Annotated in this window: 43 protein-coding genes, 1 other RNA gene and 1 pseudogene; 16 read left to right on the plus strand and 29 right to left on the minus strand. The window is 40.6% G+C overall.

Features of this window, described 5'->3' with window-relative positions:
• Positions 1 to 492, plus strand: a pseudogene (locus FW757_RS19965) (chitodextrinase); the annotation flags it as partial.
• Entirely contained in the window at positions 489 to 1,643 is a 1,155-nt protein-coding gene (locus FW757_RS19970) for a KTSC domain-containing protein (protein ID WP_182784761.1), read from the plus strand. The pseudogene FW757_RS19965 and the gene FW757_RS19970, both read left to right, overlap by 4 nt.
• Positions 1,644 to 1,781: 138 nt before the next feature.
• Here the strand turns inward: FW757_RS19970 and gcvP are convergent, their stop codons facing one another.
• The 4 genes from gcvP to FW757_RS19990 all read right to left on the minus strand — a co-directional run bounded on the left by gcvP (position 1,782) and on the right by FW757_RS19990 (position 7,164).
• On the minus strand, positions 1,782 to 4,673 hold the full coding sequence (gcvP, locus tag FW757_RS19975; protein ID WP_446441608.1) for an aminomethyl-transferring glycine dehydrogenase: 2,892 nt from the start codon (positions 4,671 to 4,673) through the stop codon (positions 1,782 to 1,784).
• Between the two features lie 176 nt (positions 4,674 to 4,849).
• Positions 4,850 to 5,239 carry a glycine cleavage system protein GcvH gene (gene gcvH, locus FW757_RS19980; RefSeq protein ID WP_149983214.1) on the minus strand — a complete coding sequence of 130 codons (390 nt, stop codon included), beginning with the start codon at positions 5,237 to 5,239 and terminating at the stop codon, positions 4,850 to 4,852.
• A 56-nt stretch (positions 5,240 to 5,295) separates the two neighbouring features.
• Positions 5,296 to 6,378: a glycine cleavage system aminomethyltransferase GcvT gene (gcvT, locus tag FW757_RS19985; protein ID WP_145241861.1), complete on the minus strand. Its 1,083-nt coding sequence runs from the start codon at positions 6,376 to 6,378 to the stop codon at positions 5,296 to 5,298.
• Between the two features lie 186 nt (positions 6,379 to 6,564).
• Positions 6,565 to 7,164, minus strand: a complete 600-nt coding sequence (locus FW757_RS19990; protein ID WP_446441609.1) for a hypothetical protein — start codon at positions 7,162 to 7,164, stop codon at positions 6,565 to 6,567.
• Positions 7,165 to 7,290: 126 nt separating this feature from the next.
• Between FW757_RS19990 and FW757_RS19995 the strand changes: the two genes are divergently transcribed.
• Both FW757_RS19995 and FW757_RS20000 read left to right on the plus strand, forming a co-directional pair.
• The gene (locus tag FW757_RS19995) at positions 7,291 to 8,136 is read left to right on the plus strand and encodes a LysR family transcriptional regulator (RefSeq protein WP_145241866.1); all 846 of its coding nucleotides are present in this window, start codon (positions 7,291 to 7,293) and stop codon (positions 8,134 to 8,136) included.
• A 196-nt stretch (positions 8,137 to 8,332) separates the two neighbouring features.
• Positions 8,333 to 10,483, plus strand: coding sequence for a TonB-dependent receptor family protein (locus FW757_RS20000; RefSeq protein ID WP_446441610.1), 2,151 nt, complete (start codon positions 8,333 to 8,335; stop codon positions 10,481 to 10,483).
• A 272-nt stretch (positions 10,484 to 10,755) separates the two neighbouring features.
• Here the strand turns inward: FW757_RS20000 and FW757_RS20005 are convergent, their stop codons facing one another.
• The 4 genes from FW757_RS20005 to FW757_RS20020 are packed head-to-tail and all read right to left on the minus strand — an operon-like array spanning position 10,756 to position 15,039.
• Entirely contained in the window at positions 10,756 to 11,922 is a 1,167-nt protein-coding gene (locus FW757_RS20005) for an FAD-dependent monooxygenase (protein ID WP_446441611.1), read from the minus strand.
• Positions 11,919 to 13,103, minus strand: coding sequence for a 2-octaprenyl-6-methoxyphenyl hydroxylase (gene ubiH, locus FW757_RS20010; RefSeq protein WP_149983223.1), 1,185 nt, complete (start codon positions 13,101 to 13,103; stop codon positions 11,919 to 11,921). Before ubiH ends, FW757_RS20005 begins: the two co-directional genes overlap by 4 nt.
• A 9-nt stretch (positions 13,104 to 13,112) precedes the next feature.
• On the minus strand, positions 13,113 to 14,444 hold the full coding sequence (gene pepP, locus FW757_RS20015; RefSeq protein ID WP_182719171.1) for a Xaa-Pro aminopeptidase: 1,332 nt from the start codon (positions 14,442 to 14,444) through the stop codon (positions 13,113 to 13,115).
• Positions 14,445 to 14,475: 31 nt separating this feature from the next.
• On the minus strand, positions 14,476 to 15,039 hold the full coding sequence (locus FW757_RS20020; RefSeq protein WP_145241895.1) for a UPF0149 family protein: 564 nt from the start codon (positions 15,037 to 15,039) through the stop codon (positions 14,476 to 14,478).
• 194 nt (positions 15,040 to 15,233) lie between these two features.
• On the opposite strand from FW757_RS20020, the gene ssrS reads away from it, so the two are divergent.
• Positions 15,234 to 15,417, plus strand: a non-coding RNA gene (gene ssrS / locus FW757_RS20025) — 6S RNA.
• A 15-nt stretch (positions 15,418 to 15,432) separates the two neighbouring features.
• Here the strand turns inward: ssrS and FW757_RS20030 are convergent.
• Positions 15,433 to 16,356, minus strand: a complete 924-nt coding sequence (locus FW757_RS20030) for a DMT family transporter (RefSeq protein ID WP_149983224.1) — start codon at positions 16,354 to 16,356, stop codon at positions 15,433 to 15,435.
• 149 nt (positions 16,357 to 16,505) lie between these two features.
• On the opposite strand from FW757_RS20030, the gene FW757_RS20035 reads away from it, so the two are divergent.
• A complete protein-coding gene (locus FW757_RS20035; protein WP_182762185.1) occupies positions 16,506 to 17,408 on the plus strand; it encodes a LysR substrate-binding domain-containing protein in 903 nt (300 codons plus the stop codon).
• Positions 17,409 to 17,437: 29 nt separating this feature from the next.
• Here FW757_RS20035 and FW757_RS20040 read toward each other — a convergent pair whose 3' ends face one another.
• The 6 genes from FW757_RS20040 to hrpB form a co-directional block, all read right to left on the minus strand.
• Positions 17,438 to 17,629 carry a DUF3185 family protein gene (locus tag FW757_RS20040; protein WP_149983225.1) on the minus strand — a complete coding sequence of 64 codons (192 nt, stop codon included), beginning with the start codon at positions 17,627 to 17,629 and terminating at the stop codon, positions 17,438 to 17,440.
• 100 nt (positions 17,630 to 17,729) lie between these two features.
• A complete protein-coding gene (locus FW757_RS20045; protein WP_149983226.1) occupies positions 17,730 to 18,197 on the minus strand; it encodes a nuclear transport factor 2 family protein in 468 nt (155 codons plus the stop codon).
• Between the two features lie 446 nt (positions 18,198 to 18,643).
• Positions 18,644 to 19,006 carry an outer membrane protein assembly factor BamE domain-containing protein gene (bamE, locus tag FW757_RS20050; protein ID WP_145241390.1) on the minus strand — a complete coding sequence of 121 codons (363 nt, stop codon included), beginning with the start codon at positions 19,004 to 19,006 and terminating at the stop codon, positions 18,644 to 18,646.
• A gap of 415 nt (positions 19,007 to 19,421) precedes the next feature.
• A complete protein-coding gene (locus FW757_RS20055; RefSeq protein WP_149983227.1) occupies positions 19,422 to 19,835 on the minus strand; it encodes a DUF4019 domain-containing protein in 414 nt (137 codons plus the stop codon).
• A gap of 120 nt (positions 19,836 to 19,955) precedes the next feature.
• Complete coding sequence (locus FW757_RS20060) at positions 19,956 to 20,300, minus strand: 5-carboxymethyl-2-hydroxymuconate Delta-isomerase (protein WP_446441612.1); 345 nt, start codon at positions 20,298 to 20,300, stop codon at positions 19,956 to 19,958.
• A gap of 113 nt (positions 20,301 to 20,413) precedes the next feature.
• Positions 20,414 to 22,837, minus strand: a complete 2,424-nt coding sequence (gene hrpB, locus FW757_RS20065) for an ATP-dependent helicase HrpB (protein ID WP_446441613.1) — start codon at positions 22,835 to 22,837, stop codon at positions 20,414 to 20,416.
• A gap of 269 nt (positions 22,838 to 23,106) precedes the next feature.
• Between hrpB and FW757_RS20070 the strand changes: the two genes are divergently transcribed.
• Together FW757_RS20070 and FW757_RS20075 are read left to right on the plus strand one after the other, a co-directional pair.
• Positions 23,107 to 23,304 carry a CsbD family protein gene (locus FW757_RS20070; RefSeq protein ID WP_182719166.1) on the plus strand — a complete coding sequence of 66 codons (198 nt, stop codon included), beginning with the start codon at positions 23,107 to 23,109 and terminating at the stop codon, positions 23,302 to 23,304.
• A 220-nt stretch (positions 23,305 to 23,524) separates the two neighbouring features.
• Positions 23,525 to 24,157: an RpiB/LacA/LacB family sugar-phosphate isomerase gene (locus FW757_RS20075; protein WP_149982013.1), complete on the plus strand. Its 633-nt coding sequence runs from the start codon at positions 23,525 to 23,527 to the stop codon at positions 24,155 to 24,157.
• A 63-nt stretch (positions 24,158 to 24,220) separates the two neighbouring features.
• Here the strand turns inward: FW757_RS20075 and FW757_RS20080 are convergent, their stop codons facing one another.
• From FW757_RS20080 to metA, 6 genes are all read right to left on the minus strand, one after another.
• Positions 24,221 to 24,979, minus strand: coding sequence for a hypothetical protein (locus FW757_RS20080; protein WP_446441614.1), 759 nt, complete (start codon positions 24,977 to 24,979; stop codon positions 24,221 to 24,223).
• 179 nt (positions 24,980 to 25,158) lie between these two features.
• Positions 25,159 to 27,321 (minus strand): DKNYY domain-containing protein, encoded by a 2,163-nt coding sequence (locus FW757_RS20085; RefSeq protein ID WP_446441615.1) that lies wholly within the window; start codon positions 27,319 to 27,321, stop codon positions 25,159 to 25,161.
• Between the two features lie 166 nt (positions 27,322 to 27,487).
• Positions 27,488 to 28,588, minus strand: a complete 1,101-nt coding sequence (locus FW757_RS20090; RefSeq protein ID WP_446441616.1) for an NADH:flavin oxidoreductase/NADH oxidase — start codon at positions 28,586 to 28,588, stop codon at positions 27,488 to 27,490.
• Between the two features lie 213 nt (positions 28,589 to 28,801).
• On the minus strand, positions 28,802 to 31,432 hold the full coding sequence (gene metH, locus FW757_RS20095) for a methionine synthase (RefSeq protein ID WP_446441617.1): 2,631 nt from the start codon (positions 31,430 to 31,432) through the stop codon (positions 28,802 to 28,804).
• Positions 31,433 to 31,442: 10 nt separating this feature from the next.
• Positions 31,443 to 32,510, minus strand: coding sequence for a homocysteine S-methyltransferase family protein (locus FW757_RS20100; RefSeq protein WP_446441618.1), 1,068 nt, complete (start codon positions 32,508 to 32,510; stop codon positions 31,443 to 31,445).
• On the minus strand, positions 32,500 to 33,447 hold the full coding sequence (metA, locus tag FW757_RS20105) for a homoserine O-acetyltransferase MetA (RefSeq protein WP_149982020.1): 948 nt from the start codon (positions 33,445 to 33,447) through the stop codon (positions 32,500 to 32,502). The genes FW757_RS20100 and metA overlap by 11 nt, the downstream gene beginning before the upstream one ends.
• Positions 33,448 to 33,614: 167 nt before the next feature.
• Between metA and FW757_RS20110 the strand changes: the two genes are divergently transcribed.
• A complete protein-coding gene (locus FW757_RS20110; RefSeq protein ID WP_446441619.1) occupies positions 33,615 to 34,508 on the plus strand; it encodes a DMT family transporter in 894 nt (297 codons plus the stop codon).
• Positions 34,509 to 34,528: 20 nt separating this feature from the next.
• On the opposite strand, the gene FW757_RS20115 is transcribed toward FW757_RS20110, so the two are convergent.
• Positions 34,529 to 35,116 (minus strand): porin family protein, encoded by a 588-nt coding sequence (locus FW757_RS20115; protein ID WP_446441620.1) that lies wholly within the window; start codon positions 35,114 to 35,116, stop codon positions 34,529 to 34,531.
• Positions 35,117 to 35,391: 275 nt separating this feature from the next.
• On the opposite strand from FW757_RS20115, the gene ettA reads away from it, so the two are divergent.
• From ettA to FW757_RS20135, 4 genes are all read left to right on the plus strand, one after another.
• A complete protein-coding gene (ettA, locus tag FW757_RS20120; RefSeq protein ID WP_145241364.1) occupies positions 35,392 to 37,065 on the plus strand; it encodes an energy-dependent translational throttle protein EttA in 1,674 nt (557 codons plus the stop codon).
• 325 nt (positions 37,066 to 37,390) lie between these two features.
• A complete protein-coding gene (locus tag FW757_RS20125) occupies positions 37,391 to 37,753 on the plus strand; it encodes a PilZ domain-containing protein (RefSeq protein WP_182734665.1) in 363 nt (120 codons plus the stop codon).
• A gap of 66 nt (positions 37,754 to 37,819) precedes the next feature.
• A complete protein-coding gene (locus FW757_RS20130) occupies positions 37,820 to 38,728 on the plus strand; it encodes a histone deacetylase family protein (protein ID WP_182768370.1) in 909 nt (302 codons plus the stop codon).
• Between the two features lie 71 nt (positions 38,729 to 38,799).
• The gene (locus FW757_RS20135) at positions 38,800 to 39,468 is read left to right on the plus strand and encodes a hypothetical protein (RefSeq protein ID WP_182768369.1); all 669 of its coding nucleotides are present in this window, start codon (positions 38,800 to 38,802) and stop codon (positions 39,466 to 39,468) included.
• 4 nt (positions 39,469 to 39,472) lie between these two features.
• Here the strand turns inward: FW757_RS20135 and pdxR are convergent, their stop codons facing one another.
• Positions 39,473 to 40,942, minus strand: coding sequence for a MocR-like pyridoxine biosynthesis transcription factor PdxR (pdxR, locus tag FW757_RS20140; protein ID WP_182761746.1), 1,470 nt, complete (start codon positions 40,940 to 40,942; stop codon positions 39,473 to 39,475).
• 115 nt (positions 40,943 to 41,057) lie between these two features.
• On the opposite strand from pdxR, the gene FW757_RS20145 reads away from it, so the two are divergent.
• Both FW757_RS20145 and FW757_RS20150 read left to right on the plus strand, forming a co-directional pair.
• The gene (locus FW757_RS20145; RefSeq protein ID WP_182740365.1) at positions 41,058 to 41,633 is read left to right on the plus strand and encodes a GNAT family N-acetyltransferase; all 576 of its coding nucleotides are present in this window, start codon (positions 41,058 to 41,060) and stop codon (positions 41,631 to 41,633) included.
• The gene (locus FW757_RS20150) at positions 41,633 to 42,235 is read left to right on the plus strand and encodes an FMN-binding negative transcriptional regulator (RefSeq protein ID WP_182719155.1); all 603 of its coding nucleotides are present in this window, start codon (positions 41,633 to 41,635) and stop codon (positions 42,233 to 42,235) included. The genes FW757_RS20145 and FW757_RS20150 overlap by 1 nt, the downstream gene beginning before the upstream one ends.
• Positions 42,236 to 42,558: 323 nt before the next feature.
• Here FW757_RS20150 and cyoE read toward each other — a convergent pair whose 3' ends face one another.
• From cyoE to FW757_RS20180, 6 genes are all read right to left on the minus strand, one after another.
• Positions 42,559 to 43,455 (minus strand): heme o synthase, encoded by an 897-nt coding sequence (gene cyoE, locus FW757_RS20155; RefSeq protein ID WP_182719108.1) that lies wholly within the window; start codon positions 43,453 to 43,455, stop codon positions 42,559 to 42,561.
• A gap of 46 nt (positions 43,456 to 43,501) precedes the next feature.
• Positions 43,502 to 43,861 (minus strand): cytochrome o ubiquinol oxidase subunit IV, encoded by a 360-nt coding sequence (gene cyoD / locus FW757_RS20160; protein WP_149982037.1) that lies wholly within the window; start codon positions 43,859 to 43,861, stop codon positions 43,502 to 43,504.
• Positions 43,861 to 44,481 carry a cytochrome o ubiquinol oxidase subunit III gene (cyoC, locus tag FW757_RS20165; RefSeq protein WP_145241348.1) on the minus strand — a complete coding sequence of 207 codons (621 nt, stop codon included), beginning with the start codon at positions 44,479 to 44,481 and terminating at the stop codon, positions 43,861 to 43,863. Before cyoC ends, cyoD begins: the two co-directional genes overlap by 1 nt.
• Positions 44,478 to 46,481 (minus strand): cytochrome o ubiquinol oxidase subunit I, encoded by a 2,004-nt coding sequence (gene cyoB, locus FW757_RS20170; protein ID WP_446441621.1) that lies wholly within the window; start codon positions 46,479 to 46,481, stop codon positions 44,478 to 44,480. Before cyoB ends, cyoC begins: the two co-directional genes overlap by 4 nt.
• A 2-nt stretch (positions 46,482 to 46,483) precedes the next feature.
• A complete protein-coding gene (cyoA, locus tag FW757_RS20175) occupies positions 46,484 to 47,407 on the minus strand; it encodes a ubiquinol oxidase subunit II (protein WP_145241343.1) in 924 nt (307 codons plus the stop codon).
• Positions 47,408 to 47,654: 247 nt separating this feature from the next.
• Complete coding sequence (locus FW757_RS20180) at positions 47,655 to 48,068, minus strand: hypothetical protein (protein WP_182719109.1); 414 nt, start codon at positions 48,066 to 48,068, stop codon at positions 47,655 to 47,657.
• Positions 48,069 to 49,193: 1,125 nt separating this feature from the next.
• Here FW757_RS20180 and FW757_RS20185 point away from each other — a divergent pair.
• On the plus strand, positions 49,194 to 49,600 hold a 407-nt coding region (locus FW757_RS20185), incomplete at its 3' end, for a M14 family zinc carboxypeptidase (RefSeq protein WP_446441622.1).

Raw genomic sequence — 49,600 nt, forward strand, 5'->3', positions numbered from 1 at the left:
GAACCCGCCCCCCACAGTAGTTGGCAAAAAATTAAAGATTTATTTTACCAAACCCCAGATTTACCACCTGAACACCCTGACGACTATAAAACGCTGGACGGTGTTGATCAAAATGACAACGGTATCCGCGACGATTATGAGCGCTATGTGTATGAAAAGTTTGATTCTCCACAGCTCATCACCTTTAGTTTAGGTGCCGCTTCAACATTACAACTGGTTATTGATATAGAGCAGGGCCGTATACCAAATTTAGATACTGAGATCGGTAAGCAGATTATTTTGGATATGCTCAACATAAGCTACTGTGTTCAATATTTACAAAATTCACACCCACACTTTAGAGAACCCGAAGTTTTATACTTTAATACGATAGATAGAGCTTACGCTAACCGAAAAAGCCAAAATAAAATTAGTGACTATATTGCTTGGGATGACGGTTTTCATCGAAGTGCTGATCAAGACTGCAATATCCTTAAGAAGGACATAAAATGAAAGCTATATATATTTTACTCTTACTTATATTTCCAGTTTTGGCGAATGGTAATTATCAAGCACAAGATCGGTATTGCTCTAGAAATATTGATAATGTGCGCATTTTCTATGTAAATGGTATGCGGACTAATATCAAGCAATATAGGGCAAACTTAAATAGATTAGGTAACTTTCAAAATTCTCACCTACCTGAATTTAAAAAAGGAGCATTTCCTACAGGGAGTCATAATAAAAGTGAAGCTATATTTATGCAAATATATGAAGTCGCACAGCAAAAGTATAGTGACTTGCCCGTATTTTCACCTGAGTATCGTATAATAACTGCAATAATTGGAGGCACTGTTAGCTCACTATCAGATATAGATATCGCTCAAATTGAGTCTGTTTTACAGGATGTATTTACTGAAGTAAATTACTCTATTATTGACGAGACAGACTATAAAAATGCATTTCAAAGACTTCAATTTCAGATGCATTCTTGCAACCGTATTATTCTTATTGGTCACTCGCAAGGTAACTTTTACACCAATGCTCTTTTTGAGGAAACCATATCTACTTATCAATATAGCGACGGGTATCTTGCTTCCGATTATCCACTGGTTAGCCTAGCCGCAATAGCAACACCAACAAGTTCAATAGGAGGAAGTTTGGGGGAGGAATATAAAGAGATCATTTCACACCTTACACTTGACGAAGACTGGGTCATACGAGCCGTAAGGATTTTATTTGGTAGTTTACCTTCAAACTATTCTGCTGAGTCTTTATTTGACTCAACTGGTCATGGGTTAATTGCTGCATACCTAAGAAATAATGCAGTTGCAAATGCAATAAGTGCTAAAATTGAAGCTTCTATTTTAAACCAAACTCCTTTCCCCTTATTTGAACAACACCCTGTAAATTCAGATGCTTTTTCACACATCGGCTATTCAACGATTAATAAAATTCTTGATCTCAAATTTGAATCAGGAAGTGTTTATCGTTATTACAATATACCTATTTTAGTATGGGATGAGTTGTATTACTCAACATCAATGGGGAAGGTTTTTAATGATAATATTCGAGGCCAATACCCTTTTGATAAGTTAGATATTGAAAGTATGACTTATCTAAAAATGACGTCACTTGAACCAGTTGCAAAAGTTGAAAAATAACTAAACATTGGACTAGAAATAAAAAAAGGTGAGCCACTTCAGCTCACCCTTTTTAATAATTATTGTTTGGGAATAGAGATTGGATTCCCAATCTATAATTTCATTCCCAAACTATAATGACTTTTATCAATAAAATTATTAGTCTCTGTATATCTCTACCGCTGGGCATGAACACACTAGATTACGGTCGCCGTATACGTCATCGATACGCGTTACTGTAGGCCAGAATTTGTTTTTAGCCACTGCTGGTACTGGGAACGCAGCGTAGAAGCGGTCGTATGCTCTGTCCCACTCGTTACCAAGTACGTCGCCTTGTGTATGCGGTGCAAACACTAGCGGGTTGTTTTCGATAGACCATTCGCCAGAGATCACTTTGTCGATTTCGCCTTTGATTGATACCATAGCTTCGATGAAACGGTCGATCTCAACTTTAGACTCAGACTCAGTGGGCTCAATCATCAAGGTGCCCGCTACTGGGAACGACATAGTTGGTGAATGGAAACCGTAATCTTGTAAACGCTTAGCAACATCCATTTCAGTGATGCCCGAAAGCTCTTTAAGTGGGCGTAAGTCAACAATACATTCGTGAGCAACACGGTTGTTGCGACCACGGTATAAAATTGGGAAGTGCTGGCTTAACTCATGAGTTAAGTAGTTAGCACTTACGATTGCCATTTCAGTGGCTTGTTTAAGGCCTTCGCTACCCATCATGGTGATGTAAGCCCATGAGATAGGTAAAATAGCTGCTGAGCCGTATGGCGCTGCTGATACTGCTCCGTTGCCGATACTCGTACCAGGTACGTTAATTACGCTGTGGTTAGGCATAAATGGCGCTAGGTGTGATTTAACACCGATTGGGCCAACACCTGGGCCACCGCCGCCATGTGGGATACAGAACGTTTTATGCAAGTTTAAGTGCGATACGTCTGAACCGATAAAGCCTGGGCTTGTTACACCTACTTGTGCATTCATGTTCGCGCCGTCCATGTAAACTTGGCCGCCGTGTTGATGAATGATGTCACAAATTTCACGAATTGTTTCTTCGTATACACCGTGCGTAGACGGGTATGTGATCATGATACACGATAGGTTTTCTGATACTTCTTCTGCTTTCGCTTTAAGATCAGCCATATCTACATTACCGTTTTTGTCACAATCAACAACTACAATTTTCATGCTTGCCATTTGTGCAGAAGCTGGGTTAGTACCGTGCGCTGAACTTGGGATCAAACAAATATTACGGTGTGCATCGCCACGTGACTCGTGGTATTTGCGAATCGCGATTAAGCCTGCGTATTCACCTTGTGCACCAGAGTTTGGCTGTAATGAAACGGCATCGTAACCGGTGATGTTAACTAACCAATCATGTAGTTCGCCCATCATGATTTGGTAACCTTCTGCTTGGTCTAGCGGGCAGAATGGGTGAAGATTAGCAAACTCAGGCCAAGTAATTGGGATCATCTCAGCGGTCGCGTTTAGTTTCATAGTACATGAACCTAACGAGATCATTGAGTGATTAAGTGCTAAATCTTTGTTTTCAAGACGTTTGATATAACGCAGCATTTCAGTTTCGCTGTGATACGAATTGAAGTTAGGGTGCGTTAAGATTTCATCATCGCGTTCAAGGTTTGCAGGGATTGAATCGCTACCGTTTGCTTCGATGTCTGCTGCGATTGCATCAACACTTAAGCCGTGGTCTTCGCCAAGAATGATATCGAACAACTGTGCTACGTCTGCGCGCGTTGTGGTCTCAGACACTGAGATTGAGTATTCGCCATCATGGTTAGTAGCAAAGTTTACGCCGTTTGCTACAGCACGCGCTGTTACATCGTCTTTGTTATCGCTAACAACTGTTAGGGTATCAAACCAGGTGCTGTGCTTAAGGTTTACACCTTTAGCTTTAAGGCCTGCGGCTAAAATATCAGCAAAACGATGAATACGCTGTGCAATAGTTTTTAAGCCTTGTGGGCCATGGTACACCGCATAAAACGCAGCCATGTTAGCGAGTAATACTTGCGCTGTACAAATGTTTGAGTTGGCTTTGTCGCGGCGAATGTGTTGCTCGCGGGTTTGCATTGCCATACGTAGTGCATCGTTACCTAAACGGTCTTTAGACACACCAATGATACGACCTGGTAATGAACGTTTGTATGCATCACGTGTTGCGAAAAATGCAGCGTGTGGACCGCCGTAACCCATTGGTACACCAAAACGCTGGGCAGAACCAAGTACTACGTCTGCGCCAAGTTTACCTGGTGCTTTTAATAATAATAAGCTCATGATGTCAGCAGCAACACAGGCAATCGCTTTTTTGCTTTGTACGCCAGCGATTAAATCTGTGATATCGACTACTTCACCTGATGTTGACGGGTATTGGAATAACGCACCAAAAATTTCGTGATTTACAGCATCAGCAGCAGGACCTACCACAACTTCAAAACCAAACTGCTCGGCGCGTGTTGTCACTACGTCGATAGTTTGGGTATGTACGTCATCAGCGATGAAGAAGATGTTGGCTTTTTTAGCTTTAGATACGCGCTTTGCAAGGCCCATGGCCTCGGCAGCCGCAGTTGATTCATCAAGTAATGATGCACTTGCTAAATCAAGACCGGTAAGGTCTAAGGTCATAGTTTGGAAATTAAGTAATGACTCTAAACGCCCTTGAGCAATCTCTGGTTGGTATGGAGTGTACGCTGTGTACCAGCCTGGGTTCTCAAGTACGTTACGTAATATTACGTGTGGTACGTGAGTTGGGTGGTAGCCTTGACCGATGTAAGATTTGAACACTTTATTTTTGCTTGCTACTGATTTTAAGTAGCTTAGTGTTTCAACTTCAGTGCGGCTTTCGCCCACTGTTAGGCCTTGCTCTAAGCGGATGCTTGCAGGTACAGTTTGACCGATCAGCTCTTCAACACTCGATACTCCAAGAGCACTTAGCATATCGCTTACTTGTGCTGGGCTTGGCCCAATATGACGGCGAATAAAATCTTGCGTTTGCTCTAATTGTTCAAGAGATTTGGCGTTTGACATTTGTCCAGATTCCTATGATCCAAAAAATAAATGGTTATTACTAATGGGTAACCAGCAATAACTTAAAAGCTTTTGATTTAATGACTTACAATGTATGGAAAGGTAAGCGGTAAAATCATAAAAGCCCCAATTATGTTAGGTATAATGGGGCTTTTAGTACGGCGATAAACTAATTATTAGTCTTCGTCGATCGAATGCGCATAGCCTTCAGCGTCAAGCAGGTTTTCAAGCTCAGACTCATCAGATGCTTTAATGCGGAATAACCAACCATCGCCGTAAGCGTCGTTGTTTACTGTTTCAGGTGCATCTTCAAGGTCTTCGTTGATTGCAACGATTTCGCCACCGATTGGGGCGTATATATCTGATGCCGCTTTTACTGATTCTGCTACTGCACAATCTTCGCCTGCAAGTACTTCGTCACCAACTTCTGGTAATTCAACAAATACCATGTCGCCAAGTAGTTCTTGTGCGTGCTCAGAGATACCTACAGTGAAAGTACCGTCACCTTCGTTGCGAACCCACTCGTGTGAAGAGGCATACTTTAACTCGCTAGGGATATTGCTCATTTTATTCTTCCTTTGGTTTATATTGGGTGATAACACCAAATCTTTTAATTGATACTTTAAAGTACAGACTTACCGTTACGTACAAAGCTTGGTTTAACTACTTTTACGTTAACTAATTTTTTACGCATTTCTACTTGAGCAGTTTCGCCAGTTGAACGTGGTACACGTGCAAGGGCAACACTAAAACCAAGTGTAGGTGAGAAAGTACCAGAGGTAATGACCCCTTCGCCACCATCAACAATTACTTTAGAACCACTACGCAATACGCCTTTTTCTTCCAGCACTAGGCCAACAAGTTTATCAGTGCTTTTGTCAGCGCGTTGCTGTACTAGTACGTCACGACCGATAAAGTCACGATCTTCAGGTTCCCATGCAATGGTCCACGCCATGTTAGCAGCAAGTGGTGATACGCTCTCGTCCATATCTAGGCCGTAAAGGTTCATACCCGCTTCTAAACGTAGTGTGTCACGTGCACCAAGGCCCGCAGGCGCAACACCAGCATCTAGCAGTTGTTGCCAAAGATCCGCAGCTTGCTCGTTCGGTACAACAATTTCGTAACCGTCTTCGCCAGTATAGCCTGTTGTAGCAATAAATAAATCACCAGTTTGCACACCAAAAAACGGCTTCATATCTGCAACAGCTGCTTGTTGATCAGCCGTTAAGATAGTGGCAGTTTTTGCTTTAGCATTAGGGCCTTGTACTGCAATCATGGCAAACTCTGGGCGCTCTGTTACTGCAACGGCAAAATCAGCTGAAACTTTAGCCATGTGCGCTAAATCTTTTTCACGAGTTGCAGAATTAACCACTAAGCGATAATCAGTATTTGAGAAGAAGTAAATGATAAGGTCGTCAATTACGCCACCTTGCTCATTCAGCATGCCAGTGTAAAGCGCTTTACCAGGAACGGTTAATTTAGCAACATCGTTAGCGACTAGTTTACGAAGGAATGCTTGTGCTTGCTCGCCTTTGACATCAACAATAGTCATGTGTGAAACGTCAAACATGCCTGCATCGGTGCGCACTGCGTTGTGCTCTTCGATTTGCGAACCATAGTTGATTGGCATTTCCCAGCCATGAAAATCAACCATTTTTGCTTTTGATTCTAGGTGCTTTGCATGTAAAACTGTTTTAGAAGTCATAATATTCCTTCACTTTATAATTAACCCAAGATTGGGCGTGGCCTCAATTTAATGAGGGGGAATAACATGGGCGGCGATTATACATAAGTTGTAATGCACCTAACACCCAAATTGCGATTTGTTCTAACAAATAAATTACAAAAGCTGGCAACTAAAAAATACGCTAGCCAGCTTATCAATTTATGTTTAAGCAACGTCTGGTAGTGACATATCAAAACCGCGTTGCTGTAAATATGTTTGCCATTTAGTCAGCTCTGGCGCTTTGGCCACCAGCTGAAAATACTGTATTGATTGTTTATCAATAGCGGTAATAAATACCTCACCACTTTGCGCACCGTAGCAGCTGTTGGCGTCTGACAAGCGCAGCCCAGGGGTGAGTTTAAATGCTTCGACTAACGCGTCAAATGCCTGCTCACCAGATAAAGTTAAGGTCGCTAAATCAGTGCGTGTAACAAACTCAATATCGTAGCGCAGTTGCTGTTCACTGATCAGTGCTTGTAATTGAGCCGCTGCATCTGTGTGCAACACGAATCTAAACGCTGTTGCACTAAAGTAATATAACGCAAAACTATAATTGCTATTTAGGTCGCCATCTAAGGTGCCTTTCACACCTAAACCACTGGCGGTTAGTTTGTTTAAATCTAACCCTAATATAGTGGTTAAAAACGGGATTGCTTCAGTGCCGCTAAAATCGATCACCACGGTGTTTGTATTGACCTGCAGCATATTGCTATCAGCTACTTCAATCTGGCTATGACGAGCAAACATTATCGGGCTAAAAGTCATTATCGGCACCTATCAATCTTTAATGGCAAAAGTATATTGTGCAAGTCTAGCAACAACAAATTGTAATTATTAATCAATTGATAAATAATACTTATCAATCTACCCCCATAAATTGTAATTTTTAATATGAAAAATATCTCAACAGACAGCTTACGCACATTAGTTACTGTGGTTGAAGTAGCCGGTTTTGCTAAAGCAGGTGATTTACTTGGCTTATCGCAACCCGCTGTAAGTTTACAAATAAAGCGGTTAGAAGAAATGCTCGGCCATAAGCTATTTAAAAAACAAGGTCAGCGCCAAGTGCTCAATCAATACGGTGAACTGCTGCTGCCGATGGCAAAGCAAATGCTGCTACAAAACGACACCATTTTGCAATTATTTACTAAAGAGAATGTGACCGGTAAGGTGCGGTTGGGAATACCCAGCGAATTTGCAGCTCGGATCTTACCCGCTATTATTGGTGACTTTGTAGCACTTTACCCTGAAGTGTCGTTAGAAGTTAAATCGCGTTTAAGTAAGCATTTATTGTCGGTTTCACGAGAAGACCAGTTTGATTTAGTACTGGCGTTAAATGAAGATTTAAACTCTGAAAAGTTCCCTGTTTTTATGCAAGACCAACTGGTCTGGGTTGGTGATTTATCAATAGCACAAAATGACGTTGTTACGCTTGTGACTGCACCGGAAGGTTGTATTTATCGACGCCGCGCCATCGAGGCATTGCAACTTGCAGGTATTAAGTACCGCATAAGTTATAGTAACGCTGATTTAACAGGCCTTACTGCGGCTTTAAAAGAAGGATTAGGGATCACCGTTTTGGCTAGAAGCACAGTGCCTAATGAACTTAATTATGAGTTAAACACCGCTATTTTACCGAGCCTAGGTAAAATAGGTATTAGCTTAACAAAGCATGCAGAACAAGCCGAGCATGCGGTAGATAAACTTGCCGAGTTTATTGCATTACGCTTGACTTAATAGCTAACAAAAAGCCGCCTTTTGATAATTTAGATTATCGCAACGAATATAGTAATACAATATTAACAACAATATGTTTTCATATTTATATTCAAAAACTTACTTAACGATCGAAATTGTTACAAATAGGATTGATTCGTATTATTTTACATGTTTAAATTGCGCCAGTTAAAATTAGACACATACAGGATCTATAATGCCTCCTAAGCTTATTGTTTCAACACTTTCGATGGCTATTGCTTTATCATTAAGCGCTAATGCCGTTGCAAATGATGCAACAAATAAAGAAAAGAACTTTGAGCAAATTACCGTTATTGGCTCGCAAGCCGCAATTAACGATATTCCGGGTTCTGCTACATTTATTTCAGACGAACAATTACAAAAATTCGAATTTACCGATATTTCTCGTGTTTTAGCATCTGTACCAGGTGTTTATGTGCAAGAAGAAGATGGTTATGGCCTGCGCCCTAACATTGGTATGCGTGGTACAGGTACTGGCCGTAACGATAAAATATCAGTAATGGAAGATGGTGTACTCGTAGCACCCGCACCTTACTCAGCGCCATCGGCTTACTACTTCCCTACTATGGGCCGTATGGAGTCGATTGAAGTATTAAAAGGCGCAGCCTCTGTTAAGTATGGTCCGCGTACAACCGGTGGTGTTTTAAACTTACTTTCGCGCAGCTTACCGACCGAAGGTTCAACGGGTTTAGTAAACGCCGAACTGGGTAGCGATGGTTTTTATAAGGGCCATGCTTACTTCGGTAAAGAAAAAAACAACGCAGCCGGCCTTATTGAAGTTTTCAGCTATGGCGCAGATGGCTTTAAAGAATTACCTGTAGGTAGCGACAACACAGGCTTTGAAAAGAACGACGTTCTACTTAAATTTGGTTATAAGTTTGGTGAAAACAACGCGCATAACCTAGAGATGAAAATTAAGTACTCTGATGAACAATCTGATGAAACTTACATGGGTTTAACAGAAGAAGATTATAAAGCGTCACCAAACCGTCGTTATGCCGCATCACAAAAAGACCAAATGAACACGCAACATAATGCATACCAATTAAATTATGCTTATCGTTTTGGTGATGGTTATGAGTTATTAGCGACAGCTTACCTCAATGATTTTCATCGTAATTGGTACAAAGCGAGCAAAGTAAGTGAAAGCTATTTAGCACAGTACAGTGAATTTGAAGCGGCACCAACAGCTGAAGGTATTGAAGGCATTGGTATTAAAGCAAATAACCGCGACTACCAAGCCAAAGGTGTGCAATCAGAGTTGCACATTCCTGCGGGCGGTCACTATGTGACTGTTGGCGTACGCTACCACGAAGACGAAATGGATCGTTTTCAGTGGGAAGACAAATACACACTTAATCAAGATTTAAGTATGACCTTAACGTCTCAGGGCGTTCCGGGTTCTGACAGCAATCGTGTAGATAGTGCAAAAGCAACAACGTTATTCATTCAAGACCAGTGGTCAATCGATGCATTAGTGCTTAATGCAGGCCTTCGTTATGAAGACATCACAATTACCCGCGTAGAGTGGTCAAAGTCTGATCCTAAACGTGAAAATGGCTTAACTAAAGACGTTTCAAACGATACACAAATCTTAGTGCCATCACTGGGTGCAACTTACACCGTAAGCGACAGCCTAACGCTACTTGCAGGTATTCAGCAAGGTTACGCTCCTGCTGCACCAGGTAATGCTGACCAAGAAGAAGAGGAAAGCGTAAACATTGAGTTTGGTGGCCGTTATAACGTTGCTGGTTTTAATGGTGAAATCATTGCATTCTTCTCTGATTACAGCAATATGCATGGAAATTGTACTGCATCTGTAGGCTGTAGTGATGAGAATATTGGCGACCAATACAACTACGGCGAAGTAGAAGTATCGGGCTTTGAGTTCTCTGCAGGTCGTATTTTCGAAACTAATAGCGCAACATTCCCTGTACGCTTAACTTACACTTATACGGATTCACAGTTTAAAAATGATTTTGCATCAGATATCTGGGGGCAAGTAAATAAAGGCGATGCAATGCCTTACGTTCCAGAGAATCAAATCGCTCTTTCATTTGGTGCCGTGCTTTCAAGCTTTGCATTTGATACGCAAGTGCGTTATGTATCTGACGCACATGCTGATTTAAGTGCTGACGGCCTGAATGCAATCGACAGCCGCGTAGTGTGGGATTTAGCCGCTAAATATTTAATTGATGACAAGCAAAAAGTATATCTAACGGTTGATAACCTATTTGATAACACTTACATCGCTAACCGCGCAAACGGTGGTATTCAACCAGGTAAACCACGCACAATCCAAATGGGTTACAGCTACGCGTTTTAAGTAAACGCTAAAGGTAAAGGCTAAAAATTATAAAAGCAGTGCTTGTTAAGTCAAAGTACTGCTTTTTTGTAGATCGTGATTTATCACGAAAGTAGTGCGTAAATTGAACTGATATAAAATCGCAAACCTCAGCACCTTTGGGCTAAAACCCAGCTAACAGGTAGACACCGAGCTTATCTGGATTATTTTATCAAATTTAAGGCATAAAAAAGCGCGGTATAAAATCACACTACTCATCACTTAGCTAGCTAACATCTATCTCACTAACTCTGCTACTTCCCTATCGCTTGCTTGGCAAACAGGTGCTTAATTGGGCCTAAGTTATCAACCAAGCTTAAACCCACACCACGTACCAGTTTTTTAAGTGGGTTAGCGCCTGCAAATAATTCTTTTAAGCCTTGCATCATGGCAATATGCTTTTGTGCATCAAGCTTGCGGGTACGCTCGTAATCACGCAATAGACGATTACTGGCAAACTCTTTATTGTCAGCAGTTAACAGCTCAATAAGGTAAGCGGCATCTTTAAGGCCTAAGTTCATACCAAGTCCTGCTAACGGATGAATGGTATGTGCGGCATCGCCCATTAATACCACTTTACCTGTCACCCATTGCTGCGCGTAACGCATTTTCAACGGGAACGCTGTGCGCGCACTTTGTACCTCACATAAACCGCATTGGCCATCAAGGGCTGCCATAACTGCTTTATTAAAATCACTATCATCCATGGCTAGTAACGTTTGGCAATGCGCAGGACTGGTTGACCATACAATTGAGTGCGTATTGGCATCTGGCAGCGGTAAAAACGCCAGTGGTCCAGTAGGTAAAAATATTTGGCGCGCAGTATTATTATGTGGCTCAGTGGTTTTTACCGTCGCAACGATGGCGTTATGATCATAATCTTTAAACGTAATGGGCAAATTAAACTGTTTCCGAATCGCTGAATTTGCGCCATCGGCTGCCACTAATAACTTGGCTATAACTGGCTCACCAGAGTCTAAGGTTATAAAGACGTCATTGTCACTTTGGTGTATTTGTTGATAGCGTGTATCAAACATAAGCGTTGCTTGGCTGTGTTGTTCTAATTCATTGATCAGTGCATAACGAATGATGTCGTTTTCAACAATATGACCTAAATGAGGAAGGTCCAGTTCATCGCTGTTAAAAGCAATTTTGCCAAAGCTATCTTGGTCGCGCACATCCATATGGGTATAGGCGCGTGCTCTTTGAGCAAGGATCTCAGGCCACACTTGCAAAGATTCAAACAAGTGTTGGCTGGCAAGGCTCAGTGCACTTACGCGTAAACCGTATTCATCGCCCGGCAATACTTGTTTTGCTGCCGCATCAATTACTACTACACTGATATTGGCTTTAACAAGCCCCAGCGCGAGGGTTAAGCCAACACAGCCGCCCCCCACAACACATACTTGTGTCTGTTTCATAGTCGTTTACCTTGTTTAACCTGACCCATTAATTGCTTAGCTAAAGGTGTTTTTAAAGAAGAACACAAATCCATGGCGAATAGACCACAGCTGCGACCAAATGCGAGTATTCGTGATGAGTTTGAAAATAACCGCACTAAAGAATCTGTTAACGTCATTACAGTGGTTATATCTTGGTTACGTTGTTTGGCATATTCACGGGTAAATAGGTAACTGCCAATTGCCAATTCGCTCTTTACTAATTCACATAGAAGTTGCACATCGCGCAGGCCTAAATTAAAGCCCTGCCCTGCAATAGGATGAATCGCATGCCCTGCATTGCCAATTAGTACCGTACGGTGAGCACTTAATGACTCAGCACGGCCATACACCAGTGGATAGTTTGCACGCATGCCGACTTTAGTAAATTGCCCGCCACGATAACCAAATGCAGTTTGCAAAGCACTTACAAAAGCGCTGTCGTCAAGCTGCATATGCGCGTCAATATCGGCTTTATCCATACACCATACTAACGAGTAACGGTTATTACTCATCGGGAGTAATGCCATTGGTCCATGCTCAGTAAAGCGCTCAAAAGCATGGTTATGATGACCACCTGCCACTTCAATATTGGCAATGATCGCCCCTTGTGAATAAGGCTCAGGAGTAAAATTGATCTTTGCCAGCTGGCGAGTAGCCGATTGCGCACCGTCGGCAATCACCACTAATTGGCCATTAAGTTGAGCACCAGACTGCAAAGTAATACTTGCAAAATCATGCTGATAGGTAATATCTGCAACACTGTCAGGGCAATACATGACCACTTGGGTAGCTGCAAGTTGTTGATGTAAAGCACGACCAAACGGATTTACCTCAACAACATAACCTAGAGCTGACTGCGAAAATTGCGCACAATCGATCTGCGTTTTACCAAAGTGACCGCGATCCGACACGGTCACTTTTTTAATTGCCGCAGCAAATGAGGCATCAATATCAAAGGCATTAATGGTCTGTAAAAATTGCACCGATTGTTGTGCTAAGGCGATACTTCGGTCGTCAAAACTAGGATGGTGTTCAGTGCTTGGTTGATTTGCTTCAACCACCGCAATCGTTAATTGCGGCGCATGTTTCGCAAGACTCAGCGCACAACTGGCACCCGCTAAGCCACCACCGATAATAACAACATCAAACTGCTCTGCCACGTTATGCTCCTAGCGGTTAATTGCTTGCTTTTGCATTAACGCTTCAATCTCGCTGATACTTTTTGGCACACTCAAAGTAAGATTTTCGTGACCTTGCTCGGTCACTAACAGGTTATCTTCAATACGAATACCAATGCCCTTATATTGCTCGGGTGCTTGTGCATCTAGGCTAACATACAAGCCAGGTTCAATAGTGAGTACCATACCAGCTTCAAATGGGCGTTCTTTTTCGTCTTTTTTATAGTCGCCTACATCATGCACATCAAGGCCAAGCCAATGACCAAGGCCATGCATATAAAATGCTTTACATGCTTGGTTATCAAGTAACTCTTGTAACTCACCTTGCAAAATACCTAAGTCAACTAAGCCTTGGGTGAGCACTGTCATCGCTAATTTATTAGCCTTTGATAAGCTACCACCGGGCTTTACTTCAGTAAACGCTGCTGCTTGCGCCGCTAGAACAATGTTATAAAGCTCAGCTTGAGGCTGGCTAAATTGCCCATTAATAGGGAAAGTACGCGTAATATCTGCCGCGTAACCTTGCAGTTCAGCGCCAGAATCAATCAGCACTAAATCACCGTCGGTCAGCACATCACTGTTAGCAGTGTAATGCAATATATTGGCGTTATCGCCACCGCCGACAATGGTGCCATAGGCGGGATGACGCGCACCATGCATAGCGTAATGATGATGAAGCTCGGCTTCTAGCTGATATTCGGTAGCGCCTGGCTTTGCAAACTGCATAGCACGAATATGTCCTTGGGCACTTATTTCACACGCTTGGCGCATAATATTCACCTCAGCAGGTGATTTAAATAAACGCATTTCGTGCACTAAACCACGAATATCTTTAATCGTATGTGGCGCTTTATAACCTTTTTTAGGCGCGCCACGCAGCGTCTTTAATAACGCCCACACTTTATCGTCAAACTGTGGATAAGTACCTTGTGCATAAAATAAAATCTGCTGGCCGTTCACCAAATTCAATAATTGTTCAGTTAGTTCACTCAGTGCACATGTTTGGTCGAATAAATAATCTTTTTTAGCTTTTTCAAAACCAATACGACGACCATGCCAAATTTCCGCCAGCTTATCTTTGTTCAAACAAAACAGCGTACTCGGTGTATCGCTGCTTGGGCAAAGCACTAACACTGCATCGGGTTCATTAAAGCCAGTTAGGTAGAAGAAGTCGCTATCTTGGCGAAACGCATATTCAGTATCACGGCTGCGGGTTACTTCACTTGCCGCTGGAATGATAGCCACACTGTTTGGTTCCATCATGGCAAGTAAACGATCTCTGCGTGCTTTAAACTCTGCTTTTTCTATTTTAACTGTTGGCATTATAAACCCTGTTTATACTGTTAATTTTAACTTAGTGAAGTGTTTTTTTAGTGCTTTTTGGCGCTTGCTCTTGACCAAGTTCAGCAAAACACAACAGCGCAGAAACTCGCACATATTCAATTACTTCGTGCAATGCTTGGCTGTCTTCTTCGGTTTCATCAAACATGGTATCTAAACGCGTAATTTCACTAAAATCACTGATCACTTCTTTTACATCAGCTGATAACTTGCCATAGTCTTTTTGTTTTAAGCCAAAACCAAGCATAAATCCAGCGACCCATGACACTAAACCATTCGCTTGATCTACTAAGGTTTCGTCATCACTTGGTAAAAATAAATCAAATTGAAACTCTTCGTTGTTAAAACTTTCTACAACTTGCTTATAAATAATGGCAAAAAATTCTTTCAGATCATGGCTAAATGCTTGGCCATCATTAAACACATCGCTTAATAAGCCTAAGTATTCTTTGGCTTCAATACTCAAGCCGCAGGCTAATAATCCACTGATCACGCCGTGTGCTTCTGAAGGAGTGACAAATATTTCGTTTTTTTCCAATAGTAATTGGGCTTGTTGGTAATCTGGTAATTCGTTCATGCTGAGATCTTCGCTTGGCTAATTAAGTCAATGCTACCACTCGATAAATAGCAACTCCAATGAAAAGTATGATTGAGGTCAAAAAGCAATCCGAAAAGTAAATAGCCAGTTACCAGTGCTGGAAAATTACCCGAACAGTATAATTATTTTGAATTTGGGGTGTAAGGATTGGCTTATGTCTTATATACTGAATTTGTTCCCTAGGGTGTTGGAGCTTGGTTAAGTCCCTGAGCCGATAAATTTTATGTTAGGGTTTCTGTTCGTCTGCTATTGTGCAAGCTCGGCATGTACCGAGAAGCCTACGGCAAACCGCAGATTCCCGCCCTGAGACCTTATGGTTTCAGGACTGACACCGAGTGCCGCATACTTGGGGAACACCTTTCTTACCTTCCTTTATACTATCTGCTGTTGTGCTTTAAACCATTGATAATAATATGAGCCAAATGTATTTAATAGCGTCGCAAATGCAATTAAGCTCGTACCCAGAATTTGCATCAAACTCATTACGGTACTAAAAAATAAAAACTGGAATAACACCGCAAAGATTAAGTTAGTATAAATTAAAGGCGCCAGCTGTGAGTTTGAATCAACTAATCTATATGCTTTGGAACGAAAAAACTGAGTTGCAGCAGTTGAAAGTCCTAAAAACAATAATAACAATAAGATCCCCTGCTCGAAATTGACTATCATTATTATACTTTGTTGATACTCAACTTGGCTGGTAAAAATAACCATCACAGGTAAAACAAACAATGCTGCAATTGCAAAACAGCACCCGTTTATTACCAAGATAGGTAAATTTATTTTACTGGCTCTAAATAAAGCAACTTGCGAGCAACCATTAAAAAAACCAGCCGCTAAACCTATTAATAATTCCCAGCGCCACGTTATCCCTTGTACGGTTAAGTTTTGCATCACCACGCCAATGCCCATTAATATTAAGGTAGGTAAAACCATTCGACTGATTTTGGTTTTATAAAAATAGCGCTCAAGTAGCGGAATAAATAACGGCCCAGTACTAAATAATACCACGGCCTCAATTAACGTTAAGCGACTTAAGGCCAACATAAAACAACCTTGGCAACTGGCAATAAAAATGGCACGTAAGATAAATGCCCCCCAAGCTGCTTGATTTGGCATCACCCAGCGGCTGCATGCAGCAATAAACAACATAACTAACGCAGGAAGTAATAAACGCAACATCACTAATATTGCATCACTAAAATACTCAGTTAAAAGCTTTGAAAATAAACTATTCAACGCTAAAGTAAATGTGGATAACAGCATAAACATACTGGGTCGTAATAAAGCAGCCATAACAACTCCTTTCTCAACGAGAAACACATTTCACATTGAGAATGATAAGCTTAACATTAATCTGAGGCGCTAAATTAGCGTAAATAGGTAGAATGAAAAAGCGAGTAATTATGCACAAACCTGTAAGTAAAACTTAACAAAGAGAAACTATGGCTAACTCTATTCCTTTAAAATCGCTTCATAGTTTTATTGCAGTCGCAGAAACTGGAAGTATGATCCTCGCTGCTGAGCAATTAAATATTAGTCATTCTGCAATAAGCCAAGCAATTAAGTCTCTTGAATCGCAACTAAACACTCAATTATTTACTCGTATCGGCCGACGCGTTGAGCTAAATAGCACGGGTAAACGCTATTACCTGCGAGTACAGCCAGCTCTAAATGAGATTATAGCTGCAAGTTTTGAGATCTCTGCGAGTCAGCTCTGCGCGCACTTAACTTTAAATATGGTGAACTCGATGGCATTGCATTGGTGGATCCCACGAGTAGCGGAACTACAAGCTTACGCGCCAGAGTTAGATGTGCGTTTATCTAATTTAGTCGGAGAGTTTAACTTAGAGCAACATGGCGTGGATGTCGCTTTGGTGCATGGTAAACAACAAGATTGGGCGCAATATCACTGCGAAAAACTGGCTGATGATGAGCTTATTTTAGTATGTAGTCCTGAATTAATAAAAACCTTGCCCACAGATTGCCAAACTGGCAAAGAGCTACTTACTCGTTTCCCGGCTATTTTTGCCATAAACCCACGCCGCGATAACGATTGGCACGTATGGTGTAACGCCCATCAATTAGCAATACCGAAACAACATAAAAATCTCACTTTTAATATTTCAGTACAAGCAACGCAAGCGGCAATGCGCCAATTAGGTGTTTTGGTCACCCATAAACAATTTGTAAAAGATGATATTCAACAGGGTATGCTGGTGCAAATAGGTGAGCCGGTATTAAACCCACATCAACAGTTTTATTTTGCTACCAGCCATAGCAAGCGTGAACAAGCCACTATATTGATATTAAAAAAATGGTTAAAATCGCAGTTTTCTAATCAATAAAAGTTTATCAGCCTACGGCTTACTAAAAGTTAATTTTTAACTTTTAGTGCACCTAATACAATACAGACAACACCACCGACCATTCCAGCCCATGCCTCGATGGGTGTATCACCACTAAAAGTTCGCGTAATTTGCGCACTTGCAGAGTCATAAACGTCATAACCCCAAAAAGCCAGTGCAGCTCCAATACAGATCAGCACAATACCAATTACTTTATTCATTTTAATTCCTATTAAAGCTAACAGAGGTAATCTCTAAAAATACGCTAAGATATTGATTTAAGCAAAAACTAAAAATAACCTTCACACCGCTATTTAAAAATTACTCATGGTATTTACGGATCACCGCAATCTTACCGTTTTCAATTTCTAGAACATCCATCAACGTTTGGGTGTATTCAATCAGTTGCTTGTTTTGCGGGTGCACACCTTTCGCATGTTGCGTGTAACGAATCGCAATAGCGGTATGATTAAATATGAAAGTATCAAGTAACTTTGCTTCATATTCAGTGTGGGCACCTAGATAAAAAGTCATACCTTTGCGCATCATGGCCTTACCGTCAGGTGAACGAGAATCATCGCTTTGATAAGGTAGGTGTTGATTAGCAACATCATCAGTAAGTAACGCTAAAAAAGCTTCGAGTTCTTTACTGCTAGCTTTAGGCGCCTGAGTTGCCGTCATGGTGGAAAAATATTGCTGGGCGAGTCCTTCTAGTTCGTTATTTTCGTCTTTTGCATGTAAGTTAAAAGTTGCGATAACAGCTAACAATAAAAAAGTAACGTATTTCATTATGCTCTCTTGCATTGTGTTTAATTATCACTCTATCAAAACAGCAACAAACTAAAATGTATAGTCTTTTTATAATAAATCACGCTTCGCCGGATGGTTTTATAAAATACTCTTATAAAATATCATCTAAAAGGCTGGCTTGTTCTGGACAATCTCAGTAAGCATGTAGCGAATCTTCTACAACTTAAGACCCATACCTTTTTAATTAAATTATTTTAATGTTCACCGGCACTTTCAATGCATAATAAAATTAACACACTCAATAACTTATTTAAATAAAAAGTCATTAGACTAACAACCAGCCTATAATTTACTTTAAAATAAATATAAAACTTAATGACCATTTAATATAAAAAAGTGATTGATTTAGGGAGAGGATAAATAATAGGGGTATTACGACTGCTAAGCAGCCGTAATAGAAATGCGTTGAAATAGATAGTAACGAGTTATAGGTGTGAAGAACTACCAGCTGATTCATTGAATGATAAACCTGATACAATGCCTTTAGCATTAAAACGGATTGTTACATTCTTTGTCTCATTTTGAGAACCACCGACATGGCCTGCGTATGGAATAAAGCCTACACCACCGCCTTGACCTTCGCTGTAGCTGTATGTCCATACAACTTCGTCATTACCTATATCATTAACGCCCATAGGGTCGCCAATCGCTTCTTTGACTTGCTCTTGAGTTGTTTCGCCTTTTTTGAAGCCTTTTACAACTTCCATATCAAAATCACGGCCTTGTGAGGTGCTATTACATGCGGCCAAAACAAACGCCATTGCAATTGTTAATAATATCTTTTTCATGTCATTCCTTAATAATTATCTTTTAAATTCCATTTCAACGCGATTAAGCGCGTTAATTATGAACAAAAAAAATAAAATATCAACCCCAAATGGAAACATATTAAAGATAAAAAATTAATCAGTAAAAATGTATAATAAAATAAAAAACAAATACTATAATTATAAATATTTCAATCCCACTTATGATTAGATATTACTTCCCAACCCACTATAGCAACCATTTTATACCATGATTTCATTTGGATAACTTACTCACTAGTAGAGCACAACAATCCACAACTAAAGTAAATTAATGCAACATCAGCAACAATAAATGTCATTATCATTATTTTATTTTTGTAAACTCCAATTTTTAATAATTATTTTATATTTTTTATTTCGTTAAAAAATACAGCTGTAGTAATAATAGGTTAATTCACTGGATAAAATAACCAATCACTTGCCATTGCTCAGCAGATTTTTTTAATGTCACGGTTTCAATCGACTGTGCTTTATTTTCAAAATCAGTTTGAAACTCTAAAATCACATAATCACCGTCGGGCAGTTGCGGTATTGAGGTTAACACTTGACGACTGATACCTTCGCGAGATGTAACAGCACCTAGCGGCGTACGAACTTGCTCTAACTTAGATACCCAAAGCGCTTGCGGTACATTTTTTTGAAAAAACGCCCCAGCCTGCTGCCAACTGTTTGCATATTTACCACTATCAACAACTTCTAACCAGCTAGTCGCAGGGGCGATTTCTGTTGATACATCAACAACCCTTAGCGTCTGAGCCCACGTTAATGTGCTTATAAATAAACATAAAACAACAATTATATTTTTCATGGTGAGTCCTTTTTTCTATCAAGTTATTTTGCCTCAAGCACAAAATCACTGTTCAACTTTGCCATAAATGATTTTCAAAAAACAATCTGCACTGTCGAAGCATCGCTCACTATGTTCTGCTTAAAGCTGGCTTTTATTACAATATGTTGCCTTTTCAAAGTCACTGACATTCATTGCAATATTGTCGATATGTGGGAACATCTGAGTAAGTTTAGTCACTATCGCTTTTGATAATTCAGCTTTTTGCTCAGTCGTTCGCCCCTCCATTATATATCCAAAAACATGAATAAATTCGTACTGTTTATTACCCACTAAATAACGATTATACGGGTTTACTCTGACTTTAATTTCATGCTCAGCGAACAAATCCGATGTGTTTGCAGTGTGATGAATTTGTTCATTAATGGTATCTTCATCATGATGAGTCAAGATACTCTGCGAGCAATCTATAATAAAGTGTGGCATTAAATAACTCCTTGTTTATGCAGTCAATAAGTATTTAACTTACCTTTTTTAAACTATAAAACACTGCTTAATGGTCAATTTTACTCTTGCTAACTTTGTCCTCGCTAGCTCCTTCACATCTTACTTTTAACTTTACTCGTAGCCACACTGGTGGCGGGGTTATCAGGCCAAAAGTGTTTTGGATAACGACCTTTCATTTCTTTTTGCACCTCCCGATAGCTGGTTTGCCAAAAGCCAGCAAGATCTTGTGTTAGTTGTAAAGGCCGTCTTGCTGGTGAGAGTAGTTCCATTAATAAGGGTAACTTGCCTTGCGCTAATATTGGCGTACTGATCATGCCGTACACTTCTTGCATACGAACACTGAGTTTTGCGGGGCCGTCGAGTTGATATTCAATACGAATATTTGAGCCACTTGGAACTGACACTCTCAGCGGGAATAAATCATTTAACGCATTTTGTTGTTGCCAATTAAAACAACTTTGCAAGGCATTAAAGTAGTTAAACTTTTTCAACTGTTCGAGGGTTTTTATATCTTCCAGAAAAGCACCTAACCAAAGCTGTACGTCATCGATTAAGCTTTGTTTAGTGATGACAGGAAATTGCTCCGGCATTAAATTACTGGCTAAACACATACGAATAAGTAACTGCTCACTGTCGCTTTGCTCATTAAATAATTCAAAGCCTTGTTTTTGAAATAAAGTTAACCACGCTTTCGCCCGCTCACTTTTATCAAGCGGATGTTTACTCGGTTGGCTAGTAACTGTAATTGCCCCTAGTTTGACTTCATCTTGATGAATAAAGCGCCCTGTTTTTTCGTCAAATTCACAGCGCGTTTGTGCAGTAAATAAATGTGTCAGCTCATCCTCAATCTCTGCAGGAGTAAACGCAACAGCTGCAAAAATACGACTGCCTTTTTGGCCTCCCATTGAAGCAATTGCAAGGTAGTCCTCGTTATGCCAATGCTCGTTGTTTAGCTCAGCACCTGCGCCATTGGTAAGCAAGTAACCATTGCCACGCTTTTTAGCTAATCGATCTGGAAAAGCAAACGCCACCAGCAAAGCCAAATAAGTGGTTTGTAGTTCGCGTACTTCAGTTAGCTTTAATCGCTTTAACCAAAATCTCAGTTGCTGTTTAAATACCGGATGTGGCCGAGCATGTTGGCTGTGTAATGCTAAACTTAAATCTGCGGCATGGCTAATCCGACTCTCTAATAACGCAATTAAATACGCCGCTAATGTATAAATACCTGGCATCTGAGGTTCGAGTTGCTGCGCTTTAATTAGCATGTGCGCTAGGCGAATATCCGCGCCAAAACTTAGCATACGTGTACCGAGGGGGGTCAATTTATTGTTATTATCGAGCGCCTCTAACATTTGCAGTAATTTTGTTGCTTGCTGTATTTGTTGTGCTGTTGGACTATCTAACAAGCTTAGATCAGTTAACTCCGCGCCCCAGCATTTTGCCTCCAATAATAATTGGCTAATATCAGCACTTAAAATTTCTGGCGCATCATGGCTATTACGCCGCTCAAAGGTTTGTTTTGAACCAAGCCTATAAACTACACCGGGCTCAATACGCCCAGCCCGCCCAGCTCGTTGAATTGCCGATGAGCGAGAAATACTTTGTGTGGTGAGTTCAGTAACGCCAGTTTTTAAATTAAAACTAGCAGCGCGGCGCTTGCCACTATCAACCACAATACGAATACCTTCAATGGTTAAGCTAGTTTCGGCAACATTGGTGGTCAGCACCACTTTACGAGTACCTTTTGCCGCAGGGGCAATTGCAGCTTGTTGAGATGCTTTATCTTGTTCACCAAACAGAGTAACTACATGGCAATTTGCAGGCAAATCTGACAGCGCTTGTTGTACGCGGTTGATCTCATATTGACCGGGCAAAAAAACTAACGCACTGCCTGTTTGTTCAACTAAAGCTTGTTTGATAATACTGGCCATAGCGTCAAGCCAGCGGCTTTCATCTTTAATGGGTATGTAAATTTCATCGATGGGAAAGCTACGCCCGTGGGAACTAATAATTGAACAATCAAAAAACTGCTGATAGCGTTCGCTATCAAGGGTTGCCGACATCAATAAAATCGTTAAATCATCACGCAGTGCAGCTTGAGATTCTAATGCAAACGCTAATGCGGTATCGGCCGCAATAGAGCGCTCATGAAATTCATCAAATATCAGTAGGTCAACGCCACTGAGCTCTGGGTCGTTTTGTAGCATACGCGTGAGCATGCCCTCGGTAACAATTTCAAGGCGGGTATTAACACTGACTTTGGTTTCCTGCCTGATACGTAAACCAACGCTTTGCCCTACGGTTTCGTTTTGGCACTGTGCTAAATAGTTGGCAATATTACGTGCAGCTAAGCGACGCGGCTCAAGCATGACAATGTGCTTAAAGTGCCCGTCGCGCATCAACTGCAATGGTAACCATGTTGACTTACCCGCACCCGGCGGCGCTTGTAGTAAGGTAATCGGATCACTTTGTAATGTAGTAACGAGTTGATGATATATTTCTTGAACCGGCAGCACAGCTATTTATCCTAAATTGCATTGCCGATATTGTAACAAAAAACTGCAGTAAATCAGATTCATAAAATCGGTGATTATTGAGTGTTTGCAATAATTACAGACCGTTGCGTAGATTTTTTAGCTTATAATCTATTAAAAACTCATCTCTAAATAATAAAAACATTAACCAATTGATTATTAATAATAAAGTTATAATTTAATTTTGGTACAAGCCTTGCTACTTTATAACTGAAAGTAAATTCACAAACCGACATTATAAGGAGCGAATTATGAACAGTGATCGTATCGAAGGTAATTGGAAAGAACTTAAAGGTAAAGCGCAACGTAAATGGGGCGATCTTACTGACGGTGATTTAGATAAAATTGAAGGTAGCCGTAAAGAGCTGGTTGGTAAAATTCAACAAGCATACGGTAAATCGAAAGAAGAAGCTGAGCGTGAAGTTGATGAGTTTGAAAAAGGCCATTAATCAAAAACGCTAGGTAACTACAAAACCGCCTGAGCAGGCGGTTTTTTATTTTTAAACTCAAATAGCTGCTTTCATACTGAAGTTAAACTCAAAGCTCCTATGGTACTTCCTAACCTCTAGCAACTTACACAAATACTAATATTTAATAGATAACAACATTTGCCACCGGTAGCATTGATATGTAGAATCAACTCAACGTTAACAAAATTGGTAGAGTCAAATGAAAATCGCATTAATGAACGAATTCAGTCAAGCGGCAAAAAACCCAATAGTACTTGAACAGCTTAACACTGTTGCTAATGCACAAAATCACCAAGTATTTAATGTGGGTATGGATGGCGATAACGATCATCGACTAACCTATATTCACCTAGGAATTATCGCAAGCTTACTGCTCAACTCTAAAGCGGTAGATTTTGTAGTGACCGGTTGTGGCACAGGTCAAGGCGCACTCATGGCGAGCAATGCGTTTCCTGGTGTGAGCTGTGGTTATTGTATTGATCCATCAGATGCGTACCTATTTGCACAAATAAACAATGGTAATGCACTCGCTTTACCCTATGCAAAAGGCTTTGGCTGGGGCGCTGAGTTAAATATTAAATATATATTTGAAAAAGCATTTACCGGCGAAAAAGGCCAAGGGTATCCAGCAGAACGTAAAGAATCACAAGTAACAAATGCAGGTATTTTAAATCAACTAAAAGCGGATGTTGCTAAAGATTACTTAAGCGCACTTGAAGCCATTGCTCCTGAGCTGATTAAACAAGCGATTGGCGGACCACGTTTTCAGGAGTGCTTTTTCGCACATTGCCAAGACGACGCAATTGCCGCGTTTGTTAAAGCGCGTATTTAATAAAATAGCGCCCTATATTTAAGGGGAGAACCCTCCCCTTTTTGCATCTAAGATAATTAACTTTTAACTTCCAGTGTTGATAATATCCTGAGATAAAATACGCTTACCATCTTTATATACTTCAAGCCAACCTGGTGGTGAGGTATCACAGCCAATCACTGTAACTTGTAATACGTAGCTGTAACGGCCGTTTTTAAATGTGTAACTATGATTACCGCCACTGCCCTCAAATTCGATCTCACCTTTTAGTAAGACTATATCTGGCTTATCGCTGGTTTTTTTATCATTGCTCCACGACGCATAGCGGAAGTTTCCATCACCTAAGTCATCAATGCGAATACGGTATTTAGCTGTTTGCCAATCTAAAATAGGCTCTACAAAAGCATTAATACTTGGGTGAAGCGCTTGCTTATCAGCTGCTATTAAATTTTTAGCCAGCAATTGTTCTTTAGCTGTTTGGTAATTGATACCGATGATTTTCCCATCCGTATCTACCCAAACGACACCGCTATTTAGCATAATGCCACGCCAACCTACTTTATCCCAGTCAGTATCGATATTTGAATCAACAATCTGTTTAATAAGCGTCTCATCAAACACGTCATCAAAACGCTCAACTAACTCAGCTTCATTATTAATATCAGGCACTGGATATGTGCGCGAAAGCGGATAACGAATATGTGAGGAAATAGCCGCTTTATCGTGGTTTTTAAATGCTTTTATAAGATCTACAATAGACTGTTGATATTGTTGCTCAAGCGCAAAACTATTTGCGCTAAACATGAGCGATAAAAATAAGCCGGTATAATATAAAAATTTCATTTAAGTCCTTTATTTTGATGATTCAGTTAATGAACATCATGTTATTTATCTGTTTAGGTTTATACCATTCACAACAACTTTTAGCCATGTTGCCCAAAGTCAATTTTGTGTAAATTGATGTAGCGACTAACAAGGAGCAACATACCACTTTATAGACTCTTCAACGCGTTAATTCAATTTTATAAACAAACGATATGACCATTACGAATAGTGAACTGATGATTATCATCAACAAACTGCGCGTAGCCCATAATTTTAAAGCTAGCGGGATCAGCGTGTTCCACTCTTTTTTCGCGAAAGTAGACATTATTTTTATCAACGGACACGTTATTACCTATCACTTTAAATGAGGAGACATCCGCATCCATGATTTCACTATCAATAAAAAACACTCGCAGATTATCAACCACGTAGACTTCATCAAGAAATACGGTTTCATCAGCATTTAAAGGTAAACGGTGCTGATTATGATAAATACCTTGATTGTCTCGTTGAAAAAACCGAGTACTCAGTTGATACGAAGATGCCTCTGCACCAGTTAAATAATGTGTTTTATAATAAACATGGCGGTTATCTTTCACAATGTCATCATTAAGTATCTTCATATTACTTACTTCAATATCAAGACGGGTTGACTGGTAATAAAGTGTGTTGTTGTCGTGAATAAAATTATGATTTAAAATCGTAACGTCAAGAGGATTAAGTTCAGGGAGTTTTTCTTGATTACAAAAAACAGCTTTTTTATCACGCGAAAAGCCATACTCTAATACCTCAAAGGTATCAGGATCAGCATATTGTATCGCTAACTCTTGAAAATACACTGTATCAGGCGTTTTTAAAAAACATTCATCTATAAGTACAATATTCTCGGTATTAATATCAAAGATGGTATCTACTATTTCAAAATCATTATCAAAAATATAGACATTACTTTTATCTTTAAAGCGATTGTCATCAAGGGCTTCAAACGTATTTGGGTCGCCTTTATCAAGTAATTCTTGTTGGTAAAATAGTCGATCAGCACAGGCATAGAATGGAAAAATCAGCAGATGCCACTCTTTTGCATTTGCACCAGCAATAATGCCTCTATTTGAGATGATTTTATCATCCACTCTTAATAATAATTCATCAAAAATTTCTGCTGTTTCGTAACCCCCTTTATAAACTACCTCATCTTTATAATAAATATGGGTTTCATCTTTCGCCCAAGTACAATTGATTGAAGAAAAAGAAGCTAAATCAGCGTCAAACGGGTGTTCTTTATCAGCCCAATACAGGGTATCGTTTACGGCAAAGTAATCATTATCGTAATCAACAAATACATCATCACACTGGGCTATTTGTGTAATATTTAGAAAGTCAGTATAAATGCCGTTTTTATCACCAACAAAACTTTGTGAAATATAATAGAAACTCTCAGCATCAAATAGAGCAATACGTAGCCCTGAGCGATAAACCCAGTTTTTATCAGCCGAATAACGTCCATGAATTATGCGAAAAGATGCCAAGTCTGCACCGATAATGGCTTCACCAAAATAATAAACTGTTTGCTTGTCTTTACTATATTGTTGATATGCATCTTGTTCTTTACCATCAATCACGACAAATGATTTAGCATCCGCACCTTTAATAATCTTTGAAAATTCATAAACATGATTTTTATCTTTTGCTAAAGTCGTGGTGATCACTTCAAACGTTGCAGCATCCGCTTGTGAAATAACATCTGTACCACAGACAACAACATGATCATCTTTTGCATAATTAAAATGTAAAACCCTAAAGTCTACTAACGTTAATTGAGGTACTGGTCTGTCGTAGTAATAGAGTTGTTCGCCGTCTTGCGTAAATCCTGTTTCTTCATTTACAAAAAATGAAAATTCAAGCTCATGTAACGCAATAGGATATTCTTTTTCATCAATTTCGAGAGTAAAGCTTGAGTCATCATTTTGCTTTAGCTGGGCTTTGCATCCATTAAGCTTACTAAAGTGGTAACGCGTTTGTGTGGTTGGCATTTTGCTCAAGTCAGTATTTATTTTTTGTCCATAAAGCTGCCCGTCAATATAAGTGTATTGTACTGCATCTTTATCATCACAAGGCTCAAATACTAATCCGTCTCGGGTGCGTAAGCAGGTTTGCCCAGTAATCCAATAATAGCCTAACGTTGGCGGAGAAAAATCAATAATAGAGCCATTGTCACTTTCATAAAGCACACAATCTTCAGACTCAATGATGATCTCTAAAGGCAGTGATGGCTCAACAACATTACCCGTTGCCATACTGACAAACACATTATCAAACAAATCTAAGCGCTGGTGGTATTGCGCTTGAAAATAATATTTCATATAACTCCTTTTATTAAACTTTCTTTGATCATAGCTATAAAAGGCAGAGTTATATGCTGGGATATATACTTATTCAGAGGGTTTTCCTTAATAAGCGTATTAAAAACTGGCTTGAATAGTCAAAGCCTCTCACACTAGAAGATTATCTAGTTATGAGAGGTAGTAATCAATCGCGTATCAGTAATGACTTAAGTTCATGTGGCTGGCAGCGCAAGTATTGCGGCGCGGCTTGTATTGTAACTCCGAGCTCCGCTGCGGCATGCCAAGGCCAACGTGGGTTATAAAGAATACCACGCGCCAACGCAATCGCATCAGCTTTACCTTCGCAGATAATATCTTCAGCTTGTTGAGCTTGAGTAATTAAGCCTACAGCAATAACCGGCATAGAAACGTTATTACTTATTGCATCGGCAAAACCGACTTGATAATTAGGGGCAACTTTAATTTGCTGCTGTGCAGTCAAGCCGCCACTTGATACGTGTATATAATGGCAACCACGAGCGTCTAAAGCTTGAGAAAATACGATACTTTGCTCGATATCCCAGCCATTATCAGCCCAATCACTTGCACTTATACGTACACCAATCATGAAATCATGTGGTAACGCAGCCTTTATAGCATCAAATATTGTCAGGGGTAGGCGCATGCGGTTCTCTAATGAGCCGCCAAATTGATCTGAACGCTGATTACTAAGCGGTGATAAAAATTGGTGCAGTAAATAGCCATGAGCTGCATGAAGTTCTATGCCAGAAAAACCAGCTTTATGGGCACGTTGAGCACTTTTCACAAACTGAGTAATTAATCGTACAATATCGTCTTGCGTCATTGCTTTTGGTGAAGGAGCTTCATCTGAAAAAGCAAGTTCACTCGGAGCAATAGTTTGCCAACCATTCTCTATTTCTGGAGCGATAGGCGCACCGCCATTCCAAGGTAATTCAGTTGACGCTTTACGACCTGCATGACCAATCTGCATCACCATCGGAATGTTAGAGTATTGACCTACATTAGATACGACTTCACGCCAAGCTTGCTCACATTCGTCGCTATAAATACCTGAATCGGCGTAAGAGATTCTTCCTTCAGGGGATACAGCGCTCGCTTCAACAATCAATAAGCCAGCACCGGATTGCGCGAGCATACCATAATGTTGATGATGCCAAGGTTGCACCTTGCCTTCTTCTGCGGCATACATACACATGGGAGCAATAATAATGCGGTTTTTGAGTGTTATCGGACCTAATTCTAGTGGGCTAAATAATTTTACCATGGAAAATTCTCAAATAATGAATGTGCAGAAAATCACAAATATAATGTACTAATCATTCTACACCCAAGGTTAGGGGCATACGCAAGCTCATTGAATGTGAAAGTATGATGATATACCGAAGAGCCATCAGGAAAAAACCTTGTACAAAAAAAGCGAGCCTAATTTGGCTCGCTTTTTTGTTTTAAACTGACGGCTGATAGCTGACCGCTTCACTTACTCCGGCTCATACCCCAAATTAGGCGACAGCCACCTTTCGGCCTCTTCCAGCGTCATGTTGGTACGTTTAGCGTAGTCTTCAACCTGATCCTTTTGTACTGCCGCTACGGCGTAGTATTTAGCTTCCGGATGTGAAAAGTACCAGCCTGATACCGCTGCGCCGGGCCACATGGCGTATGAGCTGGTGAGCTGCATGCCAATGCGCTTTTCAGTGTCGAGTAGTTGCCAGATTTTCTTCTTCTCAGTGTGCTCTGGACACGCTGGGTAACCGGGTGCTGGGCGAATACCTTGATAGTTTTCACGAATAAGATCTTCATTCGCAAGGTTTTCGTCTGGGGCAAAACCCCAATATTCTTTACGCACTTGTTCGTGTAAGTACTCAGCAAAGGCTTCGGCGAGTCTATCTGCCACCGCTTTTACCATTATTTTGTTGTAGTCATCTTGCTGTGCATCGAACGCATCAGCTAAGTCGTCTTCTTCAAGACCGCCGGTTACCGCAAATGCACCAAAGTAATCAGGCGTGCCTTTCGGGGCGATATAATCAGCTAAGCAGTAGTTAGCAAAGTCGGTTTTTTCTGTTTGCTGACGTAAGTGGCACGACGTGGTTAATAGTTCAGAGCGAGTTTCGTCTGTGTATATTTCAATATCGTCACCCACGCGGTTAGCTGGGAATAAACCAATTACGCCAAGCGGTTGCAAACTGCCTGACTTTTCAAGATCGTCTAACATGTCGTTGGCGTCTTTAAATAAGCTTTGCGCCTGCTCGCCAACCACTTCGTCGGTCATTATGCGCGGATATTTACCGGCGATTGACCAGGTCATAAAGTATGGCGTCCAGTCTATGTATTTACGTAAAGTGGCTATCGAGACATTTTTAAACTCTGTCACGCCCAGCTTTTTCGGCACCGGTGGAGTGTAATTATCCCAATCAAGCTTGGCGGCGTTGTCGCGGGCACGTTGAATAGTAACCGGTTTTGAGCGTGGTTTTTTACGCGCTTGTTGCTCGCGTACTTTGACATATTCAGCGCTGGTTTTTGCTAAAAATTCAGCTTTATGCTCTTTCGACAATAAGTTAGAAACCACGCCTACAGCGCGACTGGCGTTATTTACATACACCACGCCTTTGTCATATTGTGGCTCAATTTTAACGGCAGTATGCGCTTTTGAGGTAGTCGCGCCACCAATCAATAGCGGTAGTTCAAAACCACGGCGTTTCATTTCTTTGGCAACATGTACCATCTCGTCTAGAGATGGCGTAATTAGGCCTGATAAGCCAATAATATCGGCTTTTTCGTCGATGGCAGTTTGCAATATTTTATCTGCAGGCACCATTACACCTAAATCGATAACTTCATAGTTATTACATTGCAGTACAACGCCAACAATATTTTTACCAATATCATGTACGTCACCTTTAACGGTGGCCATCACGATTTTACCGTTAGTAGCACCTTCTTCTTTTTCTGCTTCAATATAAGGGTCTAGGTAGGCCACTGCGCGCTTCATCACTCGCGCTGATTTAACGACTTGCGGTAAGAACATTTTACCTGCGCCAAATAAATCGCCGACCACATTCATGCCGTCCATTAACGGCCCTTCAATCACATGAATAGGTTTATCGGCAGCAGCACGGCATTCTTCGGTGTCTTCATCTATAAAGGTAGTAATGCCTTTAACAAGAGCATGTTCAAGGCGCTTTTCGACCGGCCATGTGCGCCATTCTAAATCCTCTACGCGTTCTGCTTGCGCCATGCCAGAGTATTTTGGTGCCAACTCAACTAAGCGTTCACCGGCACCTGGGTCGGTATTTAAAATAACGTCTTCAACCGCTTTTCGCAGCTCTGCTGGAATATCATCATACACAGCGAGTTGCCCTGCATTAACAATCCCCATATCCATACCCGCTTGAATTGCGTGATATAAAAATACTGAGTGAATAGCCTCTCGCACGGGGTTATTCCCACGAAACGAGAACGATACATTCGACACTCCGCCCGACACTTTACAGTGTGGCAAGTTTTGCTTAATGCGACGTGTACCTTCAATAAATTCAACTGCGTAGTTATCGTGCTCTTCAATACCGGTTGCTACCGCAAAGATGTTGGGATCGAAAATAATATCTTCTGGCGCAAAGCCAATTTCATCCACCAAAATGCGGTAACTACGCTGACAAATTTCAAACTTGCGATCGGCTGTATCTGCTTGGCCGTCGGTATCAAACGCCATAACCACTGCAGCGGCGCCAAAACGTTTAATAATTTTAGCTTGGCGAATAAATGGCTCTTCACCTTCTTTTAGCGAGATTGAGTTTACAATTGCCTTGCCTTGAATACACTTTAAGCCCGCTTCAATGACTTCCCACTTAGAAGAGTCGACCATAATTGGCACGCGAGAAATATCAGGCTCGGAGGCAATCAAATTTAAAAATTTCACCATGGCGGCTTTTGAGTCCAGCATGGCTTCATCCATGTTGATATCAATAACCTGTGCGCCGTTTTCTACTTGCTCGCGGGCAACGTTGAGGGCGGTTTCGTAATCTTCTTCCATGATCAAACGTTTGAACATGGCTGAGCCGGTCACATTGGTACGTTCGCCAACGTTGGTAAATACTGCTATTTTTTGTGTCATCTCGGCTACCTTAATTTAAGTTACACGCTTCAAGGCCTGATAAGCGCATACGCACTTCAAGCTCTGGCAGTGGCCGAGGTTCAACCCCTTCAAGCCCTTTCGCAAATGCCCTGATGTGTGCAGGTGTGGTACCACAACAACCGCCGACAATATTGATAAAGCCAGACTTGCCCCAATCGATAATTTCTTGCGCCATTTCAGGTGCTTCTAAATCGTACTCACCAAACTCGTTAGGCAAGCCTGCATTTGGGTGCACTGAGGTGTAAGTTTCACAAACACGCGATAGTTCTTCTACATATTGGCGCAGTAAATCTGGGCCAAGGGCGCAATTGAGACCAATTGAAATTGGCTTAATATGACGAATCGAATTATAAAATGCTTCGGTGGTTTGCCCTGACAGCGTACGTCCGGAGGCATCGGTTATGGTGCCAGAGATCATCACAGGTAATTTGCGACCGGCTTGTTCAAACGCTTCTTCAACCGCGAATGAAGCCGCTTTTGCATTAAGCGTATCAAAAATTGTTTCTATCAAAATTAAATCAACACCACCTTCCATTAAAGCAAGGGTTGATTCAACATACGCGGTGACTAACTTATCAAACGTGACATTGCGATAACCGGGGTCGTTCACATCCGGTGAGATTGAACAGGTTTTTGAGGTTGGCCCTAAAACACCCGCAACATAGCGTGGTTTAGCTGGATTTTTAGCAGTAAACTCATCACAAATACTGCGTGCTAATTTAGCTGACTCTAAGTTTACTTCACGGCTGATGCTGGCCATATCGTAATCTTCCATCGAAATTGTAGTCGAATTAAAGGTGTTGGTTTCGATAATATCGGCACCTGCATTTAAAAAGCCATGATGAATATCAGCAATAATTTTTGGTTGTGTAATGCTTAATAAATCATTATTACCTTTAATTAGCACATGCCAGTCTTTAAAGCGCTCGCCACGGTAATCGTGTTCTTCTAATTTGTGTTCTTGGATCATGGTACCCATAGCACCATCAAGAATTAAAATACGCTGTTTTAACGCTTCAATTAACTCGGCGCTTTTGTTTTCTAAATTATTCGGCATAGTTGTTAGTCCTTACGGCTTGGCTAACTAAATTAATATCATAGGGTGTGGTTTGGTACACATAATAATTTAACCAATTCGAAAACAGTAAAAAGGCATGGCTTTGCCAAGTTTTCGACGGTTCGTTATCAGGGTTGTTCTCTGGAAAGTAATTTTCAGGCAATGGCGCATCAGGGCCTTTTTCTAAATCGCGCTGATATTCGCCTTTTAAAGTGTCTGCATCATACTCAGGATGCCCGGTAATATACACTTGGCTGCCAGATTTATTTTTTATTAAGTAAGCGCCTACTTGCTCTGAACCTGCCAGCACCACTAAATCATCACAAGCGTTAATTTTTTCAATATCAATATGGCCATAACGCGAGTGCGGCACTACAAAGGTATCGTCAAAACCACGCGTTAAGGCTCCATGTTCAAAGTAACACTTATGGGTAAACACGCCACAGAGCTTATTTTCTTTTAGTTCACGCTTTAGATTATAATGATGAAATAAACCCGCGTGAGCCGCCCAACACGAAAATAATGTTGAGGTTACATGCTGCTCCGCCCAATCTAAAATTACTTTTAGTTCATCCCAGTAGGCTACATCGTCATATTCTAAATGTGCCAATGGTGCGCCGGTAATGAGTAATGCATCGTAATTGTTGTCTTTCACTTCAGAGAAATAACGATAAAAAGTGTCTAAATGCTGCTCTGAATTGCTACTGCTGCGATGAGTGTCTAAACGTAGTAGCTCTACATTCACTTGTAAGGGTGAATTAGCGAGCAAACGAATAAATTGCACCTCGGTTTCTACCTTATTAGGCATTAAGTTTAAAATCGCCAAGCGCATCGGACGGATCTCTTGGGTTTTAGCGCGGCTTTTTGGCATTACGAATACGTTTTCTTGACGTAACTTCGCAATTGCGGGCAATTCATCTTTAACGGTAATAGGCATACTCATCTCCAAGGCATAATTAACCAATGGCTAATTATGAACGGATAGCTGGAAATTTCAACCTCTAGATGTTTAGATGTCCAAATGAATTTATTTTAGCTATTTTTTTGCATTCTAAAAACCGCTCGCCATAATGCGCCTGTTGATTTTATTTTAAGGTGGTAAACGTGATTGATTGGCTAGGCTTAGGAGAACTTTTTGCTATATTAGCAGCTATTGTTTGGGCGCTTTCGACCATTTTATATAAAGGTTTTAGCCATCACTTAACGCCTATGCAGCTAAACATCAGTAAAGGCGTGTTAGCAAGTGCCATGATGTTAGCGACTATTGCGATTACTCAAGACGCTGCACTACCACATCATCTGACAAGCTGGCTTTGGCTAATTGCTGGCGGGGTGATTGCGATTGGCGATAGCGCCTATTTTACTGCGCTGCGAAATATTGGCCCTGCTCGCACGTTAGTTATTGAGTCCCTTGCTCCAGCCCTTGTGGGGGTTTTTAATATCCTGCTATTAAATCATTATTTATCGCCATTTGCATGGTGCGGTATTGTACTTACAACCATTGGCGTAGTAATAGCAATCAAGCCTGAAAAAACATTGCCACAGGTTGATCATCAACATTATCGCAAAGGTGTTTTATGTGCCCTTGCAGCTGCTATCTGCCAAGCGCTCGGTATGGTGATGTCTAAAGGCGCACTCAATAATGAGCATATGAGTAGCTTATGGGCGGCATTAATTAGATTAGCAGCCGGTACGATGACTGTGGCCTTAGTTGTTGCAGTGTTTAAAAGCAGTGAATTTAAACAAGCACTAACTCTAAGGGGAATTAGCGGCAAACAATGGTTTTTTGCGGCTGTGTTTTTAGGCACTTTCCTTGGTTTATGGCTTCAACTTGGCGCAGTTAAATATACCGATCCAGCCATTGCACAAACGATTTTCGCAACCGCGCCATTAATTGTAATGAGCATTGGTTTTATAAAGCGCGAGCCCGTTACCAATAAAATGCTAGCTGGCGGCTTGCTAGCATTAATGGGAGTCGGTGTATTGCTAACAAATTAACAGTTATCGGTTATCGGTTATCAAAAGCGATAGCTAATTGCAGCTGTTAACGCTTCACTTTTATCATCGCCCTGGTCGAAGTACTGAAACTCGCCAGACAATTGCCAATTTTGATTAAGTGCATATGAGGCACCAAAACCAAATGATGCGCCATTTTCTCTATAATCCCCTGCAGTATATTGTGCAGAATTATTTTGCTCATATTTCGAGCGCACTTTAAACTTACTATTAAAATAACCCGCAGTAGCAAATAAAGAGAAGCTTTGTGTCATAGGGTACTGAAGCTTTAACAGCAGTCCTTGTTGATTATCTAGCTCATACTCATCTGTGATAGTAATTGGTTGTGATGCAATAACTTCGCTATCATCACCTTTACCAAACCCGAACCTTGTCTCTACGGCTACATATTGGTTAAATTGATACCCAATAAAAGGAGTAAGAACTTTAGATTTGAATTCCCCACTGTTATAAAGCTTATTTTCATTATCTAGCTTTAATGTTTGGCTACTAACTGCAACCCCAGCATAATAATTATAATCATCTTGAGCAAATGCATTTGTTGAGCATAGAGTTAAAAATAGTATTGAACTAGCTGTTGATTTAATCATTTTTATTCCTTTAATTTATTTGAAAATAAACTGTACCTTAAAACTAGCACAAAAAAAAGACAACCTACTTTAAAAAACAAATGCTTACAAAAACTTACATTATCCTTTCTATAACTAATTCCTAAAAAAAGAAAAATGTTTTTAAATAGCGCCGCTAGCTCTTTCCTTTGACCAGAATGAGTCCGTAATCTAGCTACGCCATGCGTTGACTGTTTCACCTATCAACCACTACAATACAACATTGAAATTTTTATTATTATTTGAAGGCTCCTTCCATGGTTTTACCTGATAAGTTTATTTTCTCGATGAGTCGAGTATCTAAGGTTGTGCCACCTAAGCGCACTATCTTAAAAGATATTTCTTTGCATTTTTTCCCGGGCGCAAAAATTGGTGTACTTGGTTTAAACGGTTCTGGTAAATCAACGTTGCTACGTATTATGGCCGGCCTTGATCAAGAGTTTGAAGGTGAGGCATATCCTCAACCGGGCACTAAAATTGGTTACTTACCGCAAGAGCCTATTCTAGATGAAAGCAAAACGGTTCGTGAAACTGTGGAAGAAGCAGTCAGCGAAGTTAAAAACGCGCTTAACCGTCTTGATGAAGTATATAACGAATACGCGATGGAAGATGCTGACTTTGACGCACTAGCCAAAGAGCAAGGTGAGCTTGAAGCAATTATTCAAGCCCACGATGGTCATAACATCGACAACGTATTAGAGCGCGCCGCAGATGCCCTGCGCTTACCTGAGTGGGATGCTAAAATTGAATTCTTGTCAGGTGGTGAGCGTCGCCGAGTGGCTATCTGCCGCTTATTGCTTGAAAAACCAGATATGCTTATCCTCGATGAGCCGACTAACCACTTAGATGCAGAATCTGTAGCATGGCTTGAGCGCTTCTTGCATGATTACGAAGGCACTGTTGTGGCGGTAACCCATGACCGTTACTTCCTCGATAATGTAGCTGGCTGGATCTTAGAGCTTGACCGTGGTGAAGGTATTCCATGGGAAGGTAATTATTCTTCTTGGCTTGAGCAAAAAGATGCGCGCCTGCAGCAAGAGCAAAAGTCTGAAAAAGCCCGTCAAAAATCAATTGCACAAGAACTTGAGTGGGTACGTTCAAACCAAAAAGGTCGTCAAGCTAAGTCAAAAGCGCGGATGTCGCAATTTACTGAAATGCAGCAGTCTGATTACCAAAAACGTAATGAAACCAACGAGCTATTTATTCCACCTGGACCACGTTTAGGTGATCAAGTTATTGAAGTTAAAAACTTGAAGAAAAGCTTTGGCGATCGCGTGTTAATTGATGATCTAAGCTTTACTGTGCCTAAAGGCGCAATTGTTGGCATTATAGGTGCCAATGGCGCAGGTAAATCAACGCTGTTTAAAATGCTCAGCGGTGAAGACAAACAAGACAGCGGCGAAATTAACCTAGGTGAAACGGTTGAACTGGCAACCGTTGATCAGTTCCGTGGCAATATGGATGACAGCAATACTGTTTTCCAAGAAATTTCAAACGGCCAAGACGTACTAAAAATTGGTAACTTTGAATTCCAAAGCCGTGCCTACGTTAGTCGCTTTAACTTCAAAGGTAACGATCAGCAAAAATTTGTTAAGGACTTGTCAGGTGGTGAACGCAACCGCTTACACTTAGCTAAGTTATTAAAAGCCGGTGGCAACGTTATCCTGCTGGATGAGCCAACCAATGATTTGGACGTTGAAACATTACGTGCCCTTGAGAACGCTATTTTAGAATTCCCAGGCTGCGTTATGTGTATCTCGCATGACCGTTGGTTCTTAGACCGTATTGCAACACATATTCTTGATTACCGTGACGAAGGCCAAATTAACTTCTTCGATGGTAATTACACTGAATATGAAGAATGGCTTAAAAAGACCTTAGGCACTGCGGCTACGCAACCTAAGCGTATTAAGTACAAAAAGATAGGTTAAGTTCTAGGTTCTAAACATTTTTTAAGCCCCACATTTATGTGGGGCTTTTTTTATTAACCTGGAATATAGATCAGAGATTCACGATCCAGAGTTCAGCTTATACCAATCGTGTTAAGTTACTGACCATTTATAGCGACAGATAAATGGAGTGATAACAAGACATAAATTTTGACATGTAGTTGTTCTACATGAAAAATTTATAACGCAGTTAGCGCTTTATTTAGCTCGCTAGAATGGTTAAATATTTAAGTCGATTGGTATTAATTACACATACTGACTAAAAAATAAGCTACACTTAATCCTAATACTCCTAAAAGGAATAATGATGGAAAACCGCCGCCATTACACGCGCATTTTATTTTCAACTCCCGCGCATTTAACCAATAATACCCATAGTTACCCCTGCCAGTTGCTCGATATATCATTAAATGGCGCTCTGGTTAGTCGCAATAATGACTTTAACTTTACAAAAAACAGTAGTGCTATTCTTGCCTTTAAACTCCCGCAAAGTGAAGTAATCATCGCGATGACTGTCACTATTTGCCATATCGAACAACAACATATAGGTTTAAAATGTACCCATATTGATATAGATAGTATTACCCATTTAAAGCGTTTAATTGAGTTAAACCTCGCTGACGATACACTACTGCACCGTGAACTTGAGAGTTTGATCCACAGTGCGTAAAGCAAGTAACTGGATTGAAATTGCCCTGTAGGTTACCCTAGAGAAAATTCGCAACGCTATCTGACTATGGCTCTTAATCAACACTTACCGCTGGTTTATCACCCTAACTATTCGTTTAACTTTGACCCTAACCATCGTTTTGTAATGAGTAAATTTGCCCATTTATACCAACAAGTAAAAGCACTTGGTTTGGCGAATAGCAACCTAATCACACCTCAACTTGGCAGCCCTGAGGCGCTTGAATTGGTACATTGTGATAATTACATTCAAGATTTATGGCATAACCGCTTAGATGATAGAGCGATGCGTCGTATTGGGCTACCTTGGTCAGAACAATTAATGGCACGAACTTTTACCGCACCTCAAGGCACGTTGCAAACTGCGCGCTTAGCTCTTGAGCACGGCATTGCATGCCATTTAGCCGGCGGTACACACCACGCTCACAGCGATTTTGGCTCTGGCTATTGTATGGTCAACGACTTAGCCTTTACTGCACAAACGCTGATTCAATCAGCTGAAGTGACCAATGTATTGATTTTTGACTTAGATGTACACCAAGGCGATGGCACCGCAGCCATATTACAACACCAACCTTATGCATATACCTGCTCGATTCATTGTGAAAAGAATTTTCCATTTCGCAAATCCGCCAGCGATCTCGACATTGGTTTAGCTAATAATATGCAAGATGATGAATATTTAGGGGTTGTTGATGATACCTTGCGTTTTTTACTCAAAGAACTTAACCCTGATTTAGTGCTGTATGATGCCGGAGTTGACATTTGGCAGCAAGATGGTTTAGGTAAACTTGATATTAGCTGGCAAGGCATTGAAAAACGAGATCACTTAGTGTTTAAGCGCTGTATTGAGCACAATACGCCAGTGGCAAGCGTGATTGGCGGAGGTTATGACAGAGATCACTTGCGCCTTGCAAAACGCCACGCAATTGTTATAGAGCAAGCTGCGCTGTTTTAAAAGCAGAGTATAAAACTGCTAAAACAGTATTTTTGACTACACTTTAAATTCATACCTTTATTGAGTTCATTATGCGACTGTTGTTTATTTTGTTACTTGCATTTATGTCGAGTATTGCCAACGCCGAAGAAGAAGCTGTAAAAGAAGAGCTTCCGCCGATTAACCCAGCTTACAATGCAGAGCATGCTATGGTGCTCGTTAATCAAGGCTCGCGTATTTTTGCAGTTAACTTACCAACTTATAAATTACCTCACGATGTGCAAGTTGTTTATCAAATTGAAAACCCAGATGTCGCTTTTTTAAGCCTGGTACGTGATGCAGAGCTTATTACTATCAAACCACAACCGTTTAATATTCAACGGCTAATGCGTGGCGAAGAACTAACAATTACGGCAGATGTGTATGCCGGACACTACCAGCGCGATGGCAGTTTGGTTTATCAACATAGACCTATTGTAATGAGTAAATTACTTTATGCGCGGGAATTAACTGATTTGAACGAATCATCGCAGTGGCAAGAATACGACATGATCACCCTCAAAAATAATGAGCGAATTTATATCCATAAAATAACCCAAGCACCGAGTTTTAATCACCTTATTTATGCAGATTTAATCAATGCCTGTTTACAAAAATTTCGCACATCAAAACGCGTCCCAAATGCTAGCGAATTAACCTATAAATTTGCCAACTGTGGCACCTTAAAGCCGCTCTATTTTGATGTTGAAGGTTTGCAGTAAAACATTATTTACTCGAAAATAGTTGCATAGTTATAAACTTTAACCCTTGCTGCATCTTCTCGCTCGATTGTCCTGCAAAACCAAGCCGAGCATAGCTATAGTTTATGGGTTTTAAGCTACGTACTGAGTTAGTAAAGTAAAACTCGGCTTGGGTTTGTAAATATATACCTTGCTTTGCTAACTGCGCTTTTAAGTGCTGAGTGTCTTTATTAAAGTTGACCCACATCGCCATGCCGCCGTCGGGCTTTTTATATTCTATAGGATGCCCAAGTGCTTGTAGCTCTATTAAATAGGCATCCATCGCTTCATAGCGCTGTTTATACAGTTTGGTCATACGCTTTAAATGGCGTTCAAAGCCACCTTCTTTCATCCAGTGCGCCACAGCTAATTGCATGATCACATCGTTCTTATGGTTCATCAGCTGCTTCCACGCAGTTAATTGCGCTAATACTTCAGGCGCTGCGCAGATATAACCGATACGTGCAGCTGAAAACATAATCTTTGAAAACGTCGATAGGTAAATAACGATGCCCGCGGGGTCATCGGCGGCCATGGGTTGTAATGGCTGACAGCGATAATGAAATTCATGGTCGTAGTCATCTTCGATGATCATAACGTTATGAGCATAACACAGTTGATAAATTTGCAAGCGCCGCGTTGGCGATAAGGTCACGGTAGTTGGGTATTGGTGCAGCGGCGTTAAGTACAGCATTTTAATTGGATAACATTCCAGCTGGGCTTTTAAATCATCAACACATAAGCCTTCATCGTCTTGTTTTATATCAACCAATTGCGCGCCACAAGCTGCAAATGCTTGCCTTGCTGGCGGATAACCTAACGTTTCTACTGCGACAAAATCATCTTTTTTTATAAACGCTTTTGCGATTAAAAACAGTGCTTCTTGCGAGCCATTGCAGATCAATACGTCGCTTACGTTTAAATTACGCGCTTTGTATAAGTAATCACAAATATGAGCTTTTAATTGCTCGTTACCACTGACCTGCCCATAATGCAGTTGATTGATATCTAAGTGATTACACACATGGCTGACGGAGCGTTTAAATTCTTTTTGTGGGAAACTGGCAAGATCAGGCAAGCCACCAGCAAAGTTATATCTATATGCAGTTAAATCCATTCCAGCAGCAGGCACAGCCAATGTTTTAGCAAATTGATAAGGTTTTGCTTTCAGTATTGGAGTACTTGAGGTACTAACACTACTTTGAATGGGCAATGACTTGGTGATCCGATAACCTGAGCGCTGCTGAGATTCAAGCCAGCCTTCCGCTACTAATAATTGCAATGCATTCATCACTGTATGGCGATTGAGCTGATAAGTGTTTGCCATGACACGCGCCGAGCTGAGTTTTACCCCTGGCGCAAGCTTGCCTTGCATTATGGCACTGCGTATCGCGCTGGCCAGTTGCAAATATTTGGCAGGCTCTGACTCATCAAATTCAATAACTAACGGCTGCATTACGACTCCAAAAACACTCTAAACTGGTCTAGTTAAAAAGCTAAAACTGGTTGTTTATTACTGACCAAAGTAGCGTACCTTTGTTATTCATAAATAGCAAAATATGGGGCTTATCATGTTTACAAAACACATTCATCAAACCAATAAGCTGGCTTTAGAGCCACTGACACAAAACCACCTTGAGGGGCTATATCAAGCAGGCCAAGATCCACAAATATGGCGTTGGGTTTTAATGAATTATACCCAAACCCGTGCAATTCTCGATGATTGGTTTATCAATACAGCGCAGTTTAATGCCGAACAACAAATAGTCTACGCCATAGTTGATAAAGCAAGTAAGCAGGTGCTTGGTACCACACGTTTATTTAGGTTAGATAAACAAAATCGCAGCGCTGAGATTGGCCACACATTTATTGCTAAAAAGTGGCAACGTAGTTTTGTAAATACCCACGCTAAATACTTGCTACTGCAATATGCGTTCGAAGAATTAGGCTTAGTGCGTATTGCTTTTAATACCCATGAACAAAACCAAAAATCGCGTAATGCTATAGCACGCCTTGGCGCCCGCTTTGAAGGCATTAGTTATAAAGACAGGTTACTTGCCGATGGCTCATACCGAAACACCGCTCAGTTCAGTATTATAGACGAGCAATGGCCGACAATAAAATCTCAGTTAGAAGGAAAACTATAATGTACCCAGCGGCCCATTTTCAACAACATGATAGTAAGCAATTACAACAGTTAGTAAATAACTATCCACTGGCGACCATTTTAATGCCTAATACACAAAACCAACTCAATGATATATGCCGCGTGCCATTATTATATGACCCAGCTCGCGAAGTTTTTATCGGCCATGTGGCCAAATATAACCCCCTGTCATCATTTGATGGTCAATCAGTGAAGCTATTATTTAGTGGCGATGATTGCTATTTATCGCCCGCTTACGCACACAATAAAACCCTACCTAGTTGGCTTTATTCGAGTGTTTATGTGACAGCTAAAGTGCGTATTGTTAAAGACCAACAGCACAAAGAACAGATCATGCAACGACTAACCGATCACTTTGAGCAACACTTTACTGAGCACGCTACAGATAAATGGCAAATTAATGAGGTACCCGTACAGCAGCGCAAGGCAATGTATCAACAATTAAGTTTTATTGAATTTATTACCATTCATTGGCAGGGCAATTTTAAACTTAGTCAAAACAAGCCAGCTGAAATACGTGCAGCCATAAAGCAAAGTTTAATGTTAGCGGGGAAACTCAGTATTGCTGAGTTAATCAATTAGCGGTGCTATAAAAATGAAAAAAGGCTCCTCGGAGATCTTAGAGCCTTTGGTTAACTTTGAAATAAACTCGGTTAATTTATACCCAAACCACCTCAAGATGCGAGTTTCAGTTGGAATTAAAAAGCGATTTAGGCAAGGCATTGATTGCAAGTAATAGTGGTTCTATTGTTAAAATCAATAACGCAGTATAAATCGCTTTTAAACCAACCCGTTGGGCGTTTCACAGGCACTTACTCTCATCGTTGTTACTTCTTAAAAGGGACTGCCATTCTTGCAAAGTAACGCCTTGATATTAAGCACCTGTGAAACGCTGAATTCTGCATCTAGAGGCAGTTTGGGTATATAGCAAGTAATTGTGGTGTAAGACTTTGGTAATCAACTGCCATGGCGATACTCAGTGCAGTGATATTCACAATTGAAAACGCAAATACTTGGCGTGCCCAACCACTAATATCAATATTACGACGATAACCTCGCAGCGCCATTAATAACCACCAAAAACTAGTAGTGCAAGCAACAGCTAAAAAAGCCATACCGGTATAACCGCCAATGGTTAATAACATTACCACTAACGCATATACCGCGATATACAACACAATATGATGTTTAGCTTTATCAATACCTTGCGCTACCGGTAATACCGGAATACGCGCAGCTTGATAGTCTTTATAACGAAAAATAGCAATCGCATAAGAGTGCGGCATCTGCCACAAACTAAACATTACTAATAAGATCAACGCGCCAACATCAAACTGTGCTGAAACAGCGCAGTACCCTACCACTGGTGGTACTGCTCCTGATAAACTACCGATAAACGTGCCATACACTGAGCGACGCTTCATATATAAGCTGTAAACACCCACGTATATGACATAACCAAACACAGCAAAAAATACCGCAATCCAGTTAGTAAAAACCATTAGTAAAGCAAAGCCTAGTAAGCCAAGTACTGTGCCATGCAGCAAAGCCGTGGTTGCAGACATTTCACCGGTAACGGTTACCCGTGTTCGCGTGCGCGCCATGCGAATATCAATATCACGGTCGATCACATTATTGATCACGCAACCTGAGGCTACCACCAGCGATAAGCCAACTAATGTAGCAAGCATTAGCCAGCCATCAATATCACCACGCGAGGCGAGTAAAAACCCACCCGCAACCGAGATCAAATTACCCATGATAATACCGGGCTTAGTGACCTTTAAATAACGACGAAACATCTGCAGTTCCCCTATTCTTTGCTTTACGAAAACGTACTAGCTGGGGCTAGTACATCATCATGGCGTTCGATTCGTAGATGATCCATACAGACAGGCCAACCACCATGACGATGATCAGCGCACTGAAGATAAACGATAACGAACTGGCTTTACCGTCTTCGGTGGTAAAGTTCAGGTGCAAGAAGTATTTTAAATGCACCCAAATTTGCACAATGGCCATTACGACAACACAGGCAAATGTGGTTGGTTTTGACAATGTACCGCTCATCACCGCCCAAAATGGAATGGCCGTTAGAATGATTGATAAAACAAAACCTATTAAATAGTCTTTAACACTGCCATGTGAAGCATCACTATGGCTTTGTGTATGTAGCTCATTTAATACATGTGATTCACTGTGGCTCATTACATCACTCCCATTAAGTAAACAACGGTAAATACGCAGATCCATACCACATCTAAAAAGTGCCAAAACAAACTTAAGCAACTTAAACGTGTAACGGTTGCTGGGTTTAAACCACGACGTGACACTTCGAACATCATCGTCGCCATCCAAATCAGACCAGCGGTTACGTGCATACCGTGTAAGCCTACTAAAGAGAAGAACGAGGTTAAAAATGCGCTGCGCTGCGGGCCATTACCATGGGCAATTAAATGATGAAATTCATAAATTTCCATACCAATAAACACAGCACCAAAAGCAAAAGTAATTGCCAGCCACGTTAATGTAGCGGCCTTCTTTTGCGCATGAGCTGAGATCATCGCAAAACCAAAAGTGATACTACTTAGTAGCAATGCAGCAGTTTCAACCGCTACAAAGTCCAGTTCAAAAATATCTTTGCCAGATACGCCACCCGCTGTATTCATATAAAGCACAGCGTAGGTTGCAAAAAATGAGGCAAACAATAAGCAGTCGGTCATTAAGTAAAGCCAAAAACCAAATACCGTATCGCCACCAGTATCATGATGCTCGTGAGCATGGGCATCATGATTGATGATATTTATATCTGCAGAGGTAGCACTCATGCGCTGAACTCCTTACCTTGGTTAAATGTTGTTGCACTTTTATTATGTGCACTTTCAATTTCAAGAATTTCTTCTGGTTGCACGTAGTAATCAACATCACTGGTGTAACAGCGCTTAAAGAATACCGTGATGCCAGCAATAACACCGACAATTGCCAACCACCAAATATGCCAAATCATGGCAAAACAGAATGTGGTAAAACACGCACTCATCATCACCCCTGCCGAAGTATTTTTTGGCATATGAATAGGCGCATAGCTTGCTTGTTGTTGATACGCTTGGCCTTTTTCTTTCATATCAGTCCAAGTATCGATATCGTGTACATGCGGTATAGTAGCGAAGTTATAGTATTGTGGTGGTGACGATGTTGACCACTCAAGTGTGTGTCCATTCCACGGATCGCCGGTTGTATCTTTTAATGCTTCGCGATTTTTAAAGCTCACAATAAGCTGTACAACTTGGAACAAAATACCAAACATAATGATCACCGCACCGACAAAGGCAATGTACAACCAGATATTCCAATCTGGGTTATTGGTGTGGTTTAAGCGACGTGTCATACCTAAGAAACCAAGAACGTATAGCGGCATAAATGCAACAAAGAAACCAATTAACCAACACCAGAAAGACGCCTTACCCCAACCTTCATGAAGTTTAAAGCCCATTGCTTTAGGGAACCAAAATGCAAAACCAGCCAAGTATCCAAATACCGCACCACCGATGATGGTGTTATGAAAATGTGCAATCAGGAAGAGGCTATTGTGTAATACATAATCAGCACCTGGGATTGCTAGTAGTACCCCTGTCATCCCGCCGATGGTAAAGGTCACCATAAAGCCAAGTGTCCAAAGTACAGGAACTGTGATGCGTAAACGACCACGATAAATAGTAAATAACCAGTTAAACAGTTTCACTCCGGTGGGCACCGCAATGACCATGGTCATTACGCCAAAGAAGGCATTAACATTAGCACTGGACCCCATAGTGAAGAAATGGTGTAACCAAACAATAAAACCTAAGATAGAAATTGCACCGCTGGCATAAACCATAGATTTATAACCAAATAAACGTTTACCGGTAAAGGTCGAGATAACTTCAGAGAAAATACCAAACGCAGGTAAAATCAAGATATACACTTCAGGATGACCCCAAGCCCAGAACAGGTTGATGTACATCATGGCGTTACCGCCAGCTTCATTAGTAAAGAAGTGGAAATCTAAATAACGGTCTAGCGTTAACATAGTCAACACCGCAGTTAAGATTGGGAATGATGCAGCAATTAAGATATTTGCCCATGTACATGTCCAGGTGAAAATAGGCATTTGCATTAAACGCATACCAGGGGCACGCATTTTAAACACAGTCACTAAAAAGTTTACCGCCGTTAATAGTGTACCAATACCTGATATTTGCAGCGCCCAAATATAATAATCGACCCCGACCCCAGGGCTGAAAGACATCTCCGATAGCGGCGGATACGCCACCCAACCTGTTTTCGCAAACTCACCACAGAACAATGAAATATTAATTAATATTGCACCACCTGCAGTTAACCAAAAACTTAAGTTATTTAAAAACGGAAATGCCACATCACGCGCACCAATTTGCAGCGGTAATACAATGTTCATTAAACCAATCATAAATGGCATTGCCATAAAGATGATCATGATCACCCCATGCGCGGTGAAGATTTGGTCATAATGCTCCGGCGGCAAATAGCCTGTGGCGCCACCTGTGGCTAACGCCAATTGTGCTCGCATCATAATGGCATCGGAGAAACCACGAAACAGCATGATCAAGGCAAGAATGATGTACATCACGCCTAAGCGCTTATGATCGATTGAGGTGATCCAGTCGTGCCATAGCACGCCCCATTTTTTATATTTTGTGACCAAAGCGGCAATCAATGCTGCTGCAATCACTACTACCGCCATTGTCACCATCAAAATAGGTTCATGGAACGGAATAGCATCTAATGTTAATTTTCCAAATAACGACATAATTATTCCTCGCCCTCGCTGTGCATTGTGTGATTTTCATGACCGCTGTGCTCAGGCATTGCACTGTGCATTTTGTTCATATCACCATGTGCTTGCATATATTTCATAATGATGGTGTGGAACAAGCCATCATCAACATCAGCAAAATAAGTCACCGGGTTGTTTTCACTCGGTAATGCCAGTGCATCATAATTCGCTTTAGTGAGCGTATTAGCTTGGCTTTTCACTTTGTTTACCCACGTATCAAAGTCAGCTTGCGTTGGCGTAGCTATGGCATTAAATTTCATACCAGTAAAACCTGCACCGCTGTAGTTAGCAGAAAAGCCTTTAAACGTACCCGGTTCATTAGCAATTAAATGCAACTTAGTTTCCATGCCCGCCATCGAGTAGATTTGACTACCTAGTTGTGGGATGAAAAATGAGTTCATGGTACTTTCTGAGGTGATTTTATATTCCACTGGTACATTGGCTGGAAATACCAATTCATTAACCGTAGCAATACCTTGCTCAGGATAAATAAACAGCCATTTCCAATTCAGTGATACCACTTCAACTGTTAAGTGTTTGCCTTTACCTTCAAGCGGTTTATAAGGGTCAAGCTGTTGCGTTGATTGCCAAGTAATGACACCCAGTACAATCACTATCACAATAGGAATGGCCCAGACTGCGGCTTCAATTTTTCCTGAGTGTGCCCATTTTGGCGCATAAATTTGCTGTTCTTGGCCATCGCGATATTTCCACGCGAAATACAAGGTCATCACAATCACAGGAATAACCACAATTAACATCAGCACAGTGGCAATGATGATCAGATTTTTTTCATCTATCCCAACTTGCCCTTTTGGATCAAGCACCCCGCCTTTACAGCCAGTCAGTGCGAGCACAGTTGTGCCCAGAGCAATATTACAGAGGTTTCGAATTAACAAAGGACTATCCTACAACCTAAAATTTGATATGTGCTGCCCCTACAACTCTAAATAAAAGCGTAAAAACAACGGTTTGAATATTCCTCAGGTAACTTTTTAGCGCCATAAAAAATACTAAGCATCAAAAAAGTAATAAAGGAATTTGAGGGTGTTGGTTGAATCGCAGGTACACTGCGGCTAAGCGTTATTACAGCGGACAGAATCAGCAGAATAGTTAAAAAGCCAAACTATCTATAACGAGTAGCGTTCAACCATTAACAAGAGGTGGAGCACGACAACCATGAGCGCTGTGTACTACTAAAGATGTTTTTGTTTGACGAAAAGCAAAGGCTGCTTTGCGTAAAATAACCCCAGCACGACGCGCTGGGAAAAAGTGAAAAATCAACCAACATAAACCAATGAGTAACTGGCACGACACAACTGGATATGCCAAAAAGCCCAATACATTAATTAAAGATGACTCATATACAGCCCCTTCAGTTAATAAGCTTTTTAGCTCTGTCGCATCTTCAATACTACCATTTACCAGCATGGCTGAATTAATTAATAAAATAACTAATACAGAAAGCAGCTCTCGTCCGGCAAAAAGTGCACGCGCACGCAACTGCCATCTACTAAGCGTAGAGTGCGTTTTTGCTGGCGGACAATTTTGCGAATTCAAACGTATATGGCCTTATTGGTTATATATTACGAAGTAAAGCGACTGGCTTTACGCTATTTTCCACTTCGTTGTTATGATCTTCATCAATAAAGTTTCAGTAATTACTGAAATTTCGGGAGGATTATAACAAAGTCAACACAAGCTACAAGTATAAAACAACATAGCGGGCTAACTTTTTATTAATATGTTGAATTACAGCTATAAAAAAAGCGCCATACTGGCGCTTTAAAAATAACTTAAATGATAATTGGCGGCTTTTAGAAAATAAAAAGCAACTCAAGCTAAGTTATCCCCTAACTTGAGTCGTCTTTTTGACAACATCTTCACACACAATTATAAAGATTCGTTTAATAGCGTATTCGCTATTGAATTTGGTATTGGCTGCTTCGCCATCTAACTGCATGTCGGTTAAAATAAAAAGCAACTCAAGCCAAGTTATCCCCTAACTTGAGTCGTCTTTTTGACAACATCTTCACACACAATTATAAAGATTCGGTTCTAATATTTTTCAATACGTATTGTAGATTCACTGATGAACAATAAGTTCATTTAATCGCGTGGCAGTAAATAAAAGCAGTTCAAGCTCAGGTTAACTAAACTTGAACTGTCTTTTTGACAACATCTTCACACACAATTATAAAGATTCAGTTTTAGCGTTGTTCAATAAACACTGTAATTCAGTGACAAACTTTCAGTTAGTCTAATCATGTGGCAGTAAAATAAAAACAGTTCAAGCCCAGTTTGTACTAAACTTGAACCGCCTTTGACAACATCTTCACACACAATTATAAAGATTCTTTGTAAGCGGCTTGTTCATTTCGCTTCCTTGAAACTAAATTTAGTGTAATAGCTCAAAGCTTACAACTGATAAAAATAAATCTGATAGATGAAAAAAATTAACCCATAGACTTTAGTCTAAATTTTAGCCCTAAAATCAACTTAAATGTTCACAAAAAACTTTATCAAAAGATATTATTTTATAATAAACAATCAATTGAAAATAAAGCCCGTAAAGCATCACAGTTATGAGAAATGATTTCACTTAAAGTGAAGATAATTTTGGACCGATCCAGTTTAATATTATATTCTTAAAAAAATGCAAAATAAGAATAACAGGATATTAATATGATTCGCAAAACCATACTAGTTAGCTTACTTAGTTACTCATTTAGCTTAACTGCCGCACCAATCGCAATGCACCAAATTAAAGGATTAAACAAAGCAGCGATTACACACGCTGATCTTGCTCCTTTACTAGATACGTTAGCTGCTCACCCCAGCATAGAGCGAAAAAATTTAGGTCAATCATTCTTAGGTAAATCAATTGATGCATTTTATATTGGCTCGGGGCCAATCAAAGTTATGATGTGGAGCCAAATGCATGGTGATGAAAATACGGCAAGTGCCGCATTAACGGATTTTTTAAGCTATGCAATCGAAACAAAAAATGATGCATGGCGAGAAAATTGGCAAAACAAACTATCACTGATGATCATTCCTATGGTCAATCCCGATGGCGCACAGCTGCAAAC

The organism is Pseudoalteromonas sp. 1181_04 (assembly GCF_052850545.1).

Excerpts from the sequence above, each read along its gene's own strand:
- FW757_RS20000 (WP_446441610.1), top strand. The coding sequence starts at position 8,333 with ATGCCTCCTAAGCTTATTGTTTCAACACTTTCGATGGCTATTGCTTTA.
- FW757_RS20130 (WP_182768370.1), top strand. The coding sequence starts at position 37,820 with ATGGCTCTTAATCAACACTTACCGCTGGTTTATCACCCTAACTATTCG.
- FW757_RS20145 (WP_182740365.1), top strand. The coding sequence starts at position 41,058 with ATGTTTACAAAACACATTCATCAAACCAATAAGCTGGCTTTAGAGCCA.
- FW757_RS20040 (WP_149983225.1), bottom strand. The coding sequence starts at position 17,629 with ATGAATAAAGTAATTGGTATTGTGCTGATCTGTATTGGAGCTGCACTG.
- FW757_RS20020 (WP_145241895.1), bottom strand. The coding sequence starts at position 15,039 with ATGAACGAATTACCAGATTACCAACAAGCCCAATTACTATTGGAAAAA.
- cyoC (WP_145241348.1), bottom strand. The coding sequence starts at position 44,481 with ATGAGTGCTACCTCTGCAGATATAAATATCATCAATCATGATGCCCAT.
- cyoD (WP_149982037.1), bottom strand. The coding sequence starts at position 43,861 with ATGAGCCACAGTGAATCACATGTATTAAATGAGCTACATACACAAAGC.
- FW757_RS20115 (WP_446441620.1), bottom strand. The coding sequence starts at position 35,116 with ATGATTAAATCAACAGCTAGTTCAATACTATTTTTAACTCTATGCTCA.
- FW757_RS20090 (WP_446441616.1), bottom strand. The coding sequence starts at position 28,588 with ATGGTAAAATTATTTAGCCCACTAGAATTAGGTCCGATAACACTCAAA.
- gcvP (WP_446441608.1), bottom strand. The coding sequence starts at position 4,673 with ATGTCAAACGCCAAATCTCTTGAACAATTAGAGCAAACGCAAGATTTT.
- FW757_RS20070 (WP_182719166.1), top strand. The coding sequence starts at position 23,107 with ATGAACAGTGATCGTATCGAAGGTAATTGGAAAGAACTTAAAGGTAAA.
- FW757_RS19995 (WP_145241866.1), top strand. The coding sequence starts at position 7,291 with ATGAAAAATATCTCAACAGACAGCTTACGCACATTAGTTACTGTGGTT.
- gcvH (WP_149983214.1), bottom strand. The coding sequence starts at position 5,239 with ATGAGCAATATCCCTAGCGAGTTAAAGTATGCCTCTTCACACGAGTGG.
- FW757_RS20075 (WP_149982013.1), top strand. The coding sequence starts at position 23,525 with ATGAAAATCGCATTAATGAACGAATTCAGTCAAGCGGCAAAAAACCCA.
- FW757_RS20005 (WP_446441611.1), bottom strand. The coding sequence starts at position 11,922 with ATGAAACAGACACAAGTATGTGTTGTGGGGGGCGGCTGTGTTGGCTTA.
- FW757_RS20030 (WP_149983224.1), bottom strand. The coding sequence starts at position 16,356 with ATGGCTGCTTTATTACGACCCAGTATGTTTATGCTGTTATCCACATTT.
- FW757_RS20060 (WP_446441612.1), bottom strand. The coding sequence starts at position 20,300 with ATGCCACACTTTATTATAGATTGCTCGCAGAGTATCTTGACTCATCAT.
- cyoB (WP_446441621.1), bottom strand. The coding sequence starts at position 46,481 with ATGTCGTTATTTGGAAAATTAACATTAGATGCTATTCCGTTCCATGAA.
- pepP (WP_182719171.1), bottom strand. The coding sequence starts at position 14,444 with ATGCCAACAGTTAAAATAGAAAAAGCAGAGTTTAAAGCACGCAGAGAT.
- pdxR (WP_182761746.1), bottom strand. The coding sequence starts at position 40,942 with ATGCAGCCGTTAGTTATTGAATTTGATGAGTCAGAGCCTGCCAAATAT.
- metA (WP_149982020.1), bottom strand. The coding sequence starts at position 33,447 with ATGCCTATTACCGTTAAAGATGAATTGCCCGCAATTGCGAAGTTACGT.
- FW757_RS20125 (WP_182734665.1), top strand. The coding sequence starts at position 37,391 with ATGGAAAACCGCCGCCATTACACGCGCATTTTATTTTCAACTCCCGCG.
- bamE (WP_145241390.1), bottom strand. The coding sequence starts at position 19,006 with ATGAAAAAGATATTATTAACAATTGCAATGGCGTTTGTTTTGGCCGCA.
- ettA (WP_145241364.1), top strand. The coding sequence starts at position 35,392 with ATGGTTTTACCTGATAAGTTTATTTTCTCGATGAGTCGAGTATCTAAG.
- gcvT (WP_145241861.1), bottom strand. The coding sequence starts at position 6,378 with ATGACTTCTAAAACAGTTTTACATGCAAAGCACCTAGAATCAAAAGCA.
- FW757_RS20085 (WP_446441615.1), bottom strand. The coding sequence starts at position 27,321 with ATGAAATATTATTTTCAAGCGCAATACCACCAGCGCTTAGATTTGTTT.
- FW757_RS20100 (WP_446441618.1), bottom strand. The coding sequence starts at position 32,510 with ATGCCGAATAATTTAGAAAACAAAAGCGCCGAGTTAATTGAAGCGTTA.
- FW757_RS20080 (WP_446441614.1), bottom strand. The coding sequence starts at position 24,979 with ATGAAATTTTTATATTATACCGGCTTATTTTTATCGCTCATGTTTAGC.
- FW757_RS19990 (WP_446441609.1), bottom strand. The coding sequence starts at position 7,164 with ATGACTTTTAGCCCGATAATGTTTGCTCGTCATAGCCAGATTGAAGTA.
- FW757_RS20150 (WP_182719155.1), top strand. The coding sequence starts at position 41,633 with ATGTACCCAGCGGCCCATTTTCAACAACATGATAGTAAGCAATTACAA.
- FW757_RS19970 (WP_182784761.1), top strand. The coding sequence starts at position 489 with ATGAAAGCTATATATATTTTACTCTTACTTATATTTCCAGTTTTGGCG.
- cyoE (WP_182719108.1), bottom strand. The coding sequence starts at position 43,455 with ATGTTTCGTCGTTATTTAAAGGTCACTAAGCCCGGTATTATCATGGGT.
- FW757_RS20055 (WP_149983227.1), bottom strand. The coding sequence starts at position 19,835 with ATGAAAAATATAATTGTTGTTTTATGTTTATTTATAAGCACATTAACG.
- FW757_RS20035 (WP_182762185.1), top strand. The coding sequence starts at position 16,506 with ATGGCTAACTCTATTCCTTTAAAATCGCTTCATAGTTTTATTGCAGTC.
- FW757_RS20135 (WP_182768369.1), top strand. The coding sequence starts at position 38,800 with ATGCGACTGTTGTTTATTTTGTTACTTGCATTTATGTCGAGTATTGCC.
- metH (WP_446441617.1), bottom strand. The coding sequence starts at position 31,432 with ATGACACAAAAAATAGCAGTATTTACCAACGTTGGCGAACGTACCAAT.
- FW757_RS20045 (WP_149983226.1), bottom strand. The coding sequence starts at position 18,197 with ATGAAATACGTTACTTTTTTATTGTTAGCTGTTATCGCAACTTTTAAC.